The sequence below is a fragment of the uncultured Finegoldia sp. genome (assembly GCF_947252345.1).
GTDB lineage: Bacteria > Bacillota > Clostridia > Tissierellales > Peptoniphilaceae > Finegoldia.
The window spans coordinates 1-43,157 of sequence record NZ_CAMXVC010000013.1 but is presented as its reverse complement, the minus strand read 5'-3'; the positions used below and the strand labels follow the sequence as shown (position 1 = coordinate 43,157).

Genomic DNA, 43,157 nt, shown 5'->3' with positions numbered 1-43,157 from the left:
CAGGTGGTTTTTTGTTTCGCTCACTTCGTTCGCTCAACACACTTAAGTGCACAACCAAAATCTGCCTTTCAATTGGCAGATTTTTTTGTAAAAATTTGAAATTTTAATTCTACATTGTTTTATGATATCATTTATTAATACGGAGGTAATAAATGAATAACAGAACTAAAGGTATTATAGCAATACTACTTTCAGCATTTGGATTTGCACTTATGAATTTATTTATACCACTTGCTGGAGATTTGCCAACTATTCAAAAAAGTTTCTTCAGAAATTTGGTTGCTTTTTTGGTGGCATTTGCACTTTTATTGAAATCAGATAAAAAAGAAAAAGTACACGAACTTCACGATATAAAATCAATCCCTTGGAGGCCATTGATTTTGAGGGCAGGATTTGGGACAATTGGAATTTTTTGTAATTATTACGCTTTGGATACTCTTTTTATTTCCGATGCGTCAGTCCTCAACAAACTAGCTCCCTTTGCGACGTTGATTTTGTCGTGGATTTTCCTCAAAGAAGAGCTAAAAAAAGAACACATCATTTCGATTTTAATAGCATTTGTAGGGGTTTTATTCGTCGTAAAACCGACACTAAAAATCCACGAAATTTTCCCATATTTAATAGGAATTTTGGGTGGAATTTCTGCAGGCGGTGCCTATACTTGCGTAAGAAAATTGAACAATCTCGGAGTTAACAGTTCTTTTATCGTGGCGTTCTTCTCGGGATTTTCGTGTTTGGTTTGTGTCCCATATATGATATTTAATTTTGTTCCAATGAATACAGCGTCAATCCTTGCCCTCATCGGCGTCGGATTTGCGGCTCTTATCGGACAATTTGGAATTACATTGGCTTACAAGTTTGCCCCAGCCTCGGAAATATCGGTGTTTGATTATTCGACGATAATTTTCACGGGATTGTTCGGATTTTTATTCTTGCATCAAATCCCAGATTATTTAAGTATAATCGGCTATGTGTTAATATTCAGCGGAGCATTGATTAACTTTTTAAACAATAGAAGAAAACAAAGAATGATAATAAATGAAAAAATTGCACGAGGTTAGTCGTGCAATTTTTTACATTGTAACTGGTACTAATTTCCCGTCTTCTAATTTTAAAATACAATCACTCATTTCAATGGCTTTACTTGTCAAATGATGTGTGATTGCTATTACTGTCAAGTCCTTTTTCGAAAGTATACATTCTTCAACGATATCCACGCTATTTTTATCCAATGAGGATGTTGATTCGTCTAATAATATACAGTCGAAGTTTTCGTTGAGAAGTCTTGCAATGGCTATACGTTGTTTTTCTCCACCTGAGATAGATTTGTCTTCGCTGGAAATTACAGTGTCCATTCCTTTTGGTTTGGAATTAATCAAAGCATTCAATCCAAGTTGTTCGATGATTGTGTCATCTACAGGTTCGTTGTCAAACAAGGATATATTGTCCTTAATGCTGGCTGTGAATATTCCAGTGTCTTGCGTTGCAAATCCAATCTTAGAATAATACGTGCTATCTATAATATCCAAAATATTTTTATTGTTAAGCTGAACTTCTCCCTCTGTTGCAATTTCTTGTTTTTGCAATAATTTAAATATGGTCGATTTACCCGTTCCACTTTCTCCAATAATAATGTATTTTTTGCCTTTTTCAAATGTAAAATCCAAATTTTTCAATACGTATTTGTCGCTTGTTGGATATTTGAACGAAATATTGTTTAATTTCAAATTACTAAATTCAAATTCATCTTCTACTTCAACAGGTTGTTCTTCTTCGATGAAATTCATAACTTTGTTTTGGACAGGCTTTGATGATTTGAAACTTGTCATTATATCTGTGAAATTCAACAACGGTCCTGTCACATAAGCCATCAATTGACTGGATTCTATTACTTGACCGATGGTTATTCTATCCTTAAACACTAGCCAAATTCCGACCAACATACAACCCAAATACATTGCCAACGAACTAGCAAATGATAAAACGTAAATAGTTTTGCTCAAAGTTTCCTTGGTATTCGATGCGTTACGATATTCAATGGATTTATCTCGGTTGATTTTTTGAAAAATAATTTCTCTTTTGAAAAACTTAATCAAATTGAAATTGTTCACAAATTCTTGCAAACTCGACGTGTATTCATTTCTAATGTTCATAAGTTCTTCTTGTCTTTTTTCGATTAATTTTTCGAAAATAAATGGCACTGCTAGTTGCACCACAGAAAATATTATTATTGTGACTGCCATTATTATGTCGATTTTGACAAGCAAAACTAAAGATATTACGAAATTTAGAATTTCATGATAAGAAGACACCATATTTTTGAAATAATCCATCTTCAAATCTTCCAAATCATTCAAAAACATTGATATATAATATCCGCTATTCTGTTTAGATATTTTGATGAGAGATTCGTCTGTTATGTTGTTGAACAAATCATTTCTAACATTAAATATACAATTGTTCGTAAGTTCTACTGTGCTTTTTCGATATAATAAATCGGAAATACTTGCAAAAATTATGTACAGCACAGAAATCAGAATTAATCTGGGCAAAAGTTGTTCTTGTCCACTAGTTCCTGCATCAGTTATAATTCTCAAAAGTGATGCCAATCCAATGTCAAATCCAACGGCAATCGGCGCTGTAAAAAGTGTTAAGTAGAATAATTTTTTGTTTTGTGTGATATATTTGAACATTTTGCTCTCCCCTTTTTAATTAATATATCATCAATTTTATTTTTATTCAATATTTTTTTTGATTATCCATTTCAAATTTTATTTCCACATTTTTTTCGATTTTGTGATATAATAACTTTGAGGTGAATATTATGGAAAAACATATTAAAACTTTGACACCTAACACTTTGAAAGAATCAGCTTGCAAAGGTGGTTGTGGTGAATGTCAAACATCTTGCCAATCAGCTTGCAAAACTTCTTGCACAGTTGCTAACCAAGAATGCGAAAACGAAAATAGATAATCTTGTTTACATAATGATTTTGAACTCATTAGAGTACGAAAGTCAGCTATGAGATTATTAAACAAACGCCACTCTTTCGAGTGGTTTTCGTTTTTTATTGACTTAATTCGGAATTTTCTATAAAATAGTACGGTAGCTGAAAGGAGAATTATATGATACATAAATACAAAATGAATGGTCACAACATTGTTTTGGATGTAAACGGTGGAAGTGTCCATGTTTTTGACGACATAAGTTACGATGTACTTGATTATTACAAAAATTTGAGTGCAGATGAGATAGTGGAAAAATTACCTCAATACCCTGAAGAATCTGTCAGAGATTCTATCAATGAAATTGGAGAATTGGAAAAGGCTAATATGCTTTTTTCATCGGATGATTATCTTCACATTGAAGATTTCAAAAAGAGAGAACCTGTGCTAAAGGCGATGTGCCTTCACGTTGTTCACGATTGCAACTTGAAGTGCGAATATTGTTTCGCTTCACAAGGAGATTTCGGCGGGCACAAAGCTTATATGACTGAAGAAGTCGGCAAGAAAGCTTTGAAATATTTGGTGGACAACAGCGGTTCGAGAAAATTCTTGGAAGTTGATTTCTTCGGTGGAGAGCCTTTAATGGATTTCGAGCTTGTAAAAAAATTAGTAAAATACGGCAACGAAATAGCCGATGAAAAAGGTAAGAAATTCAGATTCACAATCACTACTAACGGCGTTTTGTTGGACGACAAGAAAATTGATTTTATCAACGAAAATATGCACAATGTCGTTCTCAGTCTTGACGGTAGAAAATCTGTCAACGATAATATGAGAAAAACTTTGAACGACAAGGGTTCTTATGATATTATCGTTCCAAAGATGCAAAAACTCATCAAAGGTAGGAAAGGAAAGTACTATTACGTAAGGGGTACTTTCACTAAGAAGAATTTGGATTTTTCAGAAGATGTGAAACACTTCAAGGATTTGGGATTTGAATTGTCGAGTATCGAACCCGTTGTAGACAGTGATTATGATGATTACGCTATTACTAAGGAAGATTTGGACACTGTTTTAAATGAATACGAAAAATTAGCTGTGTGTTATGCAAAAGACCAAGTCAATGGTTCAAACTTCAAATTCTTCCATTTTATGGTCGATTTGACTCAAGGTCCTTGTGTAATTAAAAGAATGCAAGGTTGCGGAGCAGGTTGCGAATACGTTGCGGTGACACCAGAGGGAGATATCTATCCTTGTCACCAATTTGTCGGCAACGAAAAGTTCAAAATGGGCAATATTTTAGATGAAAATTTGACTTTACCAGAAGATATGCGTCAAGAATTTTTGCATTGCCATGTATTTACAAAAGACGATTGCAAAAATTGCTGGTGCAAATTCTACTGTTCAGGTGGTTGCCATGCAAATGCGTACAATTTTAACCACGACATTTACAAACCATACGAGTTGGGATGTGCAATGCAAAAGAAACGTACCGAATGTGCGATTATGGTAGAAGTGGAGAAAATGTTGAATGCGTAGTTTGTATGATAATCTTGTAAATAGAAATGAAAAAGTTAGCTTTCATATGCCTGGTCACAAGGGCAAAAAAATAAATGAAATCAGCGATTTTCTTGAAAATATTTTAAAGATTGATGTGACGGAATTATCCGATACGGATGATTTGTACCATGCAAATAATATTATAGCTGAGGGCAGGGATAATCTTGCCCTTTTTTCGCATGCAAAAAAATCAATGTATCTTGTCAATGGCTCAACGTCTGGAATAATAGCAAGTATAATGAGCGTATTAAATGAAAATGATAAAATTCTGGTTGAGAAAAATTGCCACAAATCTGTCATCAACGGCGTTCGACTCGCTCGTGGAAAGTCCGTGGAGATAGACTGCGATGGTGTATGTGAGCAAGATGTTTTGGTAGGAAATTTAAAAAAAGATTCCTCCATCAAAGCCGTTCTCATCACTCGCCCCAATTATTATGGGATTTATCAGCCAATCGACAAGCTTGTAGCTTATTGTCACGAGAAAAATATCACGATAATCGTCGACGAAGCTCACGGAACGCATTTCGCCTTGGACTTTTTCGACGAAAATGCAATGCAATTGGGTTGTGATATTTCCATCAATTCATATCACAAAACAATGCCTGCATTCACGCAAACTGCTGCGATTAATTTCAACTGCGATGATGAATTGATAGATAAAACTATAAGCAATCTTCAAATGATTATGACATCTTCCCCGTCGTATATTTTTATGAGTTCAATTGAATTTGCGATTGATTACTGCAGTGAGAACGAAAATAAATATTCTGAATTAAAGGAGACAATTAAATGGTTTTACAAAGAGATTGAAGGCTTGGACTATATCAAAAAATCCCCCATTCAGAAAAACTGCAAGAGGGATTTTACAAGGATTGTGCTTGAATGCGACAATCCTAGCGATGTCAATGAACATTTGATAAGAAATGGAATTTATATTGAGATGTTCGACGACAAAAACCTCGTATTGATTTCAACGATTGCCGATGAGAAAAAAGATTTCGAAATCTTGCTGGAAGCCCTTCGTTCATATAAAAAATCAGACTCTACAAAAATATACAAAACGTACGATTATTTGCTAAACAAAAAAATCTACAACGACATCGTGATTTATCCACCAGGAAAGATTTTCGCTAAGAAAAACTCTACGATTAACCAAGAACAAGTCGATGAATTAAATAAATTATCTTCAAAAAAAGTAAATATTTTATTAAAATAACTTGACTTTTAAATTGTAGCGGTGTATTATTTATATAGAACAGACGAGAAAGGAGCAAAAATGCAATTTGATAATAACAAGCCCATTTACATTCAAATTGTAGATTATTTTAAGTACAAAATAATCAGAAAAGAATTGAAAACCTCTGACAAGATTCCTTCTGTAAGAGAGACAGCTAAGGAATTGGATGTCAATCCCAACACTGTTCAGCGCGCTTATCAAGAATTAGAATCATTGGGAGTGACAATGAGCAAAAGAGGCCTAGGTTCATTTGTAGATGTAGATGAGGATAAATTAAAAAAATTGAGGACTGACGTCGCACTAGAATTAGTAGACGATTTCTTGAACGAAATGTATCAAACGAACATTCCAAAAGATAAAATAATAGAACTTATTGATGAAAGGTGGAAAAAATGAGCGTACTTGAAATAAAAAACCTGACGAAAAACTACGGCAGCAAGCAAGCATTAAAAGATGTTTCATTTACAGCTGAAAAGGGAGAGGTTATTGGTTTATTGGGACCAAATGGTTCTGGCAAATCAACTTTAATAAAAATAATTGCGGGGATTATCAAAAAATTTGAAGGCGAAGTTACGATTGACTCGCAAAAAGTTGATTACAAAACAAAAGAATTTGTAAGTTATCTTCCCGACAGATTTTTCCTAGACCCCAATCTGTCCATTTTGCAAACTCAATCCCTATTCGAAGATTTTTACTCGGATTTTGACAGCAAAAAATTTTCCAAATTCATAATGCAAATGCAATTGGAAAAGAAAATGAAGATTGGCGATTTGTCAAAAGGAATGACCGAAAAATTGAATTTGGCACTCGTGTTGTCGCGTCATGCTAAGCTTTTCATCATTGACGAGCCAATCGCAGGAGTTGACCCGGTTGCTCGTGAACAGATTTTGGATGCAATAATTGACAACATTGACCCTGACTCCACTCTTGTAATTACTACTCACTTGGTTAGGGATATCGAGAGAATTTTCGACAGAGTAATTATGCTCAACAGAGGTTCTGTGGAATTAGACGACAGCGTTGAAAATCTGAGAAGACAGTACAATTGCAGCATAGAAGACATATATAAACAAATATTCGGAGGTAAACATGCTTAAATTATTAAAACACGATTTAAAAAACAACATTAAATTATGCTTAATATCTCTATTTGTTGGATTGTTTGGAAATAGCATCTTGTACTTGTTATTCAAAAATTCATTAATCAATAGACCCGACCGACTTGGTTTTGTAGAAATGCTTTTACTTCTTTTGTGTTGCTTGGCAGTATTCGGAAGTTTCTTGGCATTGACTGTACAAATTGTCATGATTTTTAGACGCGATTACTATTCCGACAGGGGATATTTGATGTTCACTCTTCCAGTTAAAAGCAACGACATAATATTGAGCAAGATTTTATTTGCACTTATTTGGACAGTTATATTTGCGATATCATTCACGTTGATAAACTTTTTGGGAATGTATTTTGTCGGTGAATCGAAATTCTTAGAAATTATTAAATTGGCGCTTGACAATGCGTACTTTACTGTTTCTCCATTTACGTTTATAATTTTGACTGTAAGCTTTATTGCAAATTCATTTATTGGATATATTGTAATGTATTTTTCCATAGTTGCCACAAAATCATTGTTCCCATCTAATCGAACTGGTTACTCATGGATTATAATTATGATTGTAATTAATGTGGTTATATCACTAATCGACCAAGAAATATTCACAAGATTCCCTTACCTTATTTCTTATGTAGGTAAAGGAATTGTAAATGCCAGCGAATTAATAACGCTGAAACATTCAGATACAATTACAATGAACACATTCACAAAATTGATGGGAATACCTATTTCAAGCATTATTATTTGGATATTGACAGGACTTGGATTATACCAAGCGTCGATAAAAATGATGGACAATTCAATAGATATTTAAACGACAAAAAGCCTCATATTGAGGCTTTTTTTAAATTACAAATTGATATATAAGTCCAAGCGTTGCACAAACTCCGATTATTTTAATGATAGAAGCTTTTTTATAATACATTACAAATCCAACAACAAATGAAATAACCGCAATAATATTGATATTTGTCGAATTGAATTTGCCATTAAACACTGCCGATTCGAACAAATCTATAAATGCAATGAATATCAATGCTGCAACTGCGGGTTTGATACCTTTTAATATATAATCCAAAAACTTTAATTCTTTTCCGGAGAAAATCAACTTAGACAATGGAAGTAGAATTAATAGCGCTGGAAACACCAAACCTGTTGTAGCAACTACAGCTCCCAACACAGAAGCTATTTTCATTCCAACAAATGTCGCGGAATTTATAGCTATTGGTCCTGGAGTCATTTGAGAAATCGTAAGTACATCTGTCAATTCTCTAAGACTAATCCATTGATTTTCATTTACGACAAAATTTGTGATAAGAGGAAGCGTTGCATATCCCCCACCAAAAGCAAATAATCCAACTTTGAAAAATACCCAAAATAATTTAATCAAAATCATATTTGCCACCTACAATCTTTGAATACATTACTCCTATACAAGCACACGCAAGTAAAATTATCGCAACGTTTATGTTAAATACAAATTCCATTACAAATGCTAAAATCATTATTCCAATTCCAAGTGCTCTGTCTTTTTTCAAGTTTGATTTTGCCAAATCAACAACAGTTAAAAGTAATATCGCACTGATTGCTCCACTCATACTAATAAGCATCATATTGATAAATGGATTATCGTGAATTTTGTTGTAAATCAAACTTACAATCGAAATAATAACCAAACAAGGAATAGTCGCAGCCAATACACTTGCAATTGCTCCTTTTGTTTTGTTTATCCTGTATCCCAATAAAATTGATGTGTTAATTGCCATCGCCCCAGGGCAGCTTTGTGCAAGTGCAATTATTTTCATCATCTCGTCGTCGTCAATTATTTTTTTTCTTTTAACGAACTCATCTCTAATTATAGGTACTATTGTGTATCCACCACCAAATGTTACGGCGTTGATTTTCAGTAAAGTTTTAAATAAGTCAATATTTTTCAAAATTATCACCTATCTAATATTATCCTATACACCATAAATTTTTTCAAACAAAAAGCATAATCCCACAAAAAAGATTATGCTTTTTGAATTTATTATTTTATTGATTTTCTGTTTCTAATTTCAAATCTTTGTTTTTTTCCGATAAAGTTTTAACCAAAACACAACCTACAAACATTGTGAAAAATGCTGGTATAACCCAAACCAATCCTTCTTGGTATAGTGGCAAGCTGTTCAAGAAATTATTCACTGCTCCTGTTCTTACGTTGTTTTGTTCAAGAGTATTTACAACTGTGCTAAATACACTCACAAAAACTGTAACGTAAGCTGTCCATTTGTAAACTGCTGTCGATTTGTTAAACATATTTTCACTTAATGACAATACTATCAACATCAAACTTACAGGATAAACTGCTGACAATACTGGTACAGATAATTTTAATATCGTGTTCAATCCAAAATTGGCTACAACAAGCGCTGTCAAAGTCCACAATGTCACCCATTTTTTGTACGTCATTTTGTTTGTCAATTCGTAGAAATATTGGCTAACTGAAGTTATAAGTCCTATACAAGTTGTCAAACAAGCCAATGTGAATATTGACGCCAATAAAACAGCTCCGAACGAACCAAATGTGTAATTAGTTACTTTTGTCAATATTTCAGCTCCGTTAGTTGTTTTAGGGAATAATCCTGCAGTTGAATATCCAACAAATGATAATATAGCGTAAACAACTAATAAAAATGTTCCTGCAACAAGTCCGCCTTTTATTGTGTAAGATAATACCTCTTTTTCTTCGTTAACATTCATCGCTTTTATCGCCAAGCTTATTACCAATCCAAAGTTAAGCGCTGCGATAGTATCCATTGTGTTGTATCCTTCCAAGAATCCTTTTATATGAGGTGCGTTCATATATGCTTCTGTTGGTTTTAGTGGCATATTAACGCCTTTGAATATAACTCCAACGAATAATAATCCTATTAGTGTCAACAAACAAGGTGTTAAAAATTTTCCTGAACGAGTTACTATTTTTTTAGGACTCAATGACAACCAATATGCAACTGAGAAGAACACAACCGTGTATAAAAATCTTGCCATGTTCACGTTAAATGATTCTGGCAAATATGGCATAAACGCCATTTCAAATGGTAGTGTTGCCGCTCTTGGTATTCCAAGGCCAGGACCTATTGATAAGTATATTAGCATAGGAAATATCAATGCAAAAACAGATGAAACTTTACGCGATAAATTGGTAAGACCTTTTGTTCTCGCAACACTCAATACTCCTAAAATAGGAAATACAACCGCTGTAACACAGAAAAACAATAAACTAACAACAACCTTTCCTCCCGATAATTTGCCCAACATTGGAGGGAATATTAAATTTCCAGCTCCAAAAAACATCCCGAACAGCATCAAACTTACTGTCAACATTTCCGATTTCGTTAAACTTCTTTTCATTTTATCCTCCTAAAATATACAATAAAAAAATCCTCTATCTTCTTAAAAGATAAAGGACGAATCATCGCGGTACCACCTTTGTTCCTATGTATAAACATAGACACTTAGTATATCAATCAATATACGGTTTTTATAACGTTGTACCACAACGTGCACACTTACTAGTTTCAGTATGCCAGTTACAGAAGATGATTTTCATAATGATATTTACGCTGTTTCTCACCACACAACAGCTCTCTGAATTAAATGATTCACTATTACTCTTTCTTCAACTTTTGAATTAATATAATAATATATTAAACTTTATTTTTTCTTTTGTCAAGCGTTTTTTATATTTTTTTATTTTTTTTATTGTTTTACACAAAAAAACCGAATCTACACACTTAGACTCGGTTTTTGTTTTATTATTTTAGTTTGCTTTGTCGATTGAGCCAAAAATTTCCATTTTTTCTTTTACTTTCTTTTTGATTGCTTCGTATCCTGGTTTCAAAACTTTTCTAGGATCGAATCCTTTCTTTTCTTTGTCCTTATTTTCTTCAAAATATTTTCTAGTTTCTTCGGTAAAAACTATTTGGCATTCTGTGTTAACATTTATTTTTGAAACTCCAAGGCTTATCGCTTTTTTTATCATATCAGTTGGAATGCCCGTTCCTCCGTGAAGAACAAGTGGCATTTCTCCGATTTCATTTTTGATTTCTGCAAGGGCGTTGAAGTCTAATCCTTTCCAATTGTCTGGGTAAACTCCGTGAATATTTCCTATTCCCGCTGCCAAGAAATCTATTCCCAATTCGGAAATTCTTCTGCACTCGTTTTTGTCGGCGATTTCTCCTTGGCCAATTACACCATCTTCTTCGCCACCGATAGCTCCGACTTCTGCTTCTACGCTGATTCCTTTCGAGTGAGCGAGTTCAACTATTTCTTTTGTTTTTTCGATGTTTTCATCTATTGGGTATTTTGAACCGTCAAACATTACAGATGTAAATCCAGCTTCGATACATTTTTTCGCACCTTCAAATGAGCCGTGATCTAAGTGAATTGCAACGGGAACAGTTATGTTCAATTCTTCAATCATTCCTTTAACCATTCCTACAACTGTTTTGTATCCGCCCATATATTTTCCTGCACCTTCGCTAACTCCCAAAATGACCGGTGAATTATTTTCTTGTGCCGTTTCTAGTATCGCCTTTGTCCATTCTAAATTGTTGATGTTAAAATGACCTATTGCGTATTTTCCTTTTAAAGCATCTTTTAACATTTTATCCGCTGCTACTAACATGATTTCCTCCTTGAAAATTACTACTTTACATTAATATTATAACATTATTGTGCTTTTTGTTTCCACAAACCGTAAATTACCGCCGAGACAATTGAACCTATCGCAACTGATAGGACAAAAAACATCGCCTTATCTACTGATTCCATTGCCGGAAGAATGAAAACCCCTCCGTGAGGAGCTGGAGATTTTACTTCAAATAGTTGTGTGAGTCCTCCCGCAATTGCGCTTCCTATCACTGATGATACGATTACTCTTAGAGGGTCTTTTGCCGCAAATGGAATCGCACCTTCTGTGATAAACGATGCTCCTAAAATGTAATTTGTTATCGCAGATTTTCTTTCTTTTTCATCAAATTTATTTTTGAAAATACTTGCTGCGATTGCAATTGCAAGTGGTGCGACCATTCCACCTGCCATTGTCGCCGCCATAAACGCTCCGTTGCCTGTGTCAGTAAACACTCCGATTGAGAAAGTATAGCTTGCTTTGTTGACAGGTCCTCCCATATCCACACTCATCATCGCTCCGAGCAACGCGCCAAGTAGTATAGAATTCGTCGTTCCCATATTTGCCAAGAATCCATTGATTGATTTGTTTATCACAGTGAACACAGGTGATATTACAAAAATCATAGCCAACGATGTTATCAGCAATCCAAACACCGGAAAAATCAACATTGGTTTGGTTCCTTCTAGTGATTTTGGAAGATTTTTTGTTATATTTTTCAAGAAAATAATCACATATCCTGCCAAAAATCCTCCTATCAATCCTCCCAAAAATCCTGCGCCTTGACCTGCAATGTATCCTGCAACCATTCCTGGCATCAACGCAGGTCTATCACCTATGCTCATCGCAATGTATCCTGCTAAAATTGGAATCAAAAATCCGAACGCAGCTTTTCCGCCTACTGAGAATAAATTGTAGATTGGAGATGTGTTCGAGAAAAATCTCTCTACTAAGAATGACAACGCCAATAAAATCCCGCCGCCAACAACAAATGGCAACATATGACTAACTCCGTTCATTATGTCTTGGTACAATTTTGATTTCCAATTTGTTATTTCTTTTTCTTCTTGTTTTGTATCTTCTATTTTTTTGCTGTATATGTTTGCTTTTCCATCCACGATTTTTTGAATCAACTCTTGTGGTTTTCTAATCGCATCCGATACAGGACATTCAATGACTTTTTTGCCGTTAAATCTGTCTGTTTCGACTTTTCTATCCGCTGAAATTATAATTCCAGTTGCTTTTTCAATGTCATCATTCGTTATTTTATTTTTAATTCCATCTGAACCATTCGTCTCAACTTTGATTGTTACATTCATTTTCTTGGCTTGTTCTACCAACGCTTCTTCTGCCATATAAGTGTGGGCAATGCCAGTTGGACAAGCTGTAACAGCCAAAATGTAAGGTTTCTCCGTGTAAATTGAGCTCGTTTGAACAGGAGCTGTTTTCTTTTCAAAATCGTCAGAATAATCATCAATCGTCTTGTAAACATCGTCAGGCGATTCGCTATTTTTTAATCTATCTATAAATCCTTCTTTTAACAAAAGTTTCGACAATTTCGCCAACGTTTCGATGTGCATTTGGTTTTGGCCTTCAGTTGCTGCAATCATAAAAAATATATACGTGTCCTCACCATCAAGCGCTTCATAATCCACACCAGTTGTGCTTCTTGCGAACACAATCGCTGGTTTGTTGACGGCGTTTGTCTTCGCGTGAGGCATAGCAACGCCCTCTCCAAGACCTGTCGAGCATTCCAATTCTCTTTTCATTATTTCTTCTCTGAATTTCATAACATCATTTATGATATCTTCCTCGTACAGTTTTTCAACCATTTCGTCGATGACATCTTTTTTTGTAGTAGATTTCAGATTCATAATCATAAGATTTCTCATCAGCAAATCTTTAATTTCCATTATTTTCCCCCATATTTATAACTTTTAATTCATTGAAAATCTCATCTATCAAATTTTTTTCTCCCACATCGTATGAGAAAACCGTCGCAGTCGCACTGGCGACAGCCATTTTAAAACAATCCTCCTCATTCATTTTATTCAAATACGCATAGATAAATCCCGCCACCATACTGTCACCAGCACCTACGCTGTTTATGACGTTTTTCTTTATTGCCGGAATAAAAAAAGAATTGCTATCGCTTACAAATATCGCACCTTCACTTCCCAATGAACAAATGACAAATTCAGCTTTTGGAATCATCGTCGATTTTATATATGAGATTATCTCGTTTTTCGATGAAAATTTATCTCCGTAAATTTCTTCCAACTCGGCTTTGTTTGGCTTTAGCAAAAGCGGATTATATTCCAAACTTTCAAGCAAAACATCGCCCGTAGTATCCAAAGTAAATTTGGTTTTTTCGGAAAGTTTTTTTATCATATCAATGTAAATATATTTGTCCATATTTTTAGCTACAGAGCCCGAAAAAGCTACAATTCCTCCTTCGATTCCGGATAATTTTGTGTAAAAATCATTGAGCTCATCTGTTGAAATCTCAGGTCCCTGTGCATTTATTTCAGTTTCACAACTTGTTTTTAATTTTACGTTTATTCTGTTGTCCGATTTTATTTTCGTAAAATCGTGATGAATTTTTAGTTCATCCAGTAATTTTTCCATGTATTCACCTGTAAATCCTCCCAAAAATCCCAAATTAATAGAATCAACTCCGAGATTTTTTAGAAGTTTACTCACCATAATTCCCTTGCCGCCCACATACATTTCTGTTGCGTTCGCTCTATTCGTTTCGTTTGAATTGAAATCGTCCAATCTCATAATGTAATCGATTGAAGGATTCAATGTCACTGTATATATCATATAATCACCAAATTATATATACCCAATTGACACATTTATAAAAAGATAGGACAATATATTTGGTGATATTATGAAATACGTTAAAAATGTAAATAAGATTGGAAAATTAGAAAGCACAGACAAAGTTGTTTTGGTGAGCAAATCTCCACGAAGACATCAATTGTTGAAAAATATCTGTGAATTTGAGTCAAGAACCTCAGACATCGACGAGCGATTGATTGAACGCCAATCTTATGAAAAATACAAAAGCCTAGAAATTTTCGAGAAGCTCGCACTAACTTGTTGCGAAATCTCAAAAGCAAAAATCTCTGCAATAGATTTGGAAGGCAACACATTGTACATTTCTTCTGATACTATTGTCATAAATGACGGAAAAATTTTGAACAAGCCTAAAGATTACAACGAGGCAGTTCAAATGCTCGAATCCTATCTCGGAAAAGTTCACACAGTTGTGACATCTGTCTGTTTGAAAACAAAAACATACGAGGAGCTTTTCTACACTTTTAGCAATGTAAAATTTGCTTCTAAAACAGAAAAAAATTTAGAACTCATCAAAACTTACATCGATGAAAAAAATGTCTATGACAAAGCTGGTGCATACGGAATACAAGAGATAAACCCTTGTCTAATTGAATACATCGAGGGCGATTTGAACACAATAATAGGTCTTCCAGTTTGCGAAATAAACAAAAGACTCAACCTATGTTAATCTCTTAGATTGAGTCTTTCTTCCCATGTATTTCTCTGTTCAACGATAAAATCTTTTGTCATCTGGTCTAATTTCATTTTATTTATCAATTTGTCAAATCTTTCTCTGTCAATTATCTCGTATTTTCTGTACTCTTGAAAGCGTTCTAATTTAAATACTGCTACCTTTTCTTTTTTTCTATCTTCATAGTAAACGCCGTAACTTTTTTTCGCCCTAGAGAACATATAAATATTCACATAATCCTTGATTTCTTTGTGTACCATAAGTGTTCCGGGAATCAACTTGCAGAACAAATCTTTTTTCTTCTTTTCAATTATAGCTTTTTCTATTTTTTTCTTTTTCTTAAATTCTCCTATGGATTTTATCGAATTACTCGTAGCTTGATTGATAATGTTCTTGAACAAATCTGGATTTAACTTCACGGATGCCGAAATATCAGCATAATAACTTTTGTTGTACGCATTAACTTTTTTCACATTATCATTGCCTTTCAATTTTTCCAAAAAAATCGGATATGCGTAGATGTCATTCTTGAAACTAGAATACACGTAGAACAATTTGTCTCCATCAGAAACAATGTCGCCCTTATCAAGATTGAATTTTCTATTCATCTTTATTGCTCTGCTGTTGTTGTTTTTTCTTATCGTAAGTATTTTTTCCAATCTATCCAAATCAGAATCGTTCGGTCTTTGGAAAAACCATCTCAAATTTCGAATTGGAACGTACTTTGCCTTTGACAAATTATAAAAGGAATTGGTCCAAGCGTCGATTTTTTTTCCATTCACAAAGCAATCTTCATTGATGGATTTGTAAATGCCAAAGTATTTGTAATTTGTCAAACATTTTGGCTTGATATGACTTGACGGATATCCAACCAAAAAGCCGTCTATCTTCTTGACAATGATGTACGGTCTTTGTTCGTGACCAGGCTTGACATCGTACAAGCTCGAATCACTCATCGGCATCTCACAAAAAATCACATCGCCGATTTTTGCATTGTCGAAAATTTCTTTTTGTTGCTCGGTGTATACGTGACCAGTTTTGATTACCTGAACAAATCTTTTAAATTTTCTTTTTATGATAAATTTAATTCTATAAAACATAATTTTCTTCTCCTGCGTCTATTATAACAAAAACAAATGATATAATTAAACAGGAGGTTAATATGGAAAATATTTTAATCAGTGCTTGCCTTTTGGGAATAAATTGCAAGTACAACGCAGAAAATAATAAATTAAATGAAGAAATAATAAATTCGTTAAAAGAAAAATACAATTTAATTCCTTTTTGCCCAGAAATTTTAGGAGGAATGCCGACTCCGAGAAATCCCGTCGAGATAAGAAACGGTTCGGTTGTAGATTACGATGGACAACACTACACAGATAAATTTGTAAAGGGTTCAGAAGAATCTCTCAAACTCGCAGAATTATTCAAAATAAAAACAGCTATTTTGAAGGAAAAATCTCCTTCATGTGGCTCAAACTACATATACGACGGAAATTTCACTGGCAAAAAAATAAAAGGGATGGGAATAACCGCTAAGAAATTTTTTGAAAACGAAATAAAGTTGTTTTCTGAAGAAAATATAAAAATATTACTATAAAATATTAATCTTTTACTATTTGTCGATTTTTTTCTATTTGATAATAATTTTTAGTTGACAAATCATAATAAGGGTGTATAATGATAATAGATATCAATTTATATCAAACAAACCCCTTGTAAGATAAAATTGTACTTAAAATCACGGCTCCCCCTAAAGCCGTGATTTTTTTTTGCGAAATTTTTTTAATTTTTTATAAAAAAATAAAGCTATGTTTTCACATAGCCTTATGAGTTAAATTAATCCCATAGCAAATTGCATCACGATTGATACAATTGTTATTCCAATCCAGCAACAAAATCCCATAAAAATTGGTTTGCCGCCTGTTTTTACAAGTTTTATTATATCCGTTTTGAATCCTATCGCAGCCATAGCCATTACTATGAAAAATTTGGACAATTCTTTAAGTGGATTGAAAACTTTTGAATCAACTCCGAATTTCACGCAAACAGTTGTGATTATGCTCGCCAAAATGAAATACAAAATAAACATAGGAAAAACTTGATTCAAACTAATTTTTTCTGTTTTTTCTTTGTGTTTCGTTCTCAAATAAGATAACACCAATGTTATCGGGATAATCGCCAACGTCCTAGTCAATTTTACTGTAACTGCTTTATCGAGTGTTTGAACTCCCAAGTTATATAGTCCATCCCACGTTGCAGCTGCCGCTGTTACAGAAGATGTATCGTTGACTGCAGTTCCAGCAAAAATTCCAAAAGCCTCTCCTGAATGAGTCGAAAATCCTATCACGCTTCCGAGCAACGGAAAAATCAAAGCTGCCAACACGTTAAAGAAAAATATTACAGAAATTGCCTGAGCAACATCTTCATCGTCGGCTTCAATAACTGGCGCAGTTGCAGCTATTGCCGAGCCACCACAAATAGATGAGCCAACCCCGACCAATATTGAAATATTTTTTGAAATATTCATCTTTTTCGACAAAAAATAAGATATTACCAACGATGTGGATATCGTAAGCAAAATTATCGGCAGTGATTGCTTTCCAGTTTTCATAACAACTGCCAAATTCATTCCAAATCCCAACAAAATAACGGCGTATTGCAAAATTTTCTTAGATGCAAATTTGATTCCATCGTTAAATTGTGTTTTGTCTTTAATTATGTAGCCTACAATTATTCCCGCTACAATTGCCAAAACCGCTCCACCAATTATGGGAAACATCTTTCCAAGAAAATGGCAGGGAATTGCAATCGCAAGAGTTAACAATAGACCCTTATAATTTTTATTTAACCAATTCATAATTCCTCCAAATTTTTTAAAATTACTTATATATTTTAACTCAAATTTAAAATAAGTAAAAGAAAAACACCACGAAAAATTTCCGCGATGTTTTAAAAAATTATTCCTGTACCAATAAATAATCATTGTCGATGCTATCCAAGTGCATCACTTTGTCGAACTTTCCCTTTAATGAATTATCAACTTCTTTTGCACAGTAGATACATCCTTTAAATCTCGTTAGAAAATCTTCGAGGAGAATATTTCCAGTTGATTCGTCCAAATTATCAAACAAATTGAAAACCATATTAAAATCCGAATTTTGGTTTATAATTCTCTTGTATCTTATGAGATTTTTGTCTCTTTCTTGGTAGTCTGAATATCTTTGTTTCGATTCTAATTCTTCATCAAAAATATGAGACAATACAGAGACTTTTTCATCTGCAAATGAATTGAACAGAGTGACGTTGTTTTTGAATGTCGTGTCGAAAATATACGATTCATCGTAAGTCACTAGCAAGTTTTGTGTCAAATCATATCCACCTATCGGCTTTCCATTTACTAGCATTTCCCCGCTCTGTGGAGTCAAACTCTGATTGAATGCTTTTGCCAGCAAATTTATAACTTCATCGTTGTCGCAAATAATCAAGTATTTCTTGTCAGTGTAAAAAGTGTAATTGACTTTTAATTTGATGTTCGATGAATATAATTTTACATCTTGAAACTCTATGTCCTTCAAATTTTCGATAGCTTTATTTGATTTTTCTTGTTTGCCGAGAACTTCTTCCATTTCAAAAATCTTAGGGTCAGCTTGAACAATCATCGATCTTTCTTTTACAAGCTTTTTAATCAAATGATACAAAAGAATTATTGAACTCAAAAGAATTATGACTTCTCCTGTGTTGCTCGTCTTTTCTTCAACTATAAAAATCAAACTGCATATAAAATACACGCTCATAAAAAACAAATTCAAATTGTATTTTATAAGCTCTTCTTTGTCCAATTCGACGACTTTTTCTGAGATATCTTCAATCAATTTGCTGTGAACAACTTCCAACGCACGATTTGCCTTAGAATTTATTACCTTCTTCGAACTCAACATATCTTCAAGAAAATAAACGTATCTTTTTCTCAAGTTCGATGTGTTAACTTTTTTGTCCATTATGGATTTATCGAGTTTTTCATTGATTAAACTAAAAATCAACACGCCAACTGCCAACACGCTGACGCAAATAAAATCAACCGTAAATCCAACTGCAAGTATCACGGAAATCAATGCGATGATATGCGATACTGATTCCAAAGTTGGAATAACATAATATTCCTTCAAATAAATGGATGTCGATGTTATATCATTTGAAAAGACTTTTTCTTTTTCTTCTATCTCCGAAAAATTCTGCGAGATGACATTGTGGAACAAATCTTTTTTCAAATCTTCAACAAAAATCACCCCCATATTGTAAATTATTCTGTCTTTCACATAGTTAAATGCTGTAAACAAAATCAAAAACAATCCAATTAACAAAACCATAGGAATTTTGTTTTCGGATTCAAATAATTTTTTTGTAAAAAATATTGCAGCGGCAAGGCTTGTTGAAAACAAAATTGTCGCTAAGATTTGCAACAACAAATTTAACTTTTCTTTCAATATGTATTTACTCATAACTAACCTTTCAATAATTACAAGAATAGAGCAAATGCTCTATTCTTGTATTACTCGTATTACTCCTCTACTTTTTCTTTCAATGACCTAAATACATTGCCCGCATTGTAAGAGCTTCTTACGAATGGGCCACTCTCAACGTGCTTAATTCCGATTGACTCTCCGTACGCCTTGAACTCGTCAAATTCATCTGGGCTGACGTAGCGATCGAGTTTTGCGTGATTTAATGTCGGCATTAAATACTGACCAATCGTAACTATATCAACTTGCAATTCGTTCAACTTGTCTAGCATTTGATGAACTTCTTCGTTTGTCTCGCCAAGTCCAACCATAAATCCAGATTTTGTAATAAGTCCTCTTTCTTTTGCATATCTCAAAACCTCGAACGAGTTATCAAGATTTCCCTGTGGTCTCATCGCCTTGAAAATGGAACGGACAGTTTCTACGTTATGATTCAAAACATCCGGTCTCTCATCGAATACAATATCTAACAATTCATGCTTTGCATGCATATCCGGAATCAAAACTTCAACCAATGTATTCTCGTTGTACTTTCTAATTTCTTTGATGACATTTTTAAATTGAGTTGCGCCTTCATCTTTCAAATCGTCTCTGTCGACCGAAGTAATAACTGCGTATTTCAAACCCAATTTTTGAACAACTTTTGCAACATTTTCAGGCTCTTTTTCGTCAACTTTTCTTCCACAACCAGTTTGAACGTTGCAATATCTGCAGTTTCTTGTGCAAATATCTCCCAAAATCATAAATGTCGCCGTACGTGATTCGTAACATTTCATTCTGTTAGGGCAATTTGCTTCCTTGCAGACAGTGTTCAATTCAAATCCATCGACTAAACTTTCAACCTCGTGAAGGTTTTGGCTACCTTCAATTTTTATTCTCATCCATTTTGGTTTTCTAATCAAATATATCACCTAAAAATACTTTCTCATCCATTCCCACAATATAGTGTGAAATATCCACATCTTTTAGTACATCGTGGAATCCATCGATAGTCATACTTTTTCCAACAAATAATTTACAAAATTCCGATACATCCTTGTTGGAGAAAAAATCACCTTCGATTTTAAAACTTTCAATCACGTTATCTTTGATGTTGTAACTGTACTCCACAACTCCAAATTTGTGTTTCCTCTCGTAGTTTGCAGTAGCTTCTCCTTTTGAATAGATGAAATCTTCGTTTTTAAACAAATCAATATATCCATCAACTTCTTTTTTTTCTTCATCATTCAAAACATATTCTTCAAGATTGTTGTCCTCAATAATTCCATTTTTGATTGTGTTGAAAAACTCATCATAATCCATATCAATCATATCGCTAATCGTCGTTATTCTAGATTCGACAGATTTTATGGCTTTTCCTTCGAATTTAACTTTGGAAGGAGTCAAAGAGTTCATCATTTTTTCAACTCCAATGTCAAAAAGAATTGTACCGTGATGAACAACCATACTGTTTTTCATATACTGTGCATTACCGCTTATTTTTTTGCCATTTATCAAAATATCATTTCTTCCACTAAATTCAGGGTGCAAATTCATCTTTTTCATCTGATTGATAATCATATTGGCAAAATGTTTGAAGTCGTTTGCGTAGTTTTGACTTTCAATAAAAGTGTACTGCATATTTTTCTCGTCAGTGTAAATACATCCTCCGCCGGATAATCTTCTGACAAGTTTGATTCCATTTTCTTCTGCGTATTTTAAATTGACTTCCCTGTAAATATTTTGGTTTTTGCCAACTAAAATCGCATCTCTATTTCTCCACAAAATAAACACCGGAATATTGTGTTTTGCAAAGAAATACTCTACAGCAAAATTATAATATGGGTCAACTGCATCGTTGTTAAAATAATATTTCATAATACTCCTTTAGATATCGTACAAATTCAAACCAGTAATCGAATCTTTGAATCTGTCGACTTTTTCGTCAATTTTATTTATTATGATTTCACACGTCGCAGAGATTATCGCCTCGTTCAAATGTCCTCCATAAACATTCAAGTTTTCATCTGCAAATGTGATGTGCATATGCAAATAAGGTTGGTCATTCATTGTTGAAATATTTCCCAAAATGCTCGTGATTTCCATTTCACCTGTGAATGTTTTCTTGGTGTATTCTTGTTTTTTGACGCTGTACAATCCCACAGTTATATTATCACTGGCACCGATTCCAGAAATAGAACCATTTTTTAGTTGCAATTTTTCAACTAATTCGAATAGTTTTTCGACAACATCTTCGCCCTTTTCAATTCTGACTAAAACATTATCATAATATTCTCTGTATTTCAATTTAAACCCCCCTTAAACTCTATACAATTTAATTATACATTTAAATTGTGTTTGTTTCAATTTGAAAAAATTTTTCTGTGCTTTCGTTTTCATTTTTTGCAAAACAAAAATTTATATTATAATAGAATTACAAAAATAAAGGTGGAAAAAATGAAAACAAAACAAGAAACAAAAACTGTAATTAAATTTAGAGCCAATGGAGATATGGGAAATTTTTACGGCCTTCTTCACGGAGGAGAATTGTTCAAAATGATGGATACCGTTGCGGGTTTGTGTTCTAAGAGATTTTGTTCAAACAAAACTCTGACAAAAGCTGTGAACAATTTGACCTTCAATTCTCCTACCAACTTGGGAGAAATTGTAAAGATTACCGCGATAATCGATTACGTCGGCAAAACAAGTATGGAGTGTTTTGTTCGCGCAAAAGTTGAGGGGACGGATGTCATTAAAGCTTCTGGTTTTTTCACGATGGTGAGTGTAAACGAGGATGGAAATTCACAACCTGTCACAGAAAAAATGGAGTATGTCACTAAAGAGGATGAAATGTATCGTGACTTGGCAATTGAACGCAGGAAAATTTACAAAGAAGTAAATCTTCTTCAACAAAATTACAAGCTATGAAAAAAGAAATCAAACTTTCTGTCCACGATTTGGTTGAGTATTCGGAAAGAAGCGGAGATATCGACGATAGATTTACCGATACATTTGACAGAGCAAAAGAGGGACAGAAAATCCACAAGATGATTCAAAAAGAATACGATGTTGGTTTTCTCCCTGAGATAACTTTGAAAAACAAGACGCTGTACAAATCCGTAAATTACATTGTTGAAGGGAGGGCTGATGGAATCGGAATCAAAAATGGCAAGACTTTGATCGATGAAATCAAATCCACGACTCGTGAGCTGGAAGAATTGGAATACAATTCCAACAGATACCACTGGGCGCAGGTCAAATGCTACGGATATTTTTATGCCTTGGACAATGACTTGGAAGATATTGATTTGCAACTGACTTATTATCAAACTGACACCAAGCAAATAAAATTTATCAAGAAAAATTTCAGCTTTGAAGAATTGAAGGAGTTTTACTTTTCCTTACTGGAAAAATACTCTATGTTCACTGAAATCATAACAAAACATATGCTAAGTCGTGACGAATCGATTCAAAATTTGGCATTTCCATACCCCGCTTTCAGAGAAGGTCAACGATACCTCAGCCAAAATGTTTACTTTGCTATAAAGAAAAACGTGAATTTAATTGCAGAAGCCGCAACTGGAATTGGCAAAACCATTTCGACGATTTTCCCGTCCATCAAGGCTATGGGCGAAGATTTGACGGACAAGATTTTTTATTTGACGGCAAAATCAACTCTGAAAAAATCTTGTAACGACCAATTGTATTTGATGAAGCAAAAAGGTCTTGTCGTTAAATCCGTGGAAATAATAGCAAAAAACAAAGTTTGCATAAACAAAGAGGTGAAATGCAACCCTGATGATTGTGAGTTCGCAAAAGGTCACTACGACAGAGTGAACAATTGCATTATTGATATGCTAAAAAATGAGGATATAATCGTCGAGGAAATCATCAAGAAATACGCATTCAAATACAAAGTTTGCCCGTTGGAGTTGGAACTTGACTTATCGAACTTTTCGGATATTATTATTTGCGATTACAATTATGTTTTTGACCCTATTGTCGTGTTAAAAAGATTTTTCGAAATCCCCTATCTCAGAATGACTCTCTTAGTCGATGAGGCTCACAATTTGGTCAGCCGTGGACGTGATATGTACTCTTACGCTTTGAGTTTCAACCAAATTATGGATGCTTCGGACAGTTTGTCTCTTGAAAAAAACGAAAAAAACATCAAAAAAAATCTCAAAAAAATTGCCCAACAAATTTTTGATGAATCGATGAATGAAGATGTCACGACAGCTAGTTCTTTATCTATTGAATTGTTGGATTTATGCCTAAAAGCAAAGGAATCTATGCGCAAATTCTTGGTGGAAGATAAAGGCAAAAAATACTACGATAAAATCCTTGAAACTTATTTCGAATTGAATAAATTTTTGAAAATTTCAGATTACTACGATGATTCATTTGTCACTTTGATTAAAAAAGAAAACGACGACACAATTTACAACATTATGTGCTTAAACACTCACAATATTTTCAAACGCATTTTGAAAAAATGCAATTGCACCGTTTTTTTCTCTGCAACACTGTCTCCGATAAATTACTTCGCAGATGTTTTGGGAATGGATGAGTTCTACAATATCAGATTGGAGTCGCCATTTCCCAAGGAAAATTTGAAAGTTCACATTGTGAACATCTCCACCAGATTCAAAGACCGCAACGACACCAAATACAACATTGCAAGTGTTTTATCTACAATCAATAAAAAAAAGGGGAACAAATTGATTTTCTTTCCGTCTTACTCTTATTTGCAGACAATTTTTGACATTTGTGATTTCGATGTTTTGATTCAAGAAAAGACGCTAACCGAGATGGAAAGATTGGAATTTCTGTCGAGGTTTACTACAAATTCAAATATAATGGCTTTTTGCGTACTCGGTGGAGTGTTCAGCGAGGGCGTCGATTTGAGCGGCGACAGATTAAATACAGTTGCCGTGATTTCTGTCGGGCTACCTGGAATCAGCGTAGAAAATGATTTGATTAAAAAATATTTTGACGATAACGATAAAAACGGATTCGATTACGCTTACGTCTATCCCGGAATGAACAAAGTGCACCAAGCCGGAGGAAGACTTATCAGAACGGACACCGACACTGGTGAGTTGTTTTTGATTGACGATAGGTTTAACACGTATCCCTATCTTTCGCTTCTACCACGAAATTGGAAAAACGAGTAAAATTTTTGATAGATAATTTACAAATATGGTAAAATTAATTTAATCCCAATGGGAAATAAAAACGAAGGTGAAAATTATGTCAGAACAAATAGAATTTAAATTTGATACTCAATTATTAATAGCAGGAGAAAACTTATCTAGCGATACAATCAGCCAATACATTACTGAACATTTCAAAGGCGATTGTCTTTTGGTTGTCGGCGGAGATGATTTAATAAAAATCCACTTCCACACAAATGAACCTTGGCAAGTATTGGAATATGGTCAATCAATCGGAGATATTCACGATGTAATCGTAGAAAATATGCAAAGACAAGCTGATGGTCTGCAAGGATAATGAAAAGCACATTGACCTCAAAAATAGAATACAACATTTTTCCCAACAAAGGAATTTGCAACGTTGATGGAAAATTGTATTCTATAAAAAACACAATTGAAGGACAGACAATCTCTTTTTCAAAAAAAAGAAAAAAAAATGGATTTATCGAGGGGAAATTAGTAGAAAAAATCGACAACTCCCCTCTTGAAACCATCGAAGGTTGTCCTCCAAACGAAAAGTGCGGCGGATGTATCTATCAAAAACTAGAGTACGATGTGGAGTGCGATTTGAAGAAAAAAACACTCACAGAATTATACAAAGATATTTACGATGAGGATATTACTTTTCATCCATCCCCTATTTTACAAGGCTACAGAAACAAAATGGAATACACTTTTGGAGACCAATTCAAAGGCGGTCCACTTGTTTTGGGACTTCACACGAAAAACAGATTCTACGAAATAACAGACACCGTAGAATGCAATATAATTGATGATGGATTCAACAAGATAAGACAAGCTGTCCAACAATATTTTCGTGATAAAAATTACGAATTTTACAAAAAAATCAAACACACCGGACTCTTGCGTCATTTTATAATCAGAAAAAGTTTTTACAACGATGAATATATGATTAACTTGGTCACGACAAGTTCGAAATTTGACGTTGATGATTTTGTAGAATTTGCAAAGAAAATCGACGATAAAATCGTGTCTATTTATCACACAATCAACGACAACTGCTCTGACGCAGTAATTGTCGACAAATTAGAATTATTGTATGGCAAAGAATATCTTACAGAAAAAATAAATGGATTGGAATTTAGGATTTCTCCATTCTCATTCTTCCAACCAAATCCGGCACAAGCAGAGCAAATTTACAACAGAGCATTGGAATTGGCTGGCGATTTGTCGGGCAAAAACGTCTACGATTTGTATTGCGGAACTGGAACCATCGCACAAATATTTGCAAAAAAAGCTGAAAGCGTAATCGGAGTCGAAATAGTAGAAGAAGCAGTCGAAAAAGCACAAGAAAACGCAAAACTAAACGGATTGACTAACACAGAGTTCATCTGCGACGATTGCTTGAATTTTATGGAAAAAGTTGAAAAAAAAGACGTAGTAGTCCTCGACCCACCACGAGATGGCATTCACCCAAAAGCAATCGACAGATTAATCGACATCAATCCCGATAAATTCATCTACATCTCATGCAATCCGATAACGCAAAGAATGGATTTGGACAAATTTATCGAAAAAGGATATAAAATCAAGTCGTTGGAGTTCTTCGATCAATTTCCAAGAACTTACCACTGCGAAGCTGTTGTGTTGTTGGTGAAGAATAAAAAAAACTGAATGCGTGAAATCAATACATCCTTGATTTGATTAATCACATAAATAAGACATAAATTAAAGGATAGATAACATGAACACAATTACCGTAAATGAGAACATCAAACTTGTTCCCTATTTCGAAAATTACGATACTACTTTGAAATGGTACGAAGATAAGGATGTGTGCAAACAAGTCGACAACATTGATTTCGTATACGATATTGAAAGGCTTCAAAAAATGTACAATTATTTGAATACTCACGGAAAGTTGTACTACATTGAATATAAAAATGAATTAGTTGGAGATATTTCCTTGACAGATGACAATGAAATAACGATAGTTGTGTGCAAAGAATTTCAAAACAAACACATCGGTAGAAATTGTGTCACAAAAATTTTGGAATTAGCAAAAGAAAAGGGATTAAAATCTGTTACGGCAAATATCTATGCTTTTAACCATCAAAGCAGAAAAATGTTTGAAGCTGTAGGTTTTAAGCAAATCGATGAAGAAATATTTGAATACAAATTTTAAGCGGCGAACTTGTCGCTTTTTTTTGTTTCAAAAAGTTACTAAACTATTGCAAAACTTTTCAACTCATTATTATTTTGATTTTTTTAATGCAATATCATAATATTGTATTGTGTGATAAGCTTTCAAATTTTTAAACGAACTGAACCTGCCGTAAACATAAAAATAGATAATTGAAATTATTTAGAAAAAATAGATGGCGTTATAGATACAATCATGTTTCTTGAAATGGCAATGAGATGAGATAATGACATGATTAAGTTCGTATATGATGATATAGGTCTTTTGTAATTTTTTTATTAAAGCTATTAATCTGTATAAAATGTTTATTGAATCGGAATTTAAATAATGCTAAAATCAAAATTAAGAAGTACATAACAATAGTTGGTGTTGCTTTCTTTGCTCCAGAAGCTTTACCAGCAGTAATACCTGCTATATAAGGGGTGCTTTATTATAATGGATTATTTCTTAAAATTAGAATATAATGCTCAAAACATTATAGTATTAACATTAGAAAAAGACTCTCAAGATCTTGCAATAATAGTTTATGAAGATTTAAATAGAGCAGAAAATATAGATATTGATTTTCCGTATTATAAAGAACAATTTGAAAGTGTTCCTGAATACATTGATAAAAGAAATCTTGTTTCTATAATGATATTTCCAATTTTTAATTTAGCTAAGGCTAAAAGCCTAGAAGAAGAAATAGAATCTGTAGCTGATTATTATATCGAACATAGAGGGAAAATTAATACAAAGATAAATTGGATTAACGAAAGAAAAGTTACAGATTTATACAAGAATATAGATACTAACAAAATAGGTTTATTAAAATATTTATTTGAATTTTGTGAAAATAAAACCTTAAAGGATGATATAAAAAGTTGTGATTTTTCTCATATAAATCAATGATACGGCATCTACAAAAGTAGGTGCTATTTTTATATCCAATTTTAGAATATGGTGATTTAAACATTTTTAATTTAATACTTAAGTAGGGGTGTAAACCTAAAATCTAGGGTGTATACATCAATCGTGTTTTTATTTTTAAGTACAACAGTGAAAAATGTCAATAAATTTACTGCACTGCAGATGCCATAAGTTATTCATTTGTGATAGCTTTTGATTGAATCTTAAAAAACTAATTATCCACTTAAATAAAAATAAAATTGTAATTAATACAATAATATATGAGAATAACCAAATGCTCGAATTAAAAAAGAAATTATGGTGTTTTTCATATTACCTATTATTGCTTTAAGACCATATTCTAAAATTTATAGATATATTTCTACACACATAGCTTCAAGCCACTGCGAAGCTGTTGTGTTGTTAACACGATGAAAAATATTTGTAGGTATTTCGAAGAAAACTTTTGTCAGAAGCTGTTGCAAAATCAAATCATTTATTAGAAAAGTAAAGCAAGATTACTTTATCTGGTGCTCTTGATTTTTTATTTGTAAATGAGATTTTATTATTTTAAACTCCAGTATACCCTGTTGAATTTTTTTTGGAATAAAATGTAATATGCAATTTATATTTTAAATTTTATGTTTTTGTGCAAATATTTTGTGGTAAAATTAAATTGAAATTGTTTATCAATTTGTGAGGAGGTTATTTTCTAATGAAATCCAGAGACAAGTTTTTGGATTCTTCTATTGTAGATGAGCTCAATAGAATTGAGAATTTGCCAGAAACTAAAAATAAGCTAAAAAGTATTTTAAATAAAAACAGCAATAAAAATATGGAGAATTTTTCCGTTGGCTTTTTGGGATTTGTTGCAAGCACTATAGCTGCAAGATTTTTTAGCGGATATTTTTTGTATATTATTTTGATTTTGATTTGGCTTCCTTTTTTTAATTTTTTCAGCAGAAACAAATACAATTCAGAAGATACTTACATAAAAAATTTCTTGGAACCCGTTCTAAAAAAGGTTTTGCCCGATACAGAAGTTGATTATGACGAAGAAATGGATTTGGATATTTTGGGAAACCTCGTTTACAATTCAAAAATATATGAATCTAAGTGTCACATAACTTTTGGCGATGAATATAAAACGCAGTTTTGTAACTTGTACGCATATCATGAAAAGTTCAATGACAAGGGAAAAGAAGTTAGATACACAGATTTCCAGGGTCAAGTGTTAGCTTCTTGTTTTAATACCGGTATCAATGGACACATCAGAGTTGTGCCGGTTTGCAATAAATCTATGGGCTCTGTAAGTTACGGTCCTTATGGAAATAAAAGAAAAGATGAAAAGGAAATTTTGACAGAATCAATAGAGTTTAACAATTCATATTCTATTTTTTCGACGGATGATTATTATGCGAGGTTGATTATAGATGCGAAGGTAATAGATTTTTTGAATGAAATCAAAAATAAGATGAGGGTTTCTATTTATATGAGTGAAAAATTTGTTGCTATGGCTTTTGAAACGAACAACACCCTCTTTAAGCCACCATTGTTTTTTATTTCTGTCGATAAGCTCGCCCTTGCCGGAAATTATGAAAAAATACGTACAAATCTTTCGCAATTTTATACCATAATGGATAATTTTGTAGATAATTTTTAATTAAGGAGGTTTTATGGATAATTTACTTATTTTACCAGCAATCATTGCTGTTGTGGTTATAGTTGTTTTGTTTAAATTTATTTCTATTTCGAACAAGCTCAGAAGATATCAAGTTATTATCAATGAATCAAAGAGAAATGTCGATATTGCACTTGCAAAAAGATACGATACGATTTCTGAGATGATTAAAGTCGCTAAGTCTTTTGCAACGCACGAAAAAAACACGCTGTCAGATATTGTCAGACTTAGACAGGAAGGAAGCATTACTGATTCCAATGATGCGATAAAAAATCAAAACGACGCCATCAGGCAAATTTATGCGTTGGCTGAATCATATCCAGAGCTCAAATCTTCTGATGAATTTTTGAATTTACAAGAAGAAATTGATGATGAAAACGAAAAACTCGCTGCGTGTAAGAGAATTGTCAACAACAATATAAGTATTTTCAATCAAGAAGTCGTATCTTTCCCATCGTCTGTTGTCGCTTCTGTGATTAATATTAAACAGTTAGATTTTCTCGTTGAAGAAGATTTGTCCAATAAAAAATCTATTAATAATTTTGATTACAATGTTTAACTCATTTTTAATTTACAAGCTAACCACAAGACTATTAAAATAGCTTTTGTGGTTAGTTTTTTTGTCTATTAAGATTTTTAGAATTATTTTCTTGTGTTTTTTATTAAAACGCTATAATTCATTTGGTTTGTGATATCACCAAATTTCTATAGAAATTATTTTACGGAATAGTAATATTTGTATTTTAATGCAACATCATAGTATACGGTCGTGAAAATGAACTGTTCGCTTAATTTCAACTAAAAAATCACCCCAAAGTCTACAAAAACTTTGGGGTCTTGTTTATCCATTTATGGTTTTCAATTCTTTTACCATATCGAGTTTTGATATTTTTATTTTTTGAAGCAATTGAATAACCGCAAAAATTATTATGCTGTACAAAATCGCGAGCAAGTACATATACACAGGAATTTCCGCTATGATGTACGCATCGAACTTCGACATCACTACTAATATGATAAGTTTAAATAATTTATCTATTAAAGGTATCATAATTAGCTGGAAGACAACCAGCATTACAAATACAATATTAACGTAAATACTCATTATCTCACCGTCATTGTATCCAAAGATTTTGAGATACGATATGTTGAGCTTGGACTTGTCGAGTATGATGTTGGAAATTATAAATGTGATTATCAGATAAAATCCAATTCCAATATACAACAACATTTTAAAAACAACTCCGAAACTATCCAAAAAGTGAATCATAAATTTATCCATCTCGTCTCTGTTGATTTTTGTGATTAAATTAGAGTTGGAAATGTGGAGTTTGCTGTTCGATTGATAAGCATTAAAATATCCACTATCTTTTTCGATAATTTTATTCAGCAATTCTCTCTTGGTGAATATCTGATACAAATTATTATCTTCGTCAACACCTTTTATCTTTAATTCTAGCGTTTTGCTGTTATAAGGCTCTGTGATTTTGATTTTGTCGTTTATTTTATGTTCAAATCTCTGCAAAAATCCCTTCGACACAACTACTTCATCTTTGTTTAATTGCGATAAGTTTTTGATTTTATAATTGGAATTGTCATCTACTCCATAAAACTGAACTTTTTTATTGTCGTTGTCCGTCAATTCAACGTCTAAAATTGTCGACTTGTCAGCTTTTACGTTTTTTTCTTCAGTTCGCACAAAATAAGTGTAGTTGTATTTCATCGTGTTTTTCATATTTTCAGAGTACGACTCGAAAATAGGCTTGACTGACAAACCATATAACAGTATCATATTTGCTAGGAAAATTCCAAAAACAAGTGCGATAAGGTTGAATTTGTTGTCCAAGAACATTCTGAGTTTGAATTTGGTCATGATATTAAATTTTGTGAGTTTCACCTTGGATTTTCTTTTTTCTCTTTTGAAGGTTCCCCTTAAAAATTCCAATGGCGTAGCTTTCAATTTCATCGAAATAACCAATAAATTAATTACCATATAAATTGTAAGAGGAATTATGCAAGTTATCAAAAACGACCTCAAACTTATAATCGGTTTGAATTTTGGCAAATCAAAACTTTGGTAGTACAAAAATACGTATTTTTTGTAAGCATAGGAATATGAAATTACATTCCCCACAACAGCCGAAAACAACGTCATAATTACAGGTGTTATCATATAATTTTTCAGTAATTCAGCCTTCGTGTATCCAGATGCTAACAGTGTTCCTATTACGGATGATTCCTTCTCCATCATACTTTTAATTTGAACGGCGCTGACAAAAGCAAGCGCTATGAACAAAATAACCATAAAAGTTGTCATTGTCGGAACGTCTCCGTCCATATCGTCAATTAAGTAAGTTATGCAGTGATTGTCGTATCTCGTAACTGCATCTATCACGACGTTTTTCTTCATAATAATCTTAATCAAATCTTTTAGCTTATCGTTGGCAGATTTTTTTGTTAAGTTGTTTTTTGTGTGATAAGAATAAGTGTATTTGATGGGGACATCTTTGAATAACTCAAATCCATCTTTATCTAACAGACAAGTGCCATAATATCCGGTGTCCATTACGAGGTCATCTCTATTTCTCAGAATTGATGAGTAATCCGGCAATGAAACAATGCCCACGACTTTGAAATTTTTGTCGTTTAATTTTATCGAATCTTCAAGTTTTATTTTGTTGGCTCTTGCGTAATTTCCGGAAATAGCCACTTCATCTTTTCTTTCAGCAAGCCTTCCTTCTAAAATTTGAGCTATATTAATGTTTTTTCTGTTGATGAAAGCTTTGAGTTTTCTTTCATTTGTATGAGAAATCTCAACATTGAAATTTTCGTACAAATCTATATTTTCGTCTTCGAGTTTTTCTTTTGTAACATCATCAAGCGGATAAATCGTCGTAAATTGTCCATCTTCGACTTTCCCCTTGTTTATTTGCTCGTAATAAAGAGCCTTTGCTGAATCTTGTGAAGTGAAAAAAGATGACGAAAAAACAACAACAAAAATCATAGCTAAAATAATCGGCAAATATTTTGCAGGATTTTTCACAAGTTGCCTTGCTATCCTTTTGTTAATTGGATTTTTCATTACCAAGTCACCTCATTCGCAGAGATTTTTTCTTTATTTTCTTCGATTGATTTTATCGAGCCATTGTGAATAGACAATATCACATCGCACATTTTCGAAATTTGCGTGTTGTGCGTTGCGATTATTATAGTTGAGCCATAAAGTTTGTTGAGTTTTTCAATCAAAACCAAAACATCCTTTGCGCTCTCGTAATCCAATGCCCCTGTCGGCTCATCACAAATCAATAATTTTGGCCTTTTGATGATAGCCCTTCCTATTGATGTTCTTTGAGCTTGTCCTCCAGATATTTCGTTGGGGAATTTGTAAATATGCTCCTTTAATCCCAAATCGTCAATCAAACCATCTATATCTATCGGATTATTTGATAAATATTTTCCAACTTCAATATTTTCCAACACATTTAGATTGCTGACTAAGTTGTAGAATTGGAAAACGAATCCAACATAATTTCGCCTGTACTTTTCAAGTTCTTTTTTGCTGATGGATTCGAGTTTATTGTCGAAAACATCTACCCCACCTTCATCTATCGTTTCAATTCCGCCGAGTATGTTCAATAAAGTGGATTTGCCCGAGCCAGATGGCCCCAAAACGCAAATTATTTGACCATCTTTTATTTCCAAATCAATTCCTTTAAGTACCTCAATAGATTCTTGACCAGAGCTGTAGCTCTTGTGTAAATTATTTACTTTTATCATTTTTTCCTCCTTTCAATATTGATTATCCTTATTGATATTATATCACTTTTTCACTTTAGAATATTCAAATTTTCGAATTTTTTGTTCATTCGTATAAATTGAATTATCAGATATTTTTGTATTTTGTTTTAAATTTTGTAATAATTATTTTCAGTTGATTGAGTATTATATTTCTGATTTGTGATATTATAAGTATGATAGCAAAAATTAAAAAATAAATTTTTGAATTAAAGGAGGTTATTATGCTTGAGTTTTTGAAAAAAGGAGTTTTTAAGGGAACTGATGAGTTTTTGGAGCAACAAAGTAACAAATTGATTTTGAAAACTTCAGAAAAAACATTCGACAGTCCCTCTTTTGATGTTGTTATAGATGAGATTGACAAGATTTCAGAAAATGCCACTAGAAATTATGAACAAGTAAAAGCCGGTAAGAAGACGTATTTTGTGTCGTTGGAATATGTCGGCAAGAGTTTCATTCAAGCGACTTTTATTAGAAACTTTGATGAGTGTTTGTATCATATTGAGTATATGAAAGATATCTCCGATTGTTTGGTAAAAAGTGTCGACGATGTCGATGTCAGCGAGGTCAAAAATCTGTTCAAATCTTTTTATGAAAACAAACCGCTAAATGAAAAACTAGAATGGGAAGATTTGAATATTTAAGGAGGAGTTATGGCGAGATCAATTTTAATTTACAATATGCCCGAAGATATTAAAGAATTTTTGAAGACAGAATCCGAAAAACACGATTTTGAAATAATAGAGTGCGATGATAATGATTTGTCAACAAAAATTTCTGTATTGTTGAAGGAGGAAGACGGCGAGCAAATTCAAAGCGATGAAGAAGGCGTCGATATTAATTTTTTGATGATTAATAAATTCAACAATCAAATTTTGCACCGATTTATAAAAGATATGCAGCGTGAGGACATCTACATTCCAAACAAATGTGTGACAACTCAGCACAATATCAATTGGTCACTCAAACAGCTTATGCTGGAAAACAAAGAAGAACACGAAGTGATGACAATTTACAAGCAATTAGCTGTGCTTCGAACACAAGCTATTCAGTTGTACAAAAAAATCAACGATGATGAATTGTACGAAACAATCAACGAAGTAACAGAATATATGCAGCCAAAAGATTTTGACAAGGACGAACTCATCAGAAGATTCAATCACTTGCAATCTGTGATGGAAAGGATTAGCCAATAGGCTGGTTCTTTTTTATTTGACAATAAATTCCTTGTGTGTTATATTTATAATACAGTATGATACACGAGGAGGTAATTATGATTACTTTTGAAAATGTGACAAAAAAATACGACAAGAAGATTGCTCTGGACAATTTGAATCTTACGATAAACAGCGGCGAAATTTTCGGACTTATCGGACACAACGGAGCCGGTAAATCTACTACGATAAAATCTTTGGTTGGTGTTATAAAACCTGAAGAAGGAACCATCAAAATCGATGGCGTCGATGTAAGAGATAATCCAATGGAAGCTAAGAAAAAAATCGGATATGTTTCTGACAGTCCAGATATGTTTTTGAAGATGACTCCCTACGAGTTCTGGAGATTTGTAGGAACGATTTATGATATTGAAGAAAACAAATTCAACGCTACTTGCAAGATGCTTTCTGAAAAATTTGATTTGACAGAATTCTTCCAACCAATTGAATCTTTTTCACATGGTATGAGACAAAAAGTTTTCGTAATAGCTGCTCTGTTATCTGATCCAGATGTGTGGGTATTGGACGAACCGTTGACAGGACTTGACCCACAAAGCTCTTACAATTTGAAGGAAATGATGAGAGAACACGCCAACAAAGGAAATACTGTTTTGTTCTCAACTCATATTTTGGAAATCGCAGAAAAACTTTGCGACAGAATTGGAATTTTACAAAAAGGAAAACTCATATTCTTGGGTACTGTTCAAGAATTAAAAGACTTGCATCCAAATCAAACCTTGGAAGAAATTTATCTCGAAATGATAAAATCACACGATGAGGTTCCAAATGAACAAAACTAAATTAAAAGAATTGATGAAAATCGACTTACTGAATATCAATCCTATGCTCACAGGGCAAATCAGAAAAAAGACCAAGCCTGCGGATAATAACAGTATTTACAAGAAAATTATCAGACAATATATAATATCCGCTGTGATGATGATTATAATTTACGGAATAATGTTCGGATTTGTGTTTGATTATAGTAAGGCTCCTAAGGCGTATGATTTGTTCGTGTTTTACTTGGTGATTTTGGGAACTTTACAAAATTTCATCAGCGTATTCAATCTGTTCTATGAAAACAAAGATTCGTTGAAGATGTCGTACTTTCCAATCAGCCAAAAAGAAATGTTCATATCCAAGACTTTCTTGACAATGTTGAGTTCGTTGACAATTCTAAGTCCGATTTTGTTGTTGTCGATAAAATTTTTCTTCGATTTTAAATTCAATATATTCTTGACAATTTTGTTCGGAATTTTAAATTTCGCAGTTTTATTCGTTTTTACAATAATTTTGAATATTATCGTTGCAGAGCTTTTGGTGAGAACATCTGCATTGTACAAATTCAACACGCAAATAATGGTTGGACTCAATATTTTTATTCAAGTCGTTGCCATCGTGTTTGTGATTTTTATTCAAAATTCGAAAATTATGAAGAATGCAACAGGACTTGGCCCTATTTCGGGATTACTTCACAATCCAGTATCGGCGATTATTTTCATAGCTGTATTGGCAGTTGTTGAGGTGATTTTGGGAAAGGCAATCCTAGAGTTTGCATCGAAGAACCTGTACGAACACATGAGCGACATTCAAAACAGGAAAAATTCTATTAGACGAACAAAAGTCGACAAAGAGCCAAGCAACATTGGCAAAGAAATGTTCAAATACAACAAAATGCTTTTGAGTGACGCCACAACTATCACATCTTGCATTTTATTCCCAGTGATGTTTCCGATAATAATGACATTTGCGAACTTGACTAATACGCGAAGTAACCTCGGTACAAATATTTCCGATTTGCAATCACTAGCGATTGCACTTAGCGTTTCATTTATGTACAGCGTGTTCATCGGACTGTTCCCTATGAACTTACAATCTATAATAGTTTCATTGGACGGGCAAAATCACGATTATTTGATGAGCCTACCGATGAGTAAGAAAACATATTTGAATGAAAAAGTAAAATTCTCAGCTCTAATTATGGGAACATTATCTGCACTTGCAGTATTAGGATTTTCGATATTCTTCAGAATAAAATTTTATTTCATAATAGTTGCAATTGTTTTGAATTTAATATCTATATTCGTATTTTGTAGATTCAAAGTCGCAGGCGATTACAAACACAAATACGTAAATTGGTCGAGCATTTCAGATATAATGAACAGACAATCCAAATTCGCCTACGTAATTAAAATGATGGGACTTTCGTTTTTGACAATAGCAATATTCTCACTTGTAATGTACAGCATACAATCAGCACCAATTAAATGGATTCTCATGGGAATATCAATTCCTTGGGCATTGTTAGTAGTAGGAATTGAGATTTACAATAGGCTTGGATTTTGGAGAAAAATAAAATAGATAAATAAAATCATCCTCGATTTTTAAATAGAGGATGATTTTTAGTGTGATGAAATTGAAAAAAATTTTTTCACAAATGGCAAATCAAAACCAGCAACAAACTTTCTGACAACAATGCCCTTATCAGACGATAAGGGCATTGTTTTTATTGTTGTTCTTTAATTATTTCTTCTGTGACATTAGAAGGAACTTCTTCATATCTTACAAATTCCATTTCAAATTCTCCTCTTGCTTGAGTCATTGATCTCAAATCGATGGAGTATTCGAATAATTCTTTGTGAGGGGCTTCTGCGATTACGATTTGGTTTCCGTCTTCGTCAGATTCCATTCCCAAAATCTTACCACGGCGTTTGTTCATATCTCCCATTACATCTCCCATGTATTCTTCTGGGATTTTGATTGTAACTTTCATAATAGGTTCCAACAAAATTGGCTTCGCTTCTTCGATTCCTTTTTTGAATGCGATTTGCGCTGCGATTTTGAATGCCATTTCGTTTGAATCCACTGGGTGATATTTTCCATCGTAAAGAGTTGCTTTTACACCAACTACTGGATATCCAGCCAAAGGTCCCTTTTCTAATGATTCTTCCAAGCCTTTTTCAACTGCTGGGAAGAAGTTTTTAGGTACAGCTCCTCCGAATACTTCTTCTTCAAATACAAAGCTTTTTTCGGAATCTGTCAATGGTTCAAATCTGATGAATACATCAGCAAATTGTCCTGCACCACCAGATTGTTTTTTGTGTTTTCCTTCGACATCTGATTTTGCTTTGATTGTTTCACGATAAGCAATTCTCAATGGAACAACTTCTGTTTCAACTTGGTATTCTTCTTTTAGTCTGTCTAGCATAACTTGTAGCTGAACGTTGCCACGTCCACCGATTAAAAGTTGTTTTGTTTCGTTGTTTCTTTCCGAAATGAAAGACAAATCTTCCAATTGTAATTTTGAAAGTGCATTTGAAATCTTGTCGTCGTCCGCTTTTGATTTCGGTTGAATTGCAAAGAACAAAGTCGCAGGTTTAAGTTTCAAACGCTTGTAAACAGTTGGGTCATTCTTATCAGAAATCGTGTCTCCTGTTTCTGTCTGAACGAGTTTACTGATTGCACCAATGTCACCGGCGTGAACCTCGTCTGTCTTGATTTGTTCCTTGCCTCGCAAGAAGAACAAGTCGCCGATTTTTTCTTCAACATCTTTGCTTGAATTGTATATTACAGTATCTTTGGTTACTTTTCCTGAAATAACCTTGAAAATCGAAATCTTTCCAACAAAAGGGTCAGCAATTGTCTTGAATACAACTGCGCTCATTGGTTCATCGACAGAGAATTTTCTTTGTTTGTCATCAGCGTGTCTGAATCCGTATTTTGCTCTTTCATCGTCAGGTGTTGGCATATATTTTTCAATTATTTCCAGTAAGACATCAACGCCTATTCCTGTAAGTGCACTACCTGCGATAAGTGGCACGCAAGTTCCTTCTAACAATGCTGATACCAATGCTTTTTTAAATTCTTCGTGTGTAAATTCTTCGCCGTTGAAATATTTTTCCATCAAATCGTCGTCTGTTTGTGCGACAACTTCGCAAATTTCATCGAATACTACATTGACTTCATCGACTCTGTCCTCAGGAATTGGAACTTCCTTAAATTCAAATCCGTTGTACTCAAATGCTTTTTTGTCGATAACGTCGATAACGCCCTTGAAATCTTCGCCTTCACCAAGTGTCAATGTAAAAGGAATTATATTGTTGCCAAATCTTTCGTGCAATTCACTCACGCATTTGTTGAAATTGGCATTTTCTTTGTCCATTTTGTTCACAAAAATAATCCTTGGAAGCTCGATTGATTCAGTGTAGCGCAACACTTTTTCAGTACCAACCTCAATTCCATTTACAGCATCAATTACAATTAGTGCCGCTTCCGATGCCCTTAGTGATTGATAAACTTCTCTTTCGAAATCAAAATAGCCTGGTGTATCTATGAAATTTATTTTTATGTCGTTGTGTTCTATTGGAATAACAGAGCTAGATATAGAAATACCTCTCTTCATTTCTTGCTTGTTATAGTCAGAAACAGTGTTTTTGTCCTCAACTTTTCCGACTCTGTTAATCACTTTTGTTAAGTAAAGGCATGCTTCAGTGAGTTGAGTTTTTCCACTTCCACTATGCCCAACCAAGCTAAGGTTTCTAATTTTGTTTGTTGGATAAGATTTCATATTTGTACCTCCTATTATTTAAAGGAAAATTTTGCTTTTTGTGATATAAAATTATTTATGAATTTAACAACGAAATCCTCTAAATACTAAATATAATATCGTTTGCAAAATAGTTCCATTATTTATCTTATGCTATAAAATATATATACCCAAAAATTTGCTCCCCTAACAATATTGAATATTTTTTTCATTTACAAAAACAGATTTTCGTATTACAATATAAGTACATCAACAAATATTTTCATAAATTGGAAAAGTGGATTCATTTTATTTGAATCCATCTTTTCTTTTGCAACAAAAAAACCACGAACAATAATTTGTCCGTGGTTTCAAAGAGGTTAATGATATGATGATTAATTATTCCCATATTTTTTCAGCAATCTTTTTGATGAGTTTTAATTTGTCCCATTGTTGCTCAAAAGATAATTTGTTACCATTTTCATTTGACGAAAATCCACACTGAGGGCTCAAACACAATCTGTCAAGTGATATATATTTTGAAGCTTCATTTATTCTTTCGATGATTTTGTCTTCGTCTTCGAGCTCTCCTCTTTTTGTAGTGATAAGTCCAAGTACGACTTTTTTACCATCAGAAACGTATTTTAACGGTTCAAATCCGCCCGATCTTTCGTCGTCGTATTCAAGATAAAAAGCATCTACATTTTCTTTTGCGAACAAAACTTGCGCTATCTCGTCATATGCGCCACTAGCCGCATAAGTTGATTCGTAATTTCCTCTGCAAACATGAGTTGTAATTGTCAAATCGTCTGGTCTATCTTCTAGTGCCAAGTTGTTAATTCTCAAATATTTTTTTGCTTCTTCTTCAATGCTAACTTTTCCGCCGAATTTTTTCTCGATATAATCAGAATCCACTAACATTCCCCAAGTGCAATCATCCAATTGAATGTTTCTGCAACCTGCGTCGTACAAATCCCTGATGACTTGTTTGTAGGCTTTGGCAATATCTTCTTCCAATTTTTCGTAGTCTGGATATTTTTCTTGTGTTATCTTTTTGTTGTCTTCTCTGAACAATTCTACAAGCAATTGTGCCGGTGCCGGTATTGTTTGTTTTGCTATTGTGTTGTCATCTTCAAACTGTTTTACAAATTTAAAATGCTCTACGAATGGATGGTTTTCTCCTGTAATTTCTCCTTCGACTTGAACTGATGTGTGATAAGTTTCCAGCCCGTGGAAATAATATCCGTGTGACAATTCAACTTTTTTGATTCCATTGAGCCCCCAGAAGAAATCCAAATGCCAACTTTTTCTTCTAAATTCTCCATCTGTTATGACGTGATATCCCAATTCTTTTTGTTTTTTTATCAATTCTACGATTTTTTTGTCTTCGATTTCTGTGAGTTCTCTTTTTGTTATTATTTCTTTTTCATATTCTTTTCTCGCTTTCAAAAGCTCTTCATCTCTCAAAAAACTTCCCACATAATCGTATCTAAATGGCACATGTAAACTCATTTTCAATCTCCTTCTTAATTTATTGTTTTGCTTGAATTACTTCGCTGGAATAATTTCTCCTTGGAATTTGTCTTCAATGTATTTTCTAACTTCTTCTGATTCAAAAGCTTGTACAACTTTCTTGTAAGTTTCGTTGTCTTTGTCTTCTTCTCTTGAAACAATGATGTTTGCAAATGGATTGCCTTCTGATTTTTCAATTGCTATTGCATCTTTCTTTGGTGAGAGTTTTGCTTCTAATGCGAAGTTCGAATTGATAACAGCAATTGCTGCATCTTCGTAAGCTCTTGGAATTGTTGCCGCTTCAACAGCTGTAAATTTCAAATTCTTTGGATTTTGTTCGATATCTTTTTCTGTTGCTTCCAATCCTGCGTTTGCTTTTAGTTTGATAATCTTGTTGTCTTCTAATAATTTTAACGCTCTAGCTCCATTTGTCGCATCACTAGGAATGATGACTTCATCTCCTGATTTTAATTCGTCCAATGATTTGTATTTCTTAGAATATATTCCCATTGGTTCCAAGTGAACAGCTCCCAATGACACAAGTTTTGTTCCTCTTTCTTTGTTGAAGTTTTCCAAATATGGAATATGTTGGTAGAAATTCAAATCAATTTCTTTTTCTTGAAGAGATGTGTTAGGTGTTACATAATCATCAAATTCTTTTATTTCAAGGTCGATTCCTTCTTTTTTCAAGATTTCCTTTGCTTTTTCTGCAATTTCCTTGTGAGGTGCAGGAGAAACTCCGATTACAACTTTTTTACTGTCTTCTTTTTTTCCTTCTTCTTTTTTACCACACGCTGTCAATACCAACGCCAATGCCAATACTACTAACAAAATTTTCTTTTTCATTTTCTACTCTCCTATATGTTTTTTTTGTTTAATTTATTTGAAATTGTTGTACCTGAAATTTGTACAATTTCAACCAAGATTATTATCACAACTACTGCCCAAAACAACACTTCTGTGTTGAATCTGTCGTAGCCGTATCTTTTTGCCAAGGCTCCCAAGCCTCCTCCACCGATTGTTCCTGCCATCGCAGAATAACCAATCAATGTTATCATCAAATTTGTCACTGCCAATATCAATTGTGGAAGTGATTCTGGAATCAAAACTTTTGTCAATATATTAAATTTACTTGCCCCCATTGATTGAGATGCTTCAATGATTCCCCTGTCAACATTCAAAAATTCTTGTTCAAACAGTCTGGCAACAAACGGGATTGCTCCTACTGTAAGAGGAACGATTGATGCCGATGTTCCAATTTTTGTTCCGACTATCATCTTAGATAGTGGAAGCAATATTATCATCAATATGATAAATGGAAACGACCTCGTAATGTTGACTACAATGTCCAACACCGTGTATAATTTTGGCTTAGGACTCAATCCAGATTGTCCAGTTGTGAACAATATTAACGACAACGGAAGTCCAAACAATATTGTAAAAAACGTGCTAACCAAAATCATATACAATGTTTCTGTGGTTGCTTCTATTAATAAATTAGGAATGTTATCCATTATTTTACCTCCTCTACTTTAATTCCATTTTGTGCAATGATTTCTTTTGCTTTTTGTATATTCTCACTGTCTCCTATAAGTTCCACAACAGTGTATCCAACTCCTGTGGACTGAAGTTTGTTGATATTTCCTGAAATAATATTGAAATCCACATCACACTGTCTCGACGCTTTTGATAAAATTGGTTTGTTGTAAGATGCTTTCGAATATATAAGTCTGACAACATCTCCCTTGAAATCATCTGTTATTATTTCTTCTTCATCTTCTTCTACGATTTTTCTAATGAAATTTCTCGTGACATTTGTCTTTGGATTTTTGAAAAGTTCTTCGACGGAATTTTCTTCGATTATTTTTCCGTCTTGCATTACCGCAATCCTATCGCAAATGTCTTTTGCAACTTCCATTTGATGAGTTATCATAATTATTGTAGTCTTATATTTTTCAACTGATTTTTTCAAAATTTCCAAAACTTGTTGAGTGTTTTGTGGGTCAAGTGCACTTGTCGATTCGTCTGACAAAATGACTTTCGGATTTGTAGCTAAAGCCCTTGCTATTGCAACTCTCTGTTTCTGTCCACCTGACAATTGACTAGGATAGCTGTTTTTTCTGTCTTGCAGTCCGATAAATTCAAGCAACTCATTTACTCTCGTTTCGATTTCATTTTTTGAAGCTCCCCTTAATTTCAAAGGATAAGCGATATTATCGAACACGTTTTTTTGATTAAAAAGATTGAATTGCTGAAAAATCATACTTATTTCTTTTCTAGCTTGTAACAAATCTCTTTCTTTCAAAGATGTGATATCCACATCGTCAATTTCAACTTTTCCACTCGTAGGCTCTTCCAATCTGTTGAGAAGTCTTACGAGTGTCGATTTGCCCGCTCCTGACAAACCAATTATTCCAAAAATCTCTCCCTTATCAACTTGAAAACTAACATCGTCGACTGCGTTAAATTCTCTATCCGCCGTTTTGAAAGTTTTCTTCAAATTTGATACTTTAATCATACATCTCACCTCATTTTTATAATAATCATAACCACCAGCTTAGCTGGTGGTTTGCTCTGCCCCTATAAGGGGCTGTT

The 43,157-nt window shown here is 33.4% G+C and carries 41 protein-coding genes and 1 other annotated feature; of the genes, 21 read left to right on the top strand and 20 right to left on the bottom strand.

Features of this window, described 5'->3' with window-relative positions; all coding sequences use genetic code 11:
• Positions 1 to 152: 152 nt before the first annotated feature.
• Entirely contained in the window at positions 153 to 1,061 is a 909-nt protein-coding gene (locus tag Q0X02_RS03980; protein ID WP_297811895.1) for a DMT family transporter, read from the top strand.
• Positions 1,062 to 1,073: 12 nt separating this feature from the next.
• Here the strand turns inward: Q0X02_RS03980 and Q0X02_RS03975 are convergent, their stop codons facing one another.
• Positions 1,074 to 2,693 (bottom strand): ABC transporter ATP-binding protein, encoded by a 1,620-nt coding sequence (locus Q0X02_RS03975; protein WP_297811892.1) that lies wholly within the window; start codon positions 2,691 to 2,693, stop codon positions 1,074 to 1,076.
• A gap of 131 nt (positions 2,694 to 2,824) precedes the next feature.
• Here Q0X02_RS03975 and scfA point away from each other — a divergent pair, with 131 nt between their 5' ends.
• The 6 genes from scfA to Q0X02_RS03945 all read left to right on the top strand — a co-directional run bounded on the left by scfA (position 2,825) and on the right by Q0X02_RS03945 (position 7,669).
• Positions 2,825 to 2,974 (top strand): six-cysteine ranthipeptide SCIFF, encoded by a 150-nt coding sequence (gene scfA / locus Q0X02_RS03970; protein ID WP_002835215.1) that lies wholly within the window; start codon positions 2,825 to 2,827, stop codon positions 2,972 to 2,974.
• 152 nt (positions 2,975 to 3,126) lie between these two features.
• Complete coding sequence (gene scfB, locus Q0X02_RS03965; RefSeq protein WP_297811890.1) at positions 3,127 to 4,485, top strand: thioether cross-link-forming SCIFF peptide maturase; 1,359 nt, start codon at positions 3,127 to 3,129, stop codon at positions 4,483 to 4,485.
• Complete coding sequence (locus tag Q0X02_RS03960; protein ID WP_297811887.1) at positions 4,478 to 5,722, top strand: aminotransferase class V-fold PLP-dependent enzyme; 1,245 nt, start codon at positions 4,478 to 4,480, stop codon at positions 5,720 to 5,722. Before scfB ends, Q0X02_RS03960 begins: the two co-directional genes overlap by 8 nt.
• Before the next feature lie 60 nt (positions 5,723 to 5,782).
• Complete coding sequence (locus Q0X02_RS03955; protein ID WP_297811884.1) at positions 5,783 to 6,139, top strand: GntR family transcriptional regulator; 357 nt, start codon at positions 5,783 to 5,785, stop codon at positions 6,137 to 6,139.
• A complete protein-coding gene (locus Q0X02_RS03950) occupies positions 6,136 to 6,840 on the top strand; it encodes an ABC transporter ATP-binding protein (RefSeq protein WP_297811878.1) in 705 nt (234 codons plus the stop codon). Before Q0X02_RS03955 ends, Q0X02_RS03950 begins: the two co-directional genes overlap by 4 nt.
• Positions 6,833 to 7,669, top strand: a complete 837-nt coding sequence (locus tag Q0X02_RS03945; RefSeq protein ID WP_297811876.1) for an antibiotic ABC transporter permease — start codon at positions 6,833 to 6,835, stop codon at positions 7,667 to 7,669. The genes Q0X02_RS03950 and Q0X02_RS03945 overlap by 8 nt, the downstream gene beginning before the upstream one ends.
• Before the next feature lie 30 nt (positions 7,670 to 7,699).
• On the opposite strand, the gene Q0X02_RS03940 is transcribed toward Q0X02_RS03945, so the two are convergent.
• The 6 genes from Q0X02_RS03940 to pfkB form a co-directional block, all read right to left on the bottom strand.
• The gene (locus Q0X02_RS03940) at positions 7,700 to 8,251 is read right to left on the bottom strand and encodes a chromate transporter (protein WP_297811873.1); all 552 of its coding nucleotides are present in this window, start codon (positions 8,249 to 8,251) and stop codon (positions 7,700 to 7,702) included.
• Complete coding sequence (locus tag Q0X02_RS03935) at positions 8,238 to 8,801, bottom strand: chromate transporter (protein WP_297811870.1); 564 nt, start codon at positions 8,799 to 8,801, stop codon at positions 8,238 to 8,240. The genes Q0X02_RS03940 and Q0X02_RS03935 overlap by 14 nt, the downstream gene beginning before the upstream one ends.
• Positions 8,802 to 8,889: 88 nt before the next feature.
• Positions 8,890 to 10,248: a branched-chain amino acid transport system II carrier protein gene (gene brnQ, locus Q0X02_RS03930; protein WP_297811868.1), complete on the bottom strand. Its 1,359-nt coding sequence runs from the start codon at positions 10,246 to 10,248 to the stop codon at positions 8,890 to 8,892.
• A 49-nt stretch (positions 10,249 to 10,297) separates the two neighbouring features.
• Positions 10,298 to 10,527 (bottom strand) — a binding site (T-box leader).
• Positions 10,528 to 10,657: 130 nt separating this feature from the next.
• Complete coding sequence (gene fba, locus Q0X02_RS03925; RefSeq protein WP_297811865.1) at positions 10,658 to 11,524, bottom strand: class II fructose-1,6-bisphosphate aldolase; 867 nt, start codon at positions 11,522 to 11,524, stop codon at positions 10,658 to 10,660.
• Between the two features lie 44 nt (positions 11,525 to 11,568).
• Entirely contained in the window at positions 11,569 to 13,440 is a 1,872-nt protein-coding gene (locus Q0X02_RS03920; protein WP_297811862.1) for a fructose-specific PTS transporter subunit EIIC, read from the bottom strand.
• Positions 13,430 to 14,353 (bottom strand): 1-phosphofructokinase, encoded by a 924-nt coding sequence (pfkB, locus tag Q0X02_RS03915; RefSeq protein WP_297811859.1) that lies wholly within the window; start codon positions 14,351 to 14,353, stop codon positions 13,430 to 13,432. Before pfkB ends, Q0X02_RS03920 begins: the two co-directional genes overlap by 11 nt.
• Before the next feature lie 70 nt (positions 14,354 to 14,423).
• Between pfkB and Q0X02_RS03910 the strand changes: the two genes are divergently transcribed.
• Positions 14,424 to 15,062, top strand: a complete 639-nt coding sequence (locus tag Q0X02_RS03910; protein WP_297811855.1) for a nucleoside triphosphate pyrophosphatase — start codon at positions 14,424 to 14,426, stop codon at positions 15,060 to 15,062.
• Here Q0X02_RS03910 and Q0X02_RS03905 read toward each other — a convergent pair.
• Positions 15,059 to 16,165 (bottom strand): hypothetical protein, encoded by a 1,107-nt coding sequence (locus Q0X02_RS03905; protein ID WP_297811852.1) that lies wholly within the window; start codon positions 16,163 to 16,165, stop codon positions 15,059 to 15,061. The genes Q0X02_RS03910 and Q0X02_RS03905 overlap by 4 nt on opposite strands.
• Positions 16,166 to 16,227: 62 nt before the next feature.
• Here Q0X02_RS03905 and Q0X02_RS03900 point away from each other — a divergent pair, with 62 nt between their 5' ends.
• On the top strand, positions 16,228 to 16,665 hold the full coding sequence (locus tag Q0X02_RS03900; RefSeq protein WP_297811849.1) for a DUF523 domain-containing protein: 438 nt from the start codon (positions 16,228 to 16,230) through the stop codon (positions 16,663 to 16,665).
• A 234-nt stretch (positions 16,666 to 16,899) separates the two neighbouring features.
• Here Q0X02_RS03900 and Q0X02_RS03895 read toward each other — a convergent pair whose 3' ends face one another.
• The 5 genes from Q0X02_RS03895 to Q0X02_RS03875 form a co-directional block, all read right to left on the bottom strand.
• Positions 16,900 to 17,925, bottom strand: coding sequence for a YeiH family protein (locus Q0X02_RS03895; protein ID WP_297811846.1), 1,026 nt, complete (start codon positions 17,923 to 17,925; stop codon positions 16,900 to 16,902).
• A 100-nt stretch (positions 17,926 to 18,025) separates the two neighbouring features.
• Entirely contained in the window at positions 18,026 to 19,567 is a 1,542-nt protein-coding gene (locus Q0X02_RS03890) for an ABC transporter ATP-binding protein (RefSeq protein WP_297811843.1), read from the bottom strand.
• Between the two features lie 59 nt (positions 19,568 to 19,626).
• Positions 19,627 to 20,490 carry a lipoyl synthase gene (gene lipA / locus Q0X02_RS03885; protein WP_297811840.1) on the bottom strand — a complete coding sequence of 288 codons (864 nt, stop codon included), beginning with the start codon at positions 20,488 to 20,490 and terminating at the stop codon, positions 19,627 to 19,629.
• A complete protein-coding gene (locus Q0X02_RS03880) occupies positions 20,483 to 21,445 on the bottom strand; it encodes a lipoate--protein ligase (RefSeq protein WP_297811837.1) in 963 nt (320 codons plus the stop codon). Before Q0X02_RS03880 ends, lipA begins: the two co-directional genes overlap by 8 nt.
• Before the next feature lie 9 nt (positions 21,446 to 21,454).
• Positions 21,455 to 21,874, bottom strand: coding sequence for a PPC domain-containing DNA-binding protein (locus Q0X02_RS03875; protein ID WP_297811834.1), 420 nt, complete (start codon positions 21,872 to 21,874; stop codon positions 21,455 to 21,457).
• 150 nt (positions 21,875 to 22,024) lie between these two features.
• Here Q0X02_RS03875 and Q0X02_RS03870 point away from each other — a divergent pair, with 150 nt between their 5' ends.
• From Q0X02_RS03870 to Q0X02_RS03835, 8 genes are all read left to right on the top strand, one after another.
• Positions 22,025 to 22,495 carry an acyl-CoA thioesterase gene (locus Q0X02_RS03870; protein WP_297811832.1) on the top strand — a complete coding sequence of 157 codons (471 nt, stop codon included), beginning with the start codon at positions 22,025 to 22,027 and terminating at the stop codon, positions 22,493 to 22,495.
• Positions 22,492 to 24,744, top strand: a complete 2,253-nt coding sequence (locus Q0X02_RS03865) for an ATP-dependent DNA helicase (RefSeq protein WP_297811829.1) — start codon at positions 22,492 to 22,494, stop codon at positions 24,742 to 24,744. Before Q0X02_RS03870 ends, Q0X02_RS03865 begins: the two co-directional genes overlap by 4 nt.
• A gap of 76 nt (positions 24,745 to 24,820) precedes the next feature.
• Complete coding sequence (locus Q0X02_RS03860) at positions 24,821 to 25,081, top strand: kinase to dihydroxyacetone kinase (protein WP_297811826.1); 261 nt, start codon at positions 24,821 to 24,823, stop codon at positions 25,079 to 25,081.
• The gene (rlmD, locus tag Q0X02_RS03855) at positions 25,081 to 26,418 is read left to right on the top strand and encodes a 23S rRNA (uracil(1939)-C(5))-methyltransferase RlmD (protein ID WP_297811823.1); all 1,338 of its coding nucleotides are present in this window, start codon (positions 25,081 to 25,083) and stop codon (positions 26,416 to 26,418) included. The genes Q0X02_RS03860 and rlmD overlap by 1 nt, the downstream gene beginning before the upstream one ends.
• A 70-nt stretch (positions 26,419 to 26,488) precedes the next feature.
• The gene (locus Q0X02_RS03850; RefSeq protein WP_297811820.1) at positions 26,489 to 26,929 is read left to right on the top strand and encodes a GNAT family N-acetyltransferase; all 441 of its coding nucleotides are present in this window, start codon (positions 26,489 to 26,491) and stop codon (positions 26,927 to 26,929) included.
• Between the two features lie 453 nt (positions 26,930 to 27,382).
• Positions 27,383 to 27,838 (top strand): hypothetical protein, encoded by a 456-nt coding sequence (locus tag Q0X02_RS03845; protein WP_297811817.1) that lies wholly within the window; start codon positions 27,383 to 27,385, stop codon positions 27,836 to 27,838.
• Positions 27,839 to 28,550: 712 nt separating this feature from the next.
• Entirely contained in the window at positions 28,551 to 29,498 is a 948-nt protein-coding gene (locus Q0X02_RS03840) for a DUF3137 domain-containing protein (RefSeq protein WP_297811814.1), read from the top strand.
• Between the two features lie 13 nt (positions 29,499 to 29,511).
• On the top strand, positions 29,512 to 30,075 hold the full coding sequence (locus tag Q0X02_RS03835; protein ID WP_297811811.1) for a LemA family protein: 564 nt from the start codon (positions 29,512 to 29,514) through the stop codon (positions 30,073 to 30,075).
• Positions 30,076 to 30,357: 282 nt separating this feature from the next.
• Here Q0X02_RS03835 and Q0X02_RS03830 read toward each other — a convergent pair whose 3' ends face one another.
• The gene (locus Q0X02_RS03830; RefSeq protein WP_297811807.1) at positions 30,358 to 32,598 is read right to left on the bottom strand and encodes an FtsX-like permease family protein; all 2,241 of its coding nucleotides are present in this window, start codon (positions 32,596 to 32,598) and stop codon (positions 30,358 to 30,360) included.
• Positions 32,598 to 33,293, bottom strand: a complete 696-nt coding sequence (locus Q0X02_RS03825) for an ABC transporter ATP-binding protein (RefSeq protein WP_297811804.1) — start codon at positions 33,291 to 33,293, stop codon at positions 32,598 to 32,600. The genes Q0X02_RS03830 and Q0X02_RS03825 overlap by 1 nt, the downstream gene beginning before the upstream one ends.
• A gap of 242 nt (positions 33,294 to 33,535) precedes the next feature.
• Between Q0X02_RS03825 and Q0X02_RS03820 the strand changes: the two genes are divergently transcribed.
• From Q0X02_RS03820 to Q0X02_RS03805, 4 genes are all read left to right on the top strand, one after another.
• Complete coding sequence (locus Q0X02_RS03820) at positions 33,536 to 33,955, top strand: hypothetical protein (protein WP_297811801.1); 420 nt, start codon at positions 33,536 to 33,538, stop codon at positions 33,953 to 33,955.
• A 9-nt stretch (positions 33,956 to 33,964) separates the two neighbouring features.
• Positions 33,965 to 34,507 carry a DUF3783 domain-containing protein gene (locus tag Q0X02_RS03815; RefSeq protein ID WP_297811798.1) on the top strand — a complete coding sequence of 181 codons (543 nt, stop codon included), beginning with the start codon at positions 33,965 to 33,967 and terminating at the stop codon, positions 34,505 to 34,507.
• A 77-nt stretch (positions 34,508 to 34,584) separates the two neighbouring features.
• On the top strand, positions 34,585 to 35,325 hold the full coding sequence (locus Q0X02_RS03810) for an ABC transporter ATP-binding protein (RefSeq protein ID WP_297811795.1): 741 nt from the start codon (positions 34,585 to 34,587) through the stop codon (positions 35,323 to 35,325).
• Complete coding sequence (locus tag Q0X02_RS03805; protein ID WP_297811792.1) at positions 35,312 to 36,886, top strand: antibiotic ABC transporter permease; 1,575 nt, start codon at positions 35,312 to 35,314, stop codon at positions 36,884 to 36,886. The genes Q0X02_RS03810 and Q0X02_RS03805 overlap by 14 nt, the downstream gene beginning before the upstream one ends.
• Before the next feature lie 145 nt (positions 36,887 to 37,031).
• On the opposite strand, the gene fusA is transcribed toward Q0X02_RS03805, so the two are convergent.
• From fusA to Q0X02_RS03780, 5 genes are all read right to left on the bottom strand, one after another.
• A complete protein-coding gene (fusA, locus tag Q0X02_RS03800; protein WP_297811789.1) occupies positions 37,032 to 39,092 on the bottom strand; it encodes an elongation factor G in 2,061 nt (686 codons plus the stop codon).
• A gap of 357 nt (positions 39,093 to 39,449) precedes the next feature.
• Positions 39,450 to 40,562, bottom strand: coding sequence for a 5-methyltetrahydropteroyltriglutamate--homocysteine S-methyltransferase (locus Q0X02_RS03795; RefSeq protein ID WP_297811786.1), 1,113 nt, complete (start codon positions 40,560 to 40,562; stop codon positions 39,450 to 39,452).
• A 36-nt stretch (positions 40,563 to 40,598) separates the two neighbouring features.
• Positions 40,599 to 41,408: a MetQ/NlpA family ABC transporter substrate-binding protein gene (locus Q0X02_RS03790; protein ID WP_297811783.1), complete on the bottom strand. Its 810-nt coding sequence runs from the start codon at positions 41,406 to 41,408 to the stop codon at positions 40,599 to 40,601.
• 11 nt (positions 41,409 to 41,419) lie between these two features.
• Positions 41,420 to 42,076 carry a methionine ABC transporter permease gene (locus Q0X02_RS03785; RefSeq protein ID WP_297811780.1) on the bottom strand — a complete coding sequence of 219 codons (657 nt, stop codon included), beginning with the start codon at positions 42,074 to 42,076 and terminating at the stop codon, positions 41,420 to 41,422.
• Positions 42,076 to 43,080, bottom strand: coding sequence for a methionine ABC transporter ATP-binding protein (locus Q0X02_RS03780; RefSeq protein ID WP_297811779.1), 1,005 nt, complete (start codon positions 43,078 to 43,080; stop codon positions 42,076 to 42,078). Before Q0X02_RS03780 ends, Q0X02_RS03785 begins: the two co-directional genes overlap by 1 nt.
• Positions 43,081 to 43,157 lie beyond the last annotated feature (77 nt).

Bases quoted from the DNA above. Each gene is read 5' to 3' on its own strand.
- pfkB (WP_297811859.1), bottom strand. From the start codon at position 14,353: ATGATATATACAGTGACATTGAATCCTTCAATCGATTACATTATGAGA.
- Q0X02_RS03785 (WP_297811780.1), bottom strand. From the start codon at position 42,076: ATGGATAACATTCCTAATTTATTAATAGAAGCAACCACAGAAACATTG.
- Q0X02_RS03850 (WP_297811820.1), top strand. From the start codon at position 26,489: ATGAACACAATTACCGTAAATGAGAACATCAAACTTGTTCCCTATTTC.
- Q0X02_RS03905 (WP_297811852.1), bottom strand. From the start codon at position 16,165: ATGTTTTATAGAATTAAATTTATCATAAAAAGAAAATTTAAAAGATTT.
- Q0X02_RS03890 (WP_297811843.1), bottom strand. From the start codon at position 19,567: ATGAGTAAATACATATTGAAAGAAAAGTTAAATTTGTTGTTGCAAATC.
- scfB (WP_297811890.1), top strand. From the start codon at position 3,127: ATGATACATAAATACAAAATGAATGGTCACAACATTGTTTTGGATGTA.
- Q0X02_RS03845 (WP_297811817.1), top strand. From the start codon at position 27,383: ATGGATTATTTCTTAAAATTAGAATATAATGCTCAAAACATTATAGTA.
- Q0X02_RS03810 (WP_297811795.1), top strand. From the start codon at position 34,585: ATGATTACTTTTGAAAATGTGACAAAAAAATACGACAAGAAGATTGCT.
- Q0X02_RS03825 (WP_297811804.1), bottom strand. From the start codon at position 33,293: ATGATAAAAGTAAATAATTTACACAAGAGCTACAGCTCTGGTCAAGAA.
- Q0X02_RS03830 (WP_297811807.1), bottom strand. From the start codon at position 32,598: ATGAAAAATCCAATTAACAAAAGGATAGCAAGGCAACTTGTGAAAAAT.
- Q0X02_RS03980 (WP_297811895.1), top strand. From the start codon at position 153: ATGAATAACAGAACTAAAGGTATTATAGCAATACTACTTTCAGCATTT.
- Q0X02_RS03840 (WP_297811814.1), top strand. From the start codon at position 28,551: ATGAAATCCAGAGACAAGTTTTTGGATTCTTCTATTGTAGATGAGCTC.
- Q0X02_RS03795 (WP_297811786.1), bottom strand. From the start codon at position 40,562: ATGAGTTTACATGTGCCATTTAGATACGATTATGTGGGAAGTTTTTTG.
- Q0X02_RS03815 (WP_297811798.1), top strand. From the start codon at position 33,965: ATGGCGAGATCAATTTTAATTTACAATATGCCCGAAGATATTAAAGAA.
- Q0X02_RS03955 (WP_297811884.1), top strand. From the start codon at position 5,783: ATGCAATTTGATAATAACAAGCCCATTTACATTCAAATTGTAGATTAT.
- fusA (WP_297811789.1), bottom strand. From the start codon at position 39,092: ATGAAATCTTATCCAACAAACAAAATTAGAAACCTTAGCTTGGTTGGG.
- rlmD (WP_297811823.1), top strand. From the start codon at position 25,081: ATGAAAAGCACATTGACCTCAAAAATAGAATACAACATTTTTCCCAAC.
- Q0X02_RS03895 (WP_297811846.1), bottom strand. From the start codon at position 17,925: ATGAATTGGTTAAATAAAAATTATAAGGGTCTATTGTTAACTCTTGCG.
- brnQ (WP_297811868.1), bottom strand. From the start codon at position 10,248: ATGAAAAGAAGTTTAACGAAATCGGAAATGTTGACAGTAAGTTTGATG.
- Q0X02_RS03865 (WP_297811829.1), top strand. From the start codon at position 22,492: ATGAAAAAAGAAATCAAACTTTCTGTCCACGATTTGGTTGAGTATTCG.
- Q0X02_RS03790 (WP_297811783.1), bottom strand. From the start codon at position 41,408: ATGAAAAAGAAAATTTTGTTAGTAGTATTGGCATTGGCGTTGGTATTG.
- Q0X02_RS03910 (WP_297811855.1), top strand. From the start codon at position 14,424: ATGAAATACGTTAAAAATGTAAATAAGATTGGAAAATTAGAAAGCACA.
- Q0X02_RS03945 (WP_297811876.1), top strand. From the start codon at position 6,833: ATGCTTAAATTATTAAAACACGATTTAAAAAACAACATTAAATTATGC.
- Q0X02_RS03960 (WP_297811887.1), top strand. From the start codon at position 4,478: ATGCGTAGTTTGTATGATAATCTTGTAAATAGAAATGAAAAAGTTAGC.
- Q0X02_RS03950 (WP_297811878.1), top strand. From the start codon at position 6,136: ATGAGCGTACTTGAAATAAAAAACCTGACGAAAAACTACGGCAGCAAG.
- Q0X02_RS03940 (WP_297811873.1), bottom strand. From the start codon at position 8,251: ATGATTTTGATTAAATTATTTTGGGTATTTTTCAAAGTTGGATTATTT.
- Q0X02_RS03975 (WP_297811892.1), bottom strand. From the start codon at position 2,693: ATGTTCAAATATATCACACAAAACAAAAAATTATTCTACTTAACACTT.
- Q0X02_RS03880 (WP_297811837.1), bottom strand. From the start codon at position 21,445: ATGAAATATTATTTTAACAACGATGCAGTTGACCCATATTATAATTTT.
- Q0X02_RS03780 (WP_297811779.1), bottom strand. From the start codon at position 43,080: ATGATTAAAGTATCAAATTTGAAGAAAACTTTCAAAACGGCGGATAGA.
- Q0X02_RS03870 (WP_297811832.1), top strand. From the start codon at position 22,025: ATGAAAACAAAACAAGAAACAAAAACTGTAATTAAATTTAGAGCCAAT.
- fba (WP_297811865.1), bottom strand. From the start codon at position 11,524: ATGTTAGTAGCAGCGGATAAAATGTTAAAAGATGCTTTAAAAGGAAAA.
- Q0X02_RS03805 (WP_297811792.1), top strand. From the start codon at position 35,312: ATGAACAAAACTAAATTAAAAGAATTGATGAAAATCGACTTACTGAAT.
- Q0X02_RS03920 (WP_297811862.1), bottom strand. From the start codon at position 13,440: ATGGAAATTAAAGATTTGCTGATGAGAAATCTTATGATTATGAATCTG.
- scfA (WP_002835215.1), top strand. From the start codon at position 2,825: ATGGAAAAACATATTAAAACTTTGACACCTAACACTTTGAAAGAATCA.
- Q0X02_RS03820 (WP_297811801.1), top strand. From the start codon at position 33,536: ATGCTTGAGTTTTTGAAAAAAGGAGTTTTTAAGGGAACTGATGAGTTT.
- Q0X02_RS03860 (WP_297811826.1), top strand. From the start codon at position 24,821: ATGTCAGAACAAATAGAATTTAAATTTGATACTCAATTATTAATAGCA.
- Q0X02_RS03900 (WP_297811849.1), top strand. From the start codon at position 16,228: ATGGAAAATATTTTAATCAGTGCTTGCCTTTTGGGAATAAATTGCAAG.
- Q0X02_RS03835 (WP_297811811.1), top strand. From the start codon at position 29,512: ATGGATAATTTACTTATTTTACCAGCAATCATTGCTGTTGTGGTTATA.